The following is a 54794-nucleotide window of genomic DNA, read 5'->3' on the forward strand; positions in this document are numbered from 1 at the left end:
GCTGCGCGTGGCGGTCGCGGCCGCGCGTGCCTGCGCGGTAGCCGCCGTCGTCGCCTGTACCGCAGCGCCGCGGGCGTTGTCGACGACGCCGGTGGCGACGCCCAGCCCACGCTGGCCGGCGGCGGAGGCGCGGTCACGCGCGTTCCGCAGGCCAGTGGCCGCAGCGCGCGTATCGACCGTCGCACTCGCGGCCGCGGTGCCTTCGCCGCGCCCCTCGAACGAAGCGCCGTCGCGCGAGAGGCCGAGCGCCGCGTCACCGCGCGCATCGCCCTCCACGGCCGCGCCCGTGGACCCCAGCGTGGTGCCCACGGTATCGACCGCAGCGTCGGCCGACTGCGTCAGGCGCGCCTGTGCGCGGGCAGCACGCTCGCTGGCGCGCTGGCGCGCCGCCTGCGCGCGGCCCACGGCATCCACTGCGCCCGACGCGGTGCCCCGCACGCTGCCGCCGATGTCGCCGCCGACGCGGCCCAGGGTCGAGTTCACGCTGCCGCCGAGCCCGCCGGCAACGCCGCCACCGATGGAACCCCCCGCCGCCGAGAAGCTGGGCCTGCGCCGGCAGCGCGATGGCGATGGCGGAAGCGAGGACGGATGCGATGACGAACTTGCTGCGCATGGGGAATCTCCGTATGCCGCGGACCATCCGCGGTTCTGGAGTGCCCTACGAACCGGCGGCCGTGGTTCTTCCGTGCCAGCCGCGCGCGTTCGAAATCCGTTCAGTCAGCGGCGATGAGGCCTTCGCCGTAGCGCGCGTCGCGCCCGGGGGCTCCGAGATCCTTGGCGCGCGCGGCCAGCGCACGCTGCACGTCGCGCGCAAGCTGCGGCGAGGGTTCGCGCATCAGCAGCGCCGCGGCACGCGCGACGACGGGCGCGGCGAACGACGTGCCACGCATGCGGGCACCGACCACGCCGGGCGCGCTGAAGTCGACCTGCGGCCCGCTGCCCGCTTCCGGCAGCACGCGCAGCTTCGCGTCCACCGCGCTGACGCCGACCACCCCGGCATAGGCCGCCGGGTACAGGGGCGGCGCCGCCGGGCCGTCGTTGCCCACCGCCGCCACGATCACGTGCCCGCGCTCCACCATGGCCCTGACCGCGCGCGCGAGCACCGGATTGTCCGGACCGACCAGGCTGACGTTGACCACCGGCACGCGCTCGCGCGCCATCCAGCCCAGCGCCTCGACCAGCCCCAGCGTGGCGCGGCCGACGCGATCACCGCACCAGAGGTCGGCCGCGTACAGCGTGCCGCGCGCGCCGGCCGCCAGGCGCGCCGCCACCGCCGTGCCGTGGGGCTCGGCGATCTCGCGCGCGTCGCAGCCCAGGCGTTCGACGCGCATGCCTCGCACGGCCGATGCCGCCACGCCGCCGTCAACCAGCCCGACCCGCAGCATCGGCGGCGGCGCGGAGGGGGATGCGGCGCGGGCCGGAACCGCAGGGCCGGCAGGCAGATAGAGATGCTGGTAGGCGAATTCCGCGCCCGGCGCGGCGGCACGCAGTGCCTGCATCGCGCGGCCGGCGTCGCGTCGGCGCGTGTCGCGCAGGACGACGATTCGGATGCCCAGCGCCTCGCCCTCGTCGGCGGCGCGTACGACCTTGAAGCCCGCCGCGAGCACGGCATCGCGCGCGGTCGCCTCGAGGCCCATCGCGAGGAACTCGCCGCGCAGCACCGGCTCGCCGCGGGGGTCGAGTTCCACGCGCCTGGCTTCACGGCGCAGCAGTTCCCGCACCTGCAGGCGCCGCGCGAGGTCGAACGGCTCGCGAAGCAGCGGCGACGCCACGACGCCGCGCGCGGCACCCGCAACGGGCCCCGTCACCTCGCCCACGCCGGGCAGGGAGGGCACCGCACCGCCCGGCAGCAGCTGCGCCGGGGCGATCCCCACGGGGCAGAGCAGGGCGATGGCGAGCAGCGGGAGGCGGTACAGACCACGCATGTCGACGGCCCGGTTCGAAGCGGGCCGGATGCTGGCATCGGCCCGCCATACGCCCGCTAACCGCGCCGCGCAGGTCGCGGGAATAAATCCGGGCCGCCAGACGTAGAGCCCGTCGAACGCGCGAACCCGAACGCCGACTTCAAGCAGGGGCTCGCCGAGCTGCTCCCGCGCCTGCGTCGCCTGGCGCGGACGCTGACCGGCCATGCCTTCGATGCGGACGACCTGGTGCAGATCGCGCTGGAACGCGCGCTCTCGCGTGCGGACCCGTGGCGCCCGGATGCGCGCCTCGATGCCTGGGTATTCGGGATGCTCCGCAACGCCTGGCTCGACGAGCTGCGTGCCAGGACGCGGAGGAGCCGCGTGTTCGCGCCCGAGGAAGCGGGCGAGAGGATCGGGGAGATGGCGCTGGAGCGGCAGGCCGATGCGATGTCGGTGCAGGCCGCGATGGCGGGGCTCCCGGAGGAACAGCGCGAAGTCGTCGCCTTCGTGCTGGTGGAGGGGCTGTCGTACCGGGAAACGGCCGAAGTGCTCGGCATTCCGATCGGCACCGTCACCAGCCGCCTGGCACGGGCGCGCACCACCTTGCAGGCCGCGCTGGGCGAAGACGCATGAACATCACCGACCACGAAATCCAGGCCTACGTCGACGGCGAACTTCCGCCGGGCGACATGGCACGCATCGATGCGGCGATCGCGTCGGACGTGATGGTCGCCGCGCGCGTCGAGCGCGAGAAGCGCCTGCGGGCGAAGCTGCGCGGCGCCTACGATCCGGTGCTGTCCGAACCCGTGCCCGCGCGCCTGCAGGCATCGCTCGCGGCCGATGCCGCGCCGGACCGCGCGGACAACGTGGTCGAGCTGCAACCGCGCCGGGCCTTCGCGCGCTCGCGCTGGCGGACGCCGGTCATCGCGCTGGCGGCATCGGTGGCCGCGCTGGCCGTATCGATGTGGCTGCGTCCTGCCGGGCCCGTACGCATGCAGGACGGGCAACGGGTGGCGCACGGCGCGCTCGCGCGCGAGCTCGACAGCGCACTCGCCGGAGCGCCGGCACCAGGCGCTGCAACGTCGATCGGGCTGACGTTCCGCGACGTCGACGGCCGCATCTGCCGCAGCTTCGTGCAGGGCGAGATCGCGCTGGCCGGCCTGGCCTGTCGCGAGAACGGTCGGTGGGTCCTGCCGGTCGTGAGCCGCGCCGTGACGGGCGCGGACGGCGGCCTGCGCCAGGCCTCCAGCGCCGCGCCCGCCGAAGTGCAGGCGGCGATCGACGCGCGCCTGCAGGGGGATGTCTTCGACGCCGCGCAGGAACGCGCGGCGCGGGATGCCGGTTGGCGCTGATGCCGGCGATCAGTGGATGTTGCGGCTGAAGCCCGCGCCCTGGCCGTGGCGCGCGGTGGGCTGGCCGTCGTCGTGGCTGCCCTCGGACTGGTCGAGCTTGCCCTTGTCCGCGCGCAGCTCGCCCGCTTCCTTCTGCTGCGTATTGATCTGGCCCTTGTCGACCGCCTTGAAGACCTGCGTGCTGGTCTCGTGGTGGGTGGGCTGCTCGCCCGTCTTCTTCGACTTGCTCATGGGATTCTCCAGCGCCGCCGGACGCGACGGCTTGGCGCTACCCTGCCGCCGCTCGCGTTATGCAGGGGCGAGCGCGATGTCAGCGCGGCGTGCACGGTCAGCGGCCGTTGGGGCAGGGCGCGCGCCGGCCTGCCCGTCGAAGGCGCTTCGCCTTCACCGCCGCTGCCGTGGCCGGTGGCTTGAATGGGCCGGGAGCCCCGCATCGTTCCGTCCATGACCGAATCTTCCCGACCGTCGCCCGGCGACGCCTTCGTCCGCGTGCGCGGTGCGCGCGAGCACAACCTCAAGGACGTCGACGTCGACATTCCGCGCGACGCGCTCGTCGTGTTCTCCGGCGTGTCCGGCTCGGGCAAGTCGTCGCTGGCCTTCGGCACGCTGTACGCGGAGGCGCAGCGGCGCTACCTGGAATCGGTCGCGCCCTATGCGCGGCGGCTGATCGACCAGGCCGGCGTGCCCGACGTCGACGCCATCGAGGGCCTGCCGCCCGCGGTCGCGCTGCAGCAGCAGCGTGGCGCATCGAACACGCGCTCCACCGTGGGCAGCGTGACCACGCTGTCGAGCCTGGTACGCATGATGTACTCGCGCGCCGGCACGTATCCGCCCGGGCAGGCCATGCTCTATGCGGAGGACTTCTCCCCCAACACGCCGCAGGGCGCGTGCCCGCACTGCCATGGGCTGGGCCATGTCTACGACGTGACCGAGCAGACCATGGTCCCGGACCCCTCGCTGAGCATCCGCGAGAAGGCGATCGCCTCGTGGCCGCCGGCCTGGCACGGGCAGAACCTGCGCGACATCCTCGTCACCCTCGGCTACGACGTCGACCGCCCCTGGAAGGATCTGCCCAAGAAGGACCGGGAGTGGATCCTCTTCACCGAGGAAACGCCGACCGTGCCGGTCTACCCCGGCTTCACCCCGGCGGAAACGCGCGCGGCGCTGAAGAAGAAGGCCGAGCCGGCCTACATGGGCACGTACATGGGGGCGCGGCGCTACGTGCTGCACACCTTCGCCACCACGCAGAGCGCGCTGATGAAGCGGCGCGTCTCCCGCTTCATGGTCGGCAGCGTCTGCCCGGTCTGCGACGGCCGGCGCCTCAAGCGCGAGGCGCTCTCGGTGACGTTCGCCGGTGTCGACATCGGCACGCTGTCGGCATTGCCCTTCGACCGCGTGGCCGAGCTGCTGCGGCCGGTCGCCGAAGGGCGTTTCGAGGGGCTGCGGGCGCAGGCGCGGGCCTCGCGCGCCGGCCGCGAGGCCACCACCCGCGACCGCGCGCGTCGTGCCGCGTCCGGAAGGGCGACGCACGCGGCGGCGCCGGACGTGCATCGCACAGCGACCCTGTCGGAGGAGAAGCGCCTGGCCGCGCAGCGCATCGCCGCCGATCTGGTCGACCGCATCGGCACGCTGCAGGCGCTCGGGCTGGGCTATCTCTCGATGGACCGCGCCACGCCCACGCTCTCGCCGGGCGAGCTGCAGCGCCTGCGCCTGGCCACGCAGATCCGTTCCAACCTCTTCGGCGTGGTCTACGTGCTGGACGAGCCCACGGCCGGGCTGCATCCGGCCGACGGCGAGGCGCTGCTGGCCGCGCTCGAGCACCTGAAGGCGGCGGGCAATTCGCTGTTCGTCGTCGAGCACGACCTGGAAACGATGCGACGCGCCGACTGGCTGGTCGACGTCGGCCCGCAGGCGGGCGAGCGCGGCGGCGAGATCCTCTACAGCGGGCCGCCGGCGGGCCTGCGCGAGGTCGCCGCCTCGTCCACGGCGCGTTACCTGTTCGACCGGGCGCCCCTGCCGCCCCGTGCGCCGCGCACGCCAACCGGGTGGCTGGAGCTTCGCGACATCCACCGCAACAACCTGCACGGCCTGGATGCGCGTATTCCGCTGGGCGTGCTCACCGCGGTCACCGGCGTGTCGGGTTCGGGCAAGTCGAGCCTGGTGAGCCAGGCGCTGGTGGAGCTGGTCTGCGGCCACCTGGGCCACGAGCCCGAAGACGAGGCGCCCGAGGGCGACGAGCCGGTGCCCGCGGTCGTCGAGCGCACGCGCGGGCACCTGGCCGGCGACGTGGATGCGATACGCCGCCTGGTGCGCGTGGACCAGAAACCGATCGGCCGCACGCCGCGCTCGACCCTGGCCACGTACACGGGGCTTTTCGACCACGTGCGGCGCCTGTTCGCCGCCACGCCCGAAGCGCGCCGCCGCGGGTACGACGTCGGCCGCTTCTCCTTCAACGTCGCCAAGGGGCGCTGCGCGACCTGCGAGGGCGAAGGCTTCGTCAGCGTCGAACTGCTCTTCATGCCCAGCGTCTACGCGCCATGCCCCACCTGCCACGGCGCGCGCTACAACGAGGCGACGCTGCGCGTGCAGTGGAACGGCCGCAACATCGCGCAGGTGCTTGCGATGACCGTCGAGGACGCCTGCGACTTCTTCGCCGGCCAGCCCGCGGTGCTGCGCCCGCTGGAGCTGCTGCGCGACATCGGGCTGGGCTACCTGCGCCTGGGCCAGCCCGCCACCGAGCTCTCCGGCGGCGAGGCGCAGCGCATCAAGCTGGCCACCGAGCTGCAGCGCAGCCAGCGCGGCCGCGGGCTGTACGTGCTGGACGAGCCCACCACCGGCCTGCACCCGGCCGACGTCGACCGCCTCATGGTGCAGCTGCAGGGCCTGGTCGACGCGGGCAATACCGTGGTGCTGGTGGAGCACGAGATGCGCGTGGTCGCGCAGGCCGACTGGGTCATCGACGTGGGACCCGGCGCGGGCGAGCAGGGTGGGCGGCTGGTGGCCTGCGGGCCGCCACGGGCCGTCGCGGCAGGCGGCGACGGCAGGACGGCGCCCTTCCTGCGGCGCGTGCTGGAAGGCTAGCTTCAGATCACGATGCCGGTGCCGATAACGTCCATGGCGAGCCGCGACCAGTCCCCGGCGGTGCCCGGAGACCGATTGGACGACAGCTCGCCTTCCCCGACGACGACCGACGCGCCGGCCGGAGCCTCCGGACGCGCGCGCCTGCGCGTGCGCCTGCTCGAACTCGTCGCCGGTGCCGAACGCCGCCGTCGGCTGCGCCTGCTGCAGTGGGTCACGGCCGGCGGTGTGTACGCCGTCGCCGTGCTGCTGATGGCGGTAGGCGTCCGGTCGGGCTGGATGGATCGCGACCACGTCCTCGCCTGGTCCGCGTTCGTCTGCGCGGGCCTGGCCTTCGCGTACGTGGCGCTGCGCAGCGGCTGGAGCGAGCGCTTTGCCGACCCCTCGCTCACCCAGTGGCAGATCGTGATGGGCATCGTGGCCGTCAGCTGGGGCTACCTGATCTCCGGCCCCGTGCGCACGGTCGCGCTGTTTCCGCTGCTGCTGATCTTCGCGTTCGGCGCGTTCGCGCTGGAAGGCCGCAAGATCGCCCGGCTCGCGCTGTTCGCATCGGCCAGCGTCGTGGTCGTGACCACGCTGCAGGCCCTGAATCCGTCACCCGGGCGCGACCTGCCATCGCTGTCCACGCTGCCGGTCGACTGGATCAACCTCGCCATGTCGCTGGCACTGCTGCTCGCGCTGGCGGTGCTCGCGGCCCGCCTGTCGGCGCTGCGCACGGCGCTGGGTGCCAAGCGCGAGGCGCTGGCCCATGCGCTCGACGAAGTACGCCGCCTGGCCACCACCGACGAGCTGACCGGGCTGCCGAACCGCCGCTCGATGATGGGGCACCTGGCGGAGTTCCACCTGCAGGCCACGTCCAGTGGCGCGGGCTACTGCGTGGCGGTGATCGACATCGACCACTTCAAGCGCATCAACGACCGTCTCGGCCATGCGCAGGGCGATGCCCTGCTGCGTGCGTTCGCGACGCGGGCGCGGGCCGCGGTACAGCACTCGGACGTGATCGGGCGCTGGGGCGGCGAGGAGTTCCTTCTGCTGATGCCGACGCGTTCGCCGGCGCAGGCCCGCGAGCGCGTGGAGGCGCTGCTGGCGGCCATGCGCGGCGTGCGCGCGGGCGACTGGAGCCTGAGCTTCTCGGCGGGCGTGGCCTGCTTCCGCCCCGGTGACGACGCCGCCGCGCTGCTGCAGCGTGCCGACCAGGCCATGTACGCGGCCAAGCAGGCCGGCCGGGCACGCGTCGAACTCGCGCACTGAAACGACGAAGGCCCCGGAAGTCCGGGGCCTTCGATCGTCCGGCAGGCGGACTCACATCACGTTCGGTTCGCTGAAGGCCTCCGGCTCGCCGGCGAAGGCCTCGATCGGCACGCAGGAGCAGAACACGTTCTTGTCGCCGTACACGTTGTCCACGCGCGCTACCGGCGGCCAGTACTTGTGCTGGCGCAGGGTGGCCAGCGGGAACGCCGCCAGCTCGCGCGGATAGCCACGCGTCCACTCCGACGCCGTCACCTGCGTGGCGGTGTGCGGCGCGTTCTTCAGCGGGTTGTCCTCGCGGTCAAGGCGGCCGTCCTCCACCGCGCGGATCTCCTCGCGGATCTGGATCATCGCGTCGATGAAACGGTCCAGCTCGTGCAGCGACTCGCTCTCGGTCGGCTCGACCATCAGCGTGCCCGCCACCGGGAAGCTCAGCGTGGGTGCGTGGAAGCCGAAGTCGATCAGGCGCTTGGCCACGTCCTCGGCCGAGATGCCGGTGGCGTCCTTGATCGGGCGCAGGTCGAGGATGCACTCGTGCGCGACCAGGTCGTTGCGGCCCGAGTACAGCGTCGGATAGTGCGGCGCCAGGCGCCTGGCGATGTAGTTGGCATTGAGCAACGCGACCTGCGTGGCGCGCCGCAGGCCCTCGGCGCCCATCATCGTGATGTACATCCAGCTGATCGGCAGGATGCTCGCGGAGCCGAAGCTTGCCGCCGACACCATGCCCACCTCGCCATTGCCGACGCCTTCGGTGCGCACGCCGTTGCACCCGAGGGCGCCGGGCAGGAACGGCGCGAGGTGCGACTTCACCGCGCAGGGGCCCACGCCCGGGCCGCCGCCGCCGTGCGGAATGCAGAAGGTCTTGTGCAGGTTGAGGTGCGAAACGTCCGAGCCCCACTTGCCCGGCTTGGCCACGCCCACCAGCGCGTTCATGTTCGCGCCGTCGGTATAGACCTGGCCGCCGTGCCTGTGCACGATCTCGCAGATCTCCACCACGTCCTCCTCGAACACGCCGTGGGTGGAGGGGTAGGTCATCATGATCGCGGCAAGGCGGTCGCCATACTTCTCGGCCTTGGCGCGGATGTCCCCGACGTCGACGTTGCCGTTGGCATCGCACTTGGTCACCACCACCTGCATGCCACACATCTGCGCCGAGGCCGGGTTGGTGCCGTGCGCCGACTCGGGGATGAGGCAGATGTCGCGATGGCCCTCGCCGCGCGCGCGATGGTAGGCGCGGATCGCCAGAAGGCCCGCGTATTCGCCCTGCGCACCGGAGTTGGGCTGCAGGCTCACGGCGTCGTAGCCGGTGCACTCGACCAGCATCTGCTCCAGCTCGGTGATCAGCTGCCGGTAGCCCTCGGCCTGCTCGGCGGGCGCGAGCGGATGGATGTTGGCGAACTCCGGCCACGTCACCGGGATCATCTCGGCGGTGGCGTTAAGCTTCATGGTGCACGAGCCCAGCGGGATCATCGTGCGGTCCAGCGCGAGGTCCTTGTCGGCCAGCATGCGCATGTAGCGCAGGAGCTCGTGCTCGCTGTGGTGGGTGTTGAAGACGGGGTGGGCGAGGAACTTCGACGTACGCAGCAGGCCCTGCGGAAGGGCGTCCGCGGTCTCGGCGTCGAGCGCGTCGACGTCGTCGATGTCCACCCCGAACGCACGCGCGATGGCGACCACGTCGTCGCGGGTCGTCGTCTCGTCCAGGCTGAGCGCGATGCTGCGGCCGTCGAGCGGGCGCAGGTTGATGCCGGCTTCCAGCGCGCGGTCGTGGATGGCGTTGGCGTCCACGCCCGTGACGTGCAGGGTGTCGAAGAAGCCCTCGTCCACCGCCATGCCGGCCTTGCGCAGCGCGGTGGCGAGGATGGCGGCCAGGCGATGCACGCGGCGCGCGATGCGCGTCAGCCCCTCGGGGCCGTGGTAGACGGCGTACATCGAGGCCATCACCGCCAGCAGCACCTGCGCGGTGCAGATGTTGGACGTGGCCTTCTCGCGGCGGATGTGCTGCTCGCGCGTCTGCAGCGTGAGGCGGTAGGCGGGCTTGCCCTCGGCGTCCACCGATACGCCGATCAGGCGGCCGGGCATCGAGCGCTTGAAGGCGTCGCGGCAGGCCATGAACGCGGCATGCGGGCCGCCGAAGCCGAAGGGCACGCCGAAGCGCTGGCTGTTGCCGACGACGATGTCGGCGCCCCATTCGCCCGGTGCGGCGATGAGGGTCAGCGCCAGCAGGTCGGTGGCGACGGCGACGAGGCCGCCGCGCGCGTGTACGGCCTCGGCCAGCGTGCGGTAGTCGCGGATCCCGCCGAAGGTGGTCGGGTACTGCAGGAGGATGCCGAAGGCATCGGTCGCCGCGGCCTGCGCGTCGTCGCCCACCACCAGCTCGATGCCCAGCGGCTCGGCGCGCGTGCGCAGCACCTCGAGCGTCTGCGGATGCACGCCGTCGGACACGAAGAACACGTTCGACTTCGACTTGGCCGAGCGCTTGGCCAGCGTCATCGCCTCGGCGGCGGCGGTGGCCTCGTCCAGCAGCGAGGCGTTGGCGATCTCCATGCCGGTGAGGTCGGCGACCATCGTCTGGAAGTTGATCAACGCTTCCATTCGTCCCTGCGAGATCTCGGCCTGGTAGGGCGTGTACGCGGTGTACCAGGCGGGGTTCTCGAGGATGTTGCGCAGGATGACGTTCGGCGTGTGCGTGCCGTAGTAGCCCTGGCCGATGAAGCTGCGGTACACCTTGTTCTTCGCGGCCACCGCGCGGATCTTCGCCAGCGCCTCGACCTCGCTGATGGGCTCGGGCAGCGACAGCGGGTTCTGCGAGCGGATCGAGCCGGGCACGATCGCGTCGGTGAGGGCATCGAGCGAGTCGTAGCCGACGGTGCGCAGCATGTGCGCGATCTCGGCCTCGTTCGGGCCGATGTGCCGCTCGAGGAAGCCGTCGTGGTGCTCGAGGGCGCGGAGGGAGGCGGGCTGGGTCATGGCGATGTCCGGGGCGGGCAGCGGAAAGGGGCACCGGCCTCGCGGCCGGCATCGGCGGCCCTTCCCGCGAGCCAAGTCGCGCGACGACCGCCAGCCAGCCGGCCTCAGGGCCGCCTGGCGCTCGCGGGCGCACGGCCATGCCGCGCGAAAGCTCCCGCTCGCCCCTCCGTCCTTCTGCCTGAGAGTTTCGACACGCGGGGGAGGTGGCGTGTCTTGCCCCTTCGGCGCCGGCGCGTGCCCGAGGGCAGGCCGATCTCTCCAGAGTGTGTGCAACCGGCGGTATGGGGGCCTGAGCGATTCCGGGCGATTGCGCCTTCGGCAGCGGGCCGGGCCCGCTTCTCCCACCGGGTGCGTCCGGACCATTGTAGCCGGGGCAGGGGAGGCGCGGCGCGGACGGCGAGTCACCGCGCGGCGGGCAGCCGGGCCGGGAGGTCAGCCACGGATGGACGCGGATCGACACGGATGGGCGGCCGCACGCTACGGGGCCGTCCTGCATTGCACACGACATGCGCGCGTGGCGTCACGGCGCCCGGCCGCCATCGCGCCGCACGCCTTATGCGTGTCGATCCGCGTCCATCCGTGGCGGATCCTGGTGCGAGGCGCCGATTCCATCGGCCGCCTGCAGCTGCAGCTGCCACAGCTGTGCGTAGGGCCCGAGCGCGGCGATCAGCTCCTCGTGGGTGCCCTGCTCGACGATGCGGCCGGAATCCATCACCAGGATGCGGTCGGCGTTCATCACCGTCGACAGCCGGTGCGCGATGACGAGCGTGGTGCGGCCCTGCGCGATGCGCTCGAGTTCGGCCTGGATGGCCTTTTCCGAGCGCGAATCGAGTGCCGAGGTCGCTTCGTCGAAGATCATGATCGCCGGGTTCTTCAAGAGCGCGCGCGCGATGGCGACGCGTTGCTTCTCGCCGCCGGAAAGCTTGAGGCCGCGTTCGCCCACCTCCGTCCCGTAACCGTCCGGCATCGCGAGAATGAAGTCGTGGATGTGCGCGGCTCTGGCGGCCGCCTCGACTTCATCGCGCGTGGCGTCCGGCCGGCCATAGAGGATGTTGTAGAAGATGGTGTCGTTGAACAGCACCGTGTCCTGCGGAACGGTCGCGATCGCCGCGCGCACCGAGGCCTGCGTGAGGTCGCGCAGGTCGTGGCCGTCGATGCTGATGCGGCCGGCGTCGGGGTCGTAGAAGCGGTAGAGCAGGCGCGCGATCGTGGACTTGCCCGAGCCGGAATGGCCGACCACGGCCACCGTCTGCCCCGGGCGGATCTCGAAGCTCACGCCCTTGAGGATCTCGCGCCGCGGGTCGTAGGCAAAGCGCACGTCCTCGAAGCGCACGTGCGCCTGGCGCGTGCGAAGCACGGCGGCGCCGGGCCTGTCCTGCACGTCCAGGCGCTCGTCCAGCAGGCCGAACAGGCGCTCCATGTTCGTCAGCGCCTGCTTGATCTCGCGGTACATCATGCCGAGGTAGTTCAGCGGCGCGGCCAGCTGCAGCAGGTAGGCGTTGACCAGCACCAGGTCGCCCAGGGTGAACTCGCCCGCCACCACGCCGGCCGCCGCGCGCCACATCAGCGCGGTGACGCCCAGCGACACGATGGCCGCCTGGCCGACGTTGAGCACGGCCAGCGACTTCAGGCTCATCACCGTGGCCTCCTCGACGCCGCGCAGGTTGGCGTCGTAGCGCCCGGCCTCGTGCTCCTCGTTGCCGAAGTACTTCACCGTCTCGTAGTTGAGCAGCGAGTCGATGGCGCGGGCGTTCGCCTTCGTGTCCGCCTCCACCTTCGCGCGGTAGTAGCGCGTACGCCATTCGGTGACGGCGAAGGTCCAGCCGATGTAGGCGGCCAGCGTGGCGAGGGTGATCGCACCGAACTCCCAGCCGTAGGCGACGACGAGCAGGATGGTGACCAGCGTGACCTCGATGAACGTCGGGATGATCGTGTAGATCGTCCAGTCCAGCAGGTCGGTGATCGCGGTGCCGCCGCGCTCGACGTCGCGCGAGACGCCGCCGGTGCGCCGCTGCAGGTGGAAGCGCAGGCTCAGCGCATGCAGGTGGCGGAACACCTCGAGCGTCACCTGCCGCGCCGTGCGCGCCATCACGCGTGCGAACACGACCTGTCGCAGTTCGGTGAACAGGTTCGAGCCGACGCGCGCCGCGCCATAGGCCGCGAGAAGCAGTACCGGCAGCAGGCGCAGGTCGGGCTCGACGTCCAGCGAGTCGACGATGCGCTTGAGCAGCAGCGGCACCGTGAGCAGCAGCAGCTTGGCCGCCAGCAGGCAGCCCAGCGCGATGGCGATGCGGCCGGTATGCGGGCGCAGATAGGGCAGCAGCGAGCGCAGGATGCCGAAGTCGCTGCGGCGCGTTCCGCGCTCGCGCACGGTGAGGGGCGTGGGATCCATCGCGGGAACGTAGGGGCGGGGCGCGAATGCGGCAAGCCGCCGCGGCGGGATGATCCGTCCGGATGCGCGGGATGCTGCGTCGCCCCGCGTCCACCCCCGACGGACGCACGCGCGGCTAATCTGGCGACCCGCCCGCCAGTCGCCGATGACCGACGCCGCCCGCCCGTCGACGCGCCGCCTTGCCCTCCTGCTCGGCGGCCTGGCGATGTTCGGCCCGTTTTCGATCGACACGATATTCCCGGCATTCCCGGCGATCGGCGCGCAGCTGGGCGCGGACAAGGTGGCGATGCAGCAGACGATCAGCGTGTACCTGGTCGCCTACGCGCTCACCAGCCTGCTGCACGGGCCGCTGTCTGACGCGCTCGGCCGGCGGCGGGTGATCCTGGGCGGGCTGGTCGTCTTCGCCGCCGCCTCCGCCGGCTGCGCGCTCGCGACCGATCTGCCCACGCTGCTGGCGTTCCGCGCGCTGCAGGGCCTGTCGTCCGGCGTCGGGCTCATCGTCGGCCGCGCCGTCATCCGCGACGTGCTGCACGGCCCCGATGCACAGCGCTTGATGAGCCAGGTCTCGATGATCTTCGGCATCGCGCCGGCCGTGGCGCCGATCGTCGGTGGCTGGATCCTGGGCTGGAGCCGCTGGCCGATGATCTTCTGGTTCCTGGTCGCCTTCGCGGTCGCGCTGATCGTCGCGACCTGGGCGACGCTGCCGGAGACGCATCCGCCGGCCGCGCGGCTGAAGTTCGTTCCGCGCAACCTGCTGCGCGACTACGCGGCGATCTTCGTCAATCCGCGCTTCCAGCGGCTGGCCGCGGCCTCGGCCTTCAATTTCGCCGCGCTGTTTCTGTACATCGCGTCCGCGCCCGCCTTCGTCCTGGACATCCTGCGCCTGGACGGCCGCCCGCTGGACGAGACGCAGTTCGGCTGGTTCTTCGTTCCGACCATCGGCGGCATGGTGCTGGGCGCCTTCGTATCCGGGCGCGCCGCCGGGCGCCTCAGCGGGGATCGGCTGGTGCAGCTGGGGTTCGCGGCGGGTGCGCTGGCGGTGGCGGGCAACCTCGCCTACAGCATCGCCGTGCCGGTGCCCGAGGTGCCCTGGGCGGTGTTGCCGATGAGCCTGCAGGCCTTTGGCATCGCGCTGGTGTTCCCCGTCATCACCTTGGCGATCCTCGACATGTACCCGCGCCAGCGCGGCTCGGCCTCGTCCCTGCAGGCCTTCACCAGTCTGGTCGTGAACGCGGTGATCGCCGGCGTGGTCTCGCCCTGGCTCACGCGCGACCCGCGCTGGCTCGCCGCCGGCGCGGCATCGATGACCGCGGTGGGCTATGCGTTCTGGCGCGCCGAGTCGCGGCGCTCCACTCGCCGCCCGGGCCGCCCGCAGGCGGTGGACGTGCCGGGCGGCGAGGGCGGCTGAGGCTCAGCGATGCATCGCGCGGCGCCGCTGCGTCTCGCGCAGGGCATCGCGCAGCGCCGGGCGGCGTGGCGCGGGTGTTGCGGCCTGGGACGGGGCCGACTGCGCGCTGGCAGCCGACGCCGGTGGGATCAGGGGCGCGCTGCCGTTCATCTCCACCGGGTCCGCCGCCAGGTAGTGGCGCACGTTCGGGAACAGCACGTCCAGGCGCGAGTAGTAGTCGCGATTGCCGGGGTTGGAGAGCGAACCGTCGTTGTCGCAGGACGCCGAACCACCATAGAGCCCGCCGCGCAGCTCGTAGCCCGAGCGCGCCAGCGTGAACAGCCCCGAGCCGCTGCTGCCGCCCTCGGTGGTGCCGCTCAGCCAGCCCACTGCGTGCTGGGTCGAGTCGGACGAGACGTGCTGCCCGCTGGAGACTTTCTTCGCATCGCCACGCGGGTGGTGGATGGCCAGCACGGCGCTGGACGGCGCCAGCGGCCCGGCGTTCCAGGCCGCGAAGTACGCGCCCGCGGGCGCGGGGTTGTTGAGCCGCAGCAGCATGCCGTCGGTGCCGGCGTCGGAATACAGGTAGGTCGCGCCACCGGCCAGCTGGGTGCGCGCCGTGCTCACGCCGCTGCCGCAGGCGGTGGCCTCGTAGTTCCAGAAGGTGTTCAGCGTGTTGGCGACCTGCTGCACCGCGCTCGGCACCGGTGCGCCCTCGCTGAAGCAGTGGTTCGCGCTGTAGAAGTAGGGCACCTGCGTCGACGGCGTGGTATCGGCCAGCAGGGTGCCGGTGCAGATGTAGGTCGAGCCGTTCTTGACGAACTGCATGTGCGCCACGGCGTTCTTGGCGTTGACGAAGTGCTGGCCCAGCTCGCCCACGCGGCAGGCGGTGTCGACGTTGCAGCTGCCGGACTCGCCGATCTTCTCGACGATCTTGAAGTCGTTCCGGCTGTTGGCGAGCAGGTGGGACACCGCCGGCGCATGCAGCGAGGCCCTGGCCGCCGGCACGCCCGCGGGGCGGAAGATCTCGATGACCTGCGACTCGCCGTCGGTGCTCGGCGTCCAGTACAGGCCATCGCCTGCCGGAAGCTGTTGCGCCTGGGCGACGGTGACCAGCGCGACCACGCGACGCGGATCGTCGGAGCCCGCGAACCGCAGCTCCACCCGGCTATCCAGGCGCCGCACGTCCAGCCCGACCCGCAGTGCCAGCGCGTCCGGCGACCGCACTTCCATGCGCGCGACCGCGCCGCCTGCCACCGGCACCCAGCGCAGGGCCGGCGCGGCCGTGCCGACGGCCTCCAGCGAGGCCTTGCGCGCGAAGCCGATGCGGGTGGCCTTGAGCCGCGGCGCCGCATTGGCGCGCTGGAACTCGAGCAGCCGGCGCGGAGCGACCTCGCGGTAGCGCAGCGTCGCGGTGGGCAGCACGCGGGCGCCGGCGAGCTTCCAGGTCGGCGCGGGTTGCACGCGGGTGCGGCTGTATTCGCCGGCCGCGCTGGGCGGCGCCGCCTGGGCCGCCGTGGCGGCCGCGGTCGCGGCGACCAGCAGTGCGAGGGCGGTACGGAGCATGGTCATGGGATCCCTCCCCGAGGATCGTGTCGACGGGTCGATGATACGTCGCCACCGGCGCGCGGGGCGGAATGCGACGGGCCGGCATCGCGCCGGCCCGTCGTGTGGATCAGCCGCGCGCCGGAGCCGCCGGCGCCGCCTTGGGTGCTGCCGCGGCGGTGGACGTGGCGTTCGGGTTCCAGCCGCAGGTGCGCCCCTCGTTCTGCTGCTTGAGCCAGGTCTGCAGCGGCGCGAAGTACTCGAGGATCGCGGAGGCGTCCATGCGCTCGGTGCCGGTGAGTTCCTTCATCGTGGCCTGCCAGGGCTGGCTCGAGCCCTTCTGCAGCATGGCCCAGAACTTCTTCCCCGCCGCGGGGTTGCCGGCGAAGCTGCACTCGTACAGCGGGCCGGTGTGGCCGGCCGCGTCGCAGAGCGACTTGTAGAACTGGAACTGCAGCACGTGCGAGAGGAAGTAGCGCGTGTAGGGCGTGTTGCCCGGCACGTGGTACTTCGCGCCGGCGTCGAAGAAGTCCTCGCCGCGCGCGGTGACCGGGGCCACGCCCTGGTACCTGGCCTTCAGGTCCCACCAGGCCTTGTTGTACTGGTCGGGCTTGATGGAGCCGTCGAACACGCCCCAGCGCCAGCGGTCGATCATCAGGCCGAAGGGCAGGAAGGACACCTTCGCCAGCGCCATGCGCATCTGCGCGTTGATGAGCGCCTCGTTGCTCTGCTGCTGCTCGCCGGCCAGGCCGATGGTCTGCAGGTAGGCGGGCGTCATCGCCAGCACCATGGTGTCGCCGATGGCCTCGTGGAAGCCGTCGTGCGCGCCGGTCTGGAACAGCGGCGGCTGGTGGTTGTAGGCCAGGTAGTAATAGACGTGGCCCAGCTCGTGGTAGATCGTGGTGAAGTCTTCCTCGTTCGGCTTGATGCACATCTTCGTGCGCACGTCGCCGGACATGTTCATGTCCCAGGCCGAGGCATGGCAGACCACGTCGCGATCGCGCGGCTTGATGAACTGGGTCTTGGTCCAGTAGCTCTCGGGGAGCTTGGGCATACCGAGCGAGGTGTAGAACTCCTGCGCACGCTCGGTCATCTGCCGCGCGGTGAGCAGGCGCGCGTCCTGTTCGGCCTGCGCGAGCGCGGCCGACGTGCGCTCGCCGGTGAGCTTCGCGCTTTCGGCGGCGAGATTGCGCTGGTACTGCGCTTCCAGCGCGCCGGTGATGTCCAGGCTGCCCGCGCCCGGGTACGGTGCGAGAAGGTCCCACAGGTTGCCCCAGTCCTGCTGCCACATGTTGCCCAGCAGGTGCGCCGGCAGCATGTTGCCCGCCACGTGTCCCTTGTCGGCGCCGTACTTCGCGTCCAGGCGCGCACCGGTGTAGCAGTGCAGCTGCTCGTAGAGCGGCTTGACCTGGCTCCACAGGCGGTCGGTCTCGGCGGCGATCTGCGCCGGCGTCATGTCGTAGCCCGAGCGCCACAGCTCGCCGGCGTCGGCGAAGCCCAGGTCGCGCGCGCCTTCGTTCACGAGCGACACGAAGCGCGTGTAGTCCTTGCGCATCGGCTGGCTGATGGTGTGCCAGCCCTGCCACGCGTCAAGCTGCTCGTTGTAGTCGCGCGAGCTGCGCAGCACGTCCTCGAGGTCGCCCAGCTGGCGGCAGGAGCGCGCCGGGCCTTCACCCGTGCAGTATTCGCCACTGCCGTACATGCCCTCCATGCGGGTGGCGATCTGCGTGAGCTCGGCCAGCTTGGCCGGATCCTTCGGCGGCGGCATCGCCGCCGACAGCTTGAGCAGCTGGATCGCGCGCGCGGTCTGCGGCGACATCTTCTGCCCTTCGAAGCGGCGCGCCTGCTCGATCCAGCTGTTGAGCTGGGTGAGGTAGCGCTCGTTCGCCTTGGCCGACAGCAGCTGGCTGTCGTCGCCGATGTAGGTGGACGAAAGCCACTGCGCCGCCGTGAGCTCCGGATAGATCTTCTTGTATTCCTCGTTGACGCGCGCGATGAACTCGTCGGCCGTCTCGTTGCTGCGGTCGGGCGCGGCGGTTCCGGTGGCGTCGGGGGAGGCCTGGCGGTTGCAGCCCGACAGGCCGATGACGGTGGCGATGCCGAGCGCGAGGAGGGCGCGTGCGGGCTTCATGTGAACTCCGGAGGCGTGCGGTGCGCGGATGCGCGGTGCCGGCAGGCTAGAGGCCGCTCGCAGCCGGTGCAAGCCGGCCAAACCCGTGCGGCCGCGGCGTTCAGCGAAGCCGGCGCGTGGCCGGGTCGACCAGCCCGGCCCGTGCGAGCCAGCCCCAGGCGTCCTCGGCGTCCTGCTCGACGTAGGCCCGGGCCGACCCGAGGCGGAAGGTGTAACCCCAGGCGTCCATGTCCGCCAGCACGCGGTCGGCGCCCACGCCCGGCAGGGCGTCACCCATCAGCGCCTGCAGCACGCAGACCGCGTTCTCCTCCTCGATCGAGTCGGTGGCATCGGTATGCACCGCGGCGCGCTTTTCCGGCGCAAGCACGATCAGGTGCCCGGCCTCGTGCAGCAGCGAGTGCACCGGCGTGTCGCCGCGCGCGTAGACGGTCGAGCCGATGATCCCGGCCTCGGACTCGCCCCAGTAGCTGCCCGGAATCGCCTCGCCGTCGGGCACGCGCTCGAGGGCCAGCCCGTAGCGGGCGAGCAGGGCGGTGACGGCGTCGGTGTCGATGTCGGCGAGGGTGAGCATGGGTCCATACGACGATGCCCCGCCGGAGCGGGGCATCGAAAGGGCCGTGCGCCGGGATTCAGGGCGCGGGCTGGGGCTGGTTTTCCGGCAGCGCGACGGAGATGTCGAGCACCTTGTTGTCGCCGTCGCCGATCAGGTCGACCTTGACCGACTCGGCGTCGACGTTCACGTACTTGCGGATCACCTCGAGCAGCTCGCGCTGCAGCATGGGGAGGTAATCCGGGCCGCCGCGGCCGGCGCGCTCGTGCGCCACGATGATGCGCAGGCGGTCCTTGGCGACGTTCGCGGTCTGCTTCTTTGCGGTGAGGAAGTCGAAGAGGCCCATGGTCAGCCTCCGAACAGCTTGCTGAGAAAGCCCTTCTTCTCAGCGGTGATGAAGCGCATCGGGCGGCTCTCGCCGAGCAGGCGGGCGACCGCGTCCTCGTAGGCCTGCGCCGCGTCGGACGAGGTTTCGAGGATGACCGGCTCGCCCTTGTTCGAGGCGTTGAGCACGTCGCCGGACTCGGGAATCACGCCGATGGCCTTGAGGCCGAGGATCTCCTCGACGTCGGCGATCGAGAGCATCTCGCCGGTCTCCACGCGCTTGGGGCTGTAGCGGGTGAGCAGCAGGTGCTCCTTCACGCGCTGGCCCTGCTCGGCGCGGCGCGTCTTGGATGCCAGCAGGCCGAGGATGCGGTCGGAGTCGCGCACGGAGGACACTTCCGGGTTCACCACGACCACCGCCTGGTCGGCGAAGTACATGGCCAGGAACGCGCCCTTCTCGATGCCTGCCGGCGAGTCGGCGATGATGTACTCGAAGCCCTCGGCCGCGAGGTCGCCCAGCACCTTCTCCACGCCCTCGCGGGTCAGCGCGTCCTTGTCGCGCGTCTGGCTGGCAGCGAGCACGTAGAGGTTGTCGAAGCGCTTGTCCTTGATCAGCGCCTGCTTCAGCGAGGCCTCGCCGTGCACGACGTTGACGAAGTCGTACACCACGCGCCGCTCGCAGCCCATGATCAGGTCGAGATTGCGCAGGCCGACGTCGAAGTCGATGACCGCCACCTTGTGCCCGCGGCGCGCGAGGCCGGTGGCGAGGCTGGCGCTGGTGGTGGTCTTGCCCACGCCGCCCTTGCCGGACGTGACTACGATGATTTCGGCCAACTTCTGGTTCCTCCGGATTCGTTGCGATCCCGCCGGCACGGCCGGTGCGGGCGACAGCATGCCTCAAAGCATGCCGGTGTGTGACGGGTTATGCGTCCTGCGCCTCGATCCTGAGCTGGCCGTTCTCCAGCCAGACCTGGACGGGCTTGCCGAGCAGCGCGGCCGGGATGTCCTCGGACACCTTGTAATGGCCGGCGATGGCGACCAGCTCGGCATGGAACTCGCGGCAGAAGATGCGCGCCTGCTCGAAACCCTGGGCGCCGGCCAGGGCCCGCCCGCGCAGGGCGCCGTAGATGTGGATCGAGCCGTCGGCGATGACTTCGGCGCCCGCGCCGACCGCCGACAGCACGGTGAGGTCGCGGCCGTCGGCATAGACCTGCTGGCCGGAGCGGATCGGCGCGGCCTGCACGAGGCCCGGCTGGCCGGCGGTGGCCGGCGGCGCCGGTTGCGGCGGCGGCGCGGGTGCCGGCTCGGGCGCGCGCTCGCGGCGCGGCGGCGCCTCGGCCGGCGCGGCCTCGGCACGCTCGTACTGCGCACGGAACTTCGCCAGCAGCGGAAGGCCGAGCTGTTCGGACAGGCGCTCGATCTCGCTGGTGCCATAGGCCAGGGCCACGGGCAACACGCCGGCGCCGCGCAGCGCATCCACCAGCGCGCGTGCGGTCTCGACGTCGGGCGTGCGCGTGAGCCCGCCGAAGTCGATCACCACCGCAGCGCGCGCGAACAGGTTGGGCGCGCGTTGCACCCGCGAGCGCATCTCGTCGGCGAGGCGGGCCACGTCCAGCGTGCGCACGCGCAGGTTGGCGATGCCGACCTGGCCGATCTTGAGTTCGCCCGCGGGCTCGAAATCCATCTGCGCGCTCATGCGTCCGTCCCGGTGGCGCGGGCGCGCGTTGCCGTGCGCGGCGTGTGGATCCACGGCTCGGCGGGCAGGTTGCGCCCGTAGGTGTCGCGCACCCATTCGTAGCTGCACATCGGCTTGAGGAGCATCGAGGCGCGCAGCCCGGTTTCCGGCATCACGTGCTGGCCCACTTCCTGGAAGCCGAAGGTGCCGTGGAAGAGCATCACCGGGTCGGTTCCGCCCTGCAGCAGGATCTCGCAGGCCATCTGCGGGTAGCGCAGTTCCGCATAGCTCTGCGCGTCGGCGTAGAACGCGCGGCCCACGCCGCCGCCGCGGCGCCGGCTGGCCACCACGATGCGGTCGATGTAGAAGAATTCGGAATAGCGCTCCCGGAACCAGCGGAAGTTCGAGCTGTCGTGGTCGGACGCGTCGCCCATGCCGATCAGGAAGCCGGCCAGGGTTCCGTCCCGCTCGGCAACGCGGAAGTACTCGGCACGCTCGAAAAAGTACTGCAGGCGGTTCGAATCCAGCGGGAGGATCGCGGGTCCGGCGGCATTGTTCAGGGCTAGGACGGAATCCAGCTCGTGCTCGCGCACGTCGCGGACGACGATCGACATTCTTTCCGGCTCCCGGGGAGTGCTGCCACGCCCTCGCGGCGCGGCGCGCGATTATCGCATGGCGGCCCGGCGGAGCCAGCGGCCGTCGGCATGACTTCCGGCCGGGCCGGGGCGGGGAGGGGCGGCGTAGGATGGCTGCATGCTGGCGCAACTGAACCACACCCAACTGCTTCGCTACACGGGCCTCTTCACCTGGGCCATGGTGGGGTGCTGGCTGCTTTCGATCTGGCTCGACCCCACGGAGTTCGACGCCCTCGCAGGCGGGGAGGCACAGGCCTTCCGGCTCGCGATCTCGCGCTGGGTCGCGGTGTGGGGGGCGTTCGGCGGCGTGTACTGGTGGATCACCCGCGCCCTCGGTCTGCGCCGGCCCACGGTGGTCGACCACGTGCTCCTGCTCGTGCTCACCACCTGCGCCATCGGGGTCAGCTACTTCTCCAATACCGGGCTGGGCAGCATCCTGCTGATGGTCGTTGCCGGCCTGCTGCCGTGGCTGCTGCCCCTGCGCGTGGGCGTGCTGTGGCTCGTCGGCGGCAACCTGGCGATCGTGCCGGTCTTCATCGGCGTGTACGAGATGCCTCCGCTGCTGGCGCTGTTCCAGTCGCTGGTGTACGTGGGGTTCGCCAGCCTGGTCTTCGTCACCGCGATGGTCGCCAAGCAGCAGGCCCAGGCCCGGGACGAGCAGCGCCGCCTGAATGCCGAGCTGCGCGCCACGCGCCTGCTGCTGGCCGAGAGCGCGCGCATCAACGAGCGCACGCGCATCTCGCGCGAGCTGCACGACCTGCTCGGCCACCATCTCACCGCGCTGAGCCTGAACCTGGAGGTGGCAGGCCACCTGTCGTCAGGGCAGGTGAAGGAGCACGTGACCCAGGCGCACACGCTGGCGCGGCTGCTGCTCACCGACGTGCGCGAGGCGGTGAGCCAGCTGCGCGAGGGCGGGGCGATCGATCTCGCCGTCGCGCTGCGCCCCCTGGCCGAGAACGTGCCTTCGCTCGCGATCCACATGGACATCGAGTCGCCGCTCACCCTCGACGACCCCGAGCGCGCCCACGTGCTGCTGCGCTGCACGCAGGAGATCATCACCAACGCCGTGCGCCATGCCGGCGCGCGCAACCTCTGGATCCACGCGCGGCGCGACGATGGCTGCATCCGCATGAGCGCGCGCGACGACGGCCGCGGCGCCGACCTGCTGGTGGCCGGCAACGGCCTGCGCGGGATGCGCGAGCGCCTGGCGCAGCACGGCGGCACGCTCGAGATCCACACCTCGCCCGGAGAAGGCTTCGACCTCCGGCTCGTCCTGCCCATCGCGGCCGCCAGCGCCGTCCGAGAAGGAGTGCCCGCATGACCACGCCAGAACGACGCATCCGCGTGATGCTCGTCGACGACCAGACCCTGGTGCGCCAGGGGGTCCGTTCGCTGCTCGCCCTCGCCGATGGCGTCGAGGTCGTCGCCGAAGCCTCGGACGGGCGCCAGGCGGTCGAGATGATTCCCCAGGTGCGGCCGGACGTGGTGCTGATGGACATGCGCATGCCGGTGATGTCGGGCCTGGAGGCCCTGCAGACGCTTGCGCGCCTGCAGCAGCTGCCGCCCACGATCATCCTCACCACCTTCGACGACGACCAGCTCGTGCTGGCCGGGATCAAGGCCGGCGCCAAGGGCTACCTGCTCAAGGACGTCTCGCTCGACCAGCTCGTGGGCGCCATCCAGACGGTGGCCGACGGCGGCTCGCTGGTGCAGCCGGCGGTCACCCAGCGCCTGCTCTCGGGCCTGGAGCACATGCGCAACGATTTCGTCAGCCTGGACCGCCCGGACCCGCTGACCGAGCGCGAGACCGAGATCCTGCGGCTGATGGCCGGCGGCTTCTCCAACAAGGAGATCGCCAACTCGCTGGGCGTGGCCGAGGGCACGATCAAGAACCACGTCTCCAACATCCTGTCCAAGCTCGGCGTCCGCGACCGCACGCGGGCGGTGCTCAAGGCCTTCGAGCTGCAACTCGTCTGATGGGCAGGATGTCCGGCCCGCCGCAGCGCGGCGGGCGTTCGGCGGCCCGCGCGGCGGTGCCGCGCAGGCAGGGCCGCCTCACCCTGTCCAAGCTCGGCGTCCGCGACCGCACGCGGGCGGTGCTCAAGGCCTTCGAACTGCAACTCGTCTGATGGGCCGGATGTCCGGCCCGCTGCAGGGCGGCGGGCGTTCGGCGGCCCGCGGCAGCGCCGCGCGGACAAAGTCGCCTCGCGCTGCCCGGGCTCCGGGTCCGTGAACCCCATGCGGCCAACGCTCGGGGGCGTCGGGCTGCAACCCGTCTCGAACCGGCCTCCGGCGCCGGGCCGCGTGGCGCCCGCCCACGCCTGCCCCCGCGGCGCGCGGTCTGCCGGGTTCGTAATGTCGCGCGGGAATCGTCCCATCGTCGTGCTGCCCGGGCGGCCGCAACCTTGCTACGATTGCCGGTCTGCGCCCATGGCCCGCATGGCTGGCGCGGGCCCGGCCCCGGAGAACTCCTGAATGACCCGTCTGCTCGAGATCCTGATTTCCTTTGCGATCGTCGCCGTGCTGTTCGTGGCGGTCGGCATCTTCCTGCCGTCCAGCAGGCACCTGTCGCACTCGGTCGAGACCAACCGCAAGCCGACCATCGTGTTCGACACGCTCAACAGCTTCCGCCGCTTCAAGGACTGGAACCCGCTGGTGCTGCGCGATCCGTCCACGAAGCTCACGTTCTCCGGCCCGCAGTCCGGCAAGGGCGCGACCATGACGTACGAGTCGGAGAGCATGGGTTCGGGCACGTACAAGATCATCGAGAGCGAGCCGACCACGAAGGTCACCTACGCGATCGAGAACGATGCGCCGGGCACCAACAAGCGCACCGAGTTCCGCCTCAAGCGTGTCGGTCGCGGCGGCCGCAACGTCCAGATCACCCAGACCTACAGCGTCGACTACGGCTGGAACATCGTCGGTCGCTACGCCGGCCTGTACGTCAGCTCCAACGTGGGCGAGGACGTCAAGCTGGGCCTGTCGCGCCTGACCAACATGCTCGCCGGCGTGCCGAACATCGACTATGGCAACCTGCAGCGCGAGTTCAAGGCGCCCGCGCCTTCGCTGGCCGATCGCCCGGCCGAGACGCTCCTGGTCGTGAGCGCGACCGTGCCGATGGACTTCGACAAGATCAAGGGCCAGATGAACTCCAACATGGAGTGGATCCGCAAGGTCATGACGGCCAACGGGCTGGAAGCCGCGGGTCCGGTGCGCATGATCACGAACGAGCAGGGCTCGCAGAACTACTCGTTCGACCTCGCGCAGCCGGTTCGCAAGGCGGGCGCGACCGGGCCGGTGGAAGGCATCCGCGTCGAGGGGCCGGTGAAGGTGCTGCAGAGCGAGGCGACGAAGGTCGCGACGACCTCGTTCAAGGGCCACATGGCCAACCTGCAGAAGCTGCGGGACGCGATCCGCGCCTGGGCGCTGTCGAACGGCTACGAGACGGTGGACCGTCCGTACGAGAACTGGACCGGCGGCATCAATGCCGGCTTCACCAACGACGGCGAGTTCGTCATCCAGTGGGCCGTGAAGTAAGGCCCACGTTCCCGGAAAACGCGCCGCTTGCGGCGCGTTTTTCGTTGGGGCGGGCGGTGGCGCCACCGGGGGCGGGCGGATGAGGCGCCGCGGGATGCCCTGGCTCGCGGCGAGCGGTGCGCTACTGGCATCGTCCGCCGTCGCACTCGCGGCCTATGCCGCGCACGCGGCCGCGCCGGAAGACCGGATGCGCCTGTTCATGGCCGCGGCGTTCGCCTTCGGGCATGGCGCGGCGCTGGCGGCGCTGGCGGCGGACATGCCGCGCCGGCTGGGCCGTAGCGCGCTGGTCGCGCTGCTGGCCGGGACGCTGCTGTTCGCGGGCAGCCTCGTGGGCGCGGCGCTTGCCGGGCTGCCCACGCGCCTCGCGCCGGCGGGCGGCCTGCTGCTCATGGCGGGCTGGCTCGCGCTCGCCATCGACCGCGCGCGGGGCTGACATGCCACGCTGGAGCCGGGGCTTCGACGTCGACGCGGCCGCGCGCCACCTGCGCCGCAGCGACCGCGCCCTCGCGGCGTGGATGCGGCGCATCGGCCCGATCCCCGCGGAGCCGCGCTGGCGGCGTCCCTTCGATCCCGTGGATGCGCTGGCCCGCGCCATCCTGTACCAGCAGCTCTCGGGCAAGGCGGCGGCGACCATCGTCGGCCGCGTGGAGGCGGCGATCGGCAGCGACCGCCTGCATGCCGACACGCTCTCGCGCATCGACGACGCGGCCCTGCGCGCCTGCGGCGTCTCCGGCAACAAGGCGCTGGCCCTGCGTGACCTGGCGCGGCGCGAAGCGGTGGGCGAGATTCCGACGCTGCGGCAGATGTCGGTGATGGACGAGGCCGCGATCGTCGCCGCGCTCACGCCCATCCGCGGCATCGGACGCTGGACGGTGGAGATGATGCTGATCTTCCGCCTGGGCCGTCCGGACGTGCTCCCCGTGGACGACCTGGGCATCCGCAAGGGGGCACAGGTGGTGGACGGCACCGGGGCCATGCCGACCCCGCGCGAGCTCGCCGCCCGCGGCGAGGCCTGGGGGCCGTACCGCAGCTACGCGAGCCTGTACCTGTGGCGCATCGCGGACTTCGCGGCGCCGGCCAAGGGGACGGTCAAGCGCTCGCAGGACTGAGCCGCGGCGCCCCGGCCCCCGCATGGCACCAGTGCCAGGGCTCGTAGACGATGCCGTGCGGGTTGTCGCGCGGATAGCTCATGACGAAGCCCCAGCCCGCCGCGTTCGCGCGCAGCCAGGCGAAGGCGGGCGTGGCCTCGAAGGATTCCTCCGCGGGCGGCTCGCCCGGCGTGCCGATGTCCAGCGCGCGGCCGGAGTGGTGCTCGCTGTAACCCGGCGCCGCGTTCACCGTGAGGATGTGCTCCAGCGGCTGGCCGCGCGCGAGCTTGCGCTCGAAGATTCCGAGCTGGTAGTCGTGGCTGCGGTAGCCGCTGATGGCTTCGAGCACGATGCCCTCTCGCAGCGCGGCCTCGCGCATGGACAGCCAGGCCCGGGCCGCCCCGGCCTCGAGCCAGAGAGGCCGGCGGTAGCGGTCGCGGCCCGCAAGGCGCAGGCGCGTGGGTTCCGGCACGAGGGGCAGGCCGGTGCGGCTGGCATACCCCCCATCCAGGCCGAGCCGCGCGAGGCGCTGTTCGAGGCGATGCAGGGGCAGCGTGGCGGCCGGGCACCGGGACGTTCCGCGCAGCGCGGCCAGCGCCGCCTGCAGGCCGGGCTCGACCTGCAGGCGAGGGGCGAGCGGCACGACGCGCGCGCCGTCGACGGCCGCCAGGTAGCGGCCATCGCGCTTGCGGCGCAGCACGTGGCGGGACAGGGCCAGCTGGCGCGCGGCGTGGTTGCCGCGCGCGGTGAGCACGTGCGCGGGCCAGGCCTCGATGTCGGGCGTGTTGATGAGGTCCTGCGGACGGATCGGCATGGCGCGAGGGTAGCCGGGGGATGCGACGCGCGGCCAGCGGGCGCGGCCGCGCGGTGCCGGCGTCAGCGGTAGGTCGCGTTGACCGCGAGGAAGAGCAGGAACGCCTGCTCGGGAATCGCGAGCGCCTGGGGCAGCTCCAGCGCGAAGCTGCGACGCAGCCGCAGCAGGCGCGTGGTCTCGCGGATCCCGCCTGCCGGCCCGTGTGGGCCGCTGAGCCGGTAGCGCATCGAGAACGGCCCGCCGCAGGCTTCCCAGCGCCAGCGGTCGTCGCCGACGGCGAGTATCCAGGCCTTGCCGCGGTCGGCCTCGAAGGTGGCGGTGGCTCGCGTCTGCGCGGCTTCCATCAGGAAGTAGCGGTAGTCGGGCGCGCGCAGCGTGCGCGGATTGAAGGTCTCGTACTCGAGGCGATACGTGGCCGGGCCGACGTCGATCTCGACCGCGTCGCGCCCGCCGAAGCGCAGCGCGCTCCCGCGCGGCATCGACGGCCAGGTCGGCATGCGCAGGCGCGCGCAGGGCGTGCCGTGGGGATGGTCGATACGGTACTCGAACTTCGAGATCGCGCTGGCCTGGAGCGGCGCGGTGCCCGGCACGGGCGTCATGAGGGCTCGTTCCCGGTGTCCTGGTCGCGCGGAGGCGGCGGCAGGCGACCGGCCCGGCGCAGCGCATCGCGCAGCACGTATTCGATCTGCGCGTTGAGGCTGCGCAGCTCGTCGTCGGCCCAGCGCTGCGCGGCGGCGAGCACGTCGGCGCTGATGCGCAGCGGGTAGGCCTTCTTCTCGCTCATCGCCCGTTTCGCTGCCGCCGCCGCTCGCGCGCGACCGCGACGAACATGGCCACCGCCATGCCGTTCACGAACAGCGCCAGGGCCAGCGCCACGGCCAGCACGCGCGCGGAATCGCCGCCGGCCCAGAGCATGCCGCCGGCGCCGCCGAGCAGCAGCAGGCCGACCCCGCGCATCATGCCGGCCAGGCGCAGGTCGAGCGGGGTGGCGCGCCGGCGCAGCGCGGCGGAGATGAGGAAGGCCGGTGCGCTGGTGAGCGCGAAGGCCAGTGCGATGCCCAGGCCGTCCATCAGTAGAGCGACCCCGCGTTGACCACCGGCTGCGTGCCGCGGTCGCCGCAGAGCACCACCAGCAGGTTGCTGACCATCTGCGCCTTGCGCTCCTCGTCCAGCTGCACCACGCCGTTCTTCTGCAGCTCGGCCAGCGCCATCTCGACCATCCCCACCGCGCCCGCCACGATGCGGGTGCGCGCGGCGATCACCGCATTGGCCTGCTGGCGCTGCAGCATCGCGTGCGCGATCTCCGGCGCGTAGGCCAGGTGCGAGATGCGCGCGTCGAGCACGTTCACGCCGGCGTCGGCCAGCCGTTCGGCCAGCTCCTGCGCGAGGTGCTGGCTGATCTCGGCCGCGTGGCTGCGCAGCGCCAGCTGGCCGTCCTCGTGCTGGTCGTAGGGGTAGCTCGTGGCCATCGCGCGCAGGGCCGATTCGGCCTGGATGTGCACGAAGCTTTCGTAGTCGTCCACGTTGAACACCGCCTCGGCGGAGTCGGCCACCTGCCAGACGATGACCGCCGCGATCTCGATGGGCGAGCCGTCCAGCTCGTTGACCTTGAGCTTGCCGCTCTCGAAGTTGCGCACGCGCAGGGAGACCTTCTTCTTGGAATAGAAGGGGTTGTTCCAGCGCAGGCCGTCGGTGCGGTCGGTGCCCACGTACTTGCCGAACAGGCTCAGCACGGCGGCCTGGTTGGGCTCGACCATGTACAGGCCGAACAGGCAGACGAACAGCACCAGCCCGGCGAGGGCGCCGGCCAGCACGGCGGCCGGGGAGGCCGCCGAGGCGGCCAACCACCAGCCATCGGCGCCCAGCAGTGCCAGCAGCAGGAACAGCACCGGCAGGCCGGGGCGGGAACGGGCGGCGATCTCTTTCATGGACGTCTCCTCGGGACAAGGTATTGATATCAAATTGATATCACGACGTCACTGCCGCTGGTCGGAAGCGGCGTCGAGGCGGATCCGATACAGCGGCGCCGGGATGAATTCCCCGGAGACGAACACGTGGCGGCCGTCGCGGTCCCAGCCCAGCGCCTCCGCCTGGGGGAGCCAGGGGAGCGGGCGGTCGACCGGGGGGCGCGAGACGGCGGTCGCCCAGTCCTCGCCCTCGCGCCGGGTCCAGATCAGCAGGTGCCGGTAGGTGATGGCGGCCAGGGAGCGGCCGTCGGGCGCCACGTCGGCGGCGGTGACCTGCGCCGCCAGCGGCGTGGCGGCGTCGCGGCCCGCCTCCTCCGACAGCGCCGCGGGCATGCGCAGGCGGCCGACCCGCCGGGCCACCTGCACGCCCTCGGCGCGCTCCAGCGGCAGGACGAACAGCTCCGGCGGGCGACGCTTCTTGGAGACCAGCAGCACCTGGCGCGAGGCCGCGTCGACCGCCACCGCCTCGCAGTCGCGGGCGCCGTCCGGCCAGCGGAAGACGATCGACCAGGCCGGCCGCAGGCGCGCGTTGACGAGTTTCGACGGCTCCTCGATGACGTGCAGCTGCAGCGTGCGGCGCAGTCCGCCGTTGTCGCCGGTGTCGGCCAGCAGGAGGTAGTCGCGCCCGTCGAGGCGGAAGGCGGCGATGTCTTCCCAGTCGGTCTTGGGCACGCCCTCGATGCGGAACGTGGCGCGGCGTTCGCCGTCGCGGCCCACCGCGAACAGGCGCGCGGGGTTGCCGCCGTCGTCGTGCATCCACAGCGTGTCGGGATGGCGGCGGGAAACGGCCAGGCCGCTGATCTCGCGCAGCTCCGAGTCCAGCATCAGCCCGCTGACGCGCGCGGTGCCCGGCGGCTCCGGCGCATTGCCGCAGCCCGTGGACGCGAGCGCCGCCGCGAGCGCGAGCGCGCCCGTCGCGCGGCGCAACGGCCGGCCGATGCGATGCCAGGAACCCATGCGCACAGGATCGCATGCGCGCGTGGCCGCGGCGTGGCCGGCGTCGCGGCGCGGTGCCTCGCTAGACTGTGCGTTTCCACGCCTGCGCCCTCGCCATGACCCGGATCGGAACGCCGCTGTCCCCGCATGCCACCCGCGTGCTCCTGCTCGGTTCGGGCGAGCTGGGCAAGGAGGTGGCGATCGAGCTGCAGCGCCTGGGCTGCGAGGTCATCGCCGCCGACCGCTACGCCGACGCGCCGGCCATGCAGGTGGCGCACCGCAGCCACGTGCTGGACATGCTCGACGGCGAGGCCATCCGCCGGCTGATCGAGCTCGAGCGCCCGCACCTGGTGGTGCCGGAGATCGAGGCCATCCACACGCCGACGCTGGTCGAGCTGGAGCTGCAGTACCGCCACGACGGCACCCCCACGCGCTTCGTGCCCACCGCGCGCGCCGCCTGGCTGACCATGGACCGCGAGGGCATCCGCCGGCTCGCCGCCGAGACGCTGGGCCTGCCCACGTCGCCCTACCGTTTTGTCGACACGCACGAGGAGTACCGCCGCGCGATCGACGAGATCGGGCTGCCCTGCGTGGTCAAGCCGGTCATGTCGTCCTCGGGCAAGGGCCAGTCCACGGTGCGCGAGGCCGCCGAGGTCGACGCCGCCTGGGACTACGCCCAGACCGGCGGCCGCGCCGGCGCGGGTCGGGTCATCGTCGAAGGCTTCGTGCGCTTCGACTACGAGATCACCCTGCTCACCGTGCGCCACGCCGGGGGCACCACGTTCTGCGCGCCGGTGGGCCACCTGCAGCGCGACGGCGACTACCGCGAGAGCTGGCAACCGCAGCCCATGTCGGCGCTCGCGCTGGAGCGCGCGCAGGACGTCGCGCGGCGCATCACCGACGAGCTCGGCGGCTGGGGCCTGTTCGGCGTGGAGCTGTTTGTGGCCGGCGACGAGGTCTGGTTCAGCGAGGTCTCCCCGCGCCCGCACGACACCGGCCTGGTCACGCTGGCCTCGCAGGACCTGAGCGAGTTCGCGCTGCACGCGCGCGCCATCCTGGGCCTGCCGGTGCCTGCGATCCGCGCACAGGGCGCGGCGGCCTCCTGCGCGGTGCTGGCCGAAGGCCATGGCATTCCGGTGTTCGACGGCGTGGACGCGGCGCTCGCGCAGCCCGACACGCACCTGCGCCTGTTCGGCAAGCCACGCGTGGCCGGGCAGCGCCGGGTGGCGGTCACGCTGGCTCTCGGCGCGGACGTGGAGGATGCCCGCGAGCGCGCCCGGCGCGCCGCGGCCGCGCTCGCCGTCGAACTGCATCCGGAGACCCCATGACCGAACACCACGCCGGCTACGCCGTCTTCCTTTTCGACCAGGCCATCGAGGCGCTGGGCGAGCCGGTCAAGCCCTACCTGCAGGACGGCCCGGCCGGCCCGCACATCGCCTGCGACGCCGTGGACACCGGCGGCGCCTTCGTCGAGCTGACGGTGCGCGCCCGCAACCGGCACGGCGGTGACGAGCAGGTCCACCTGATGGTGCCGGTGCAGATGGTGCGGATGATCGTGTCCAGCCACAGCGACACCGCGTTCGGCTTCGCCGCCACGCATCTGGAGCCCGGGCTGACGGCGTTGCCGGTGGTCGGCCCGACGGCTCCGGCGCCACAGGCGCCTTCCACGGCGATGCCCCATGGCATGGCCGTGCCGGGCGCGAACGCGGCTGCGGCCGACCTGGCGGCGCTGCCCCCCGAAGGCTGAGCCTCAGCGCGGGCCGACGTCGATCCAGACCAGATGATGGTCGCTGGCGCCGGCGATGTCGGCGCCCGGCTCGCCACGGCGCGGCCAGAACACGCCGCCACCGCGCAGGGGCAGGTCGCGCGAGGGCAGCACGTAGTCCAGCCGCAAGGTGCCCGCGCGCGGGCCGAAGTCGCCGGTGTGCGTGGAGGTGTCGCCGCGGCGCGCGATGCCGTGCTCGGCGGCACGCTCCACCGCGCCCTCGCTGCGCGGCGGCAGGTCGCCGTTGACGCGCGGATGCCGCAGCAGCTGGGCGATCGCGCCCGGCTCGCCGTCGCCGTCGGTGGGGTCGGCGTTGTAGTCGCCCAGGATCACGAAGGACTCGCTCTCGGGCAGGCCGCCCACGCGGCCCTGGTCGTCGCGCAGCCAGGGTTTCGCGCCGGGCGTGAGGTACTCGGCCCAGAGGCGGATCTCGTCGGCATTGCGCAGCCCGTTGCGGTTCTCCGACCCGTCGAACACCGGCGGCGTGGGATGCGCGGCCAGCACGTGGATGCGGCCCATGGGCGTGCGCACGGGCACGTCCCAGTGCGATTTGGACGACAGCCGCAGCTGCGACCAGACCTCGGCCGGGTACCAGGGCGCGTTCGTGGCCGGGTCGATCGGCTGGCGCGCGCCGGGCATCGTGCTCCAGCGCAGCCGCTGGAAGCTGCGCGCCTGCCGTGCGTCGATGGGATGCCGCGAGAGCAGGAGCATGCCGTACTGGCCCGGGTGCAGGCCGTAGCCCCAGGCGTCGTTGCCGCGGTCGCGGCCCTCGCCGCCGACCACGCCGTTGCGGTCCAGGTCCAGCCCGCTCGGCACGCCCGTGTTGACCGGCGCGAGATAGCGGTAGGCATAGCGCAGCGGTTCGCCGCCGCCGGGCTGGGCCACCTCCAGGTAGTTCCGCTGGAACAGGTCGGCCGCGCGGCCTTCGGCGTCGTAGTCGAATTCGTTGAGCAGCACGATGTCGGGGCGCACGCGCTGCAGCACCGCGGCCACCTTGCGCGCGCCGTCGTCGCCCGCCTGGAGGCGCGCCACGAGGCCGCCGGGGGCCTCGTCGTAGAGCGAGGTGTTGTAGGTGGCGATGCGCAGGGCCTGCGGGCCGTTCGCCGCGGTGTCGCGCGCCCAGGCGTCGCGGTCGCCGTGCACGCGCACCCGCACGCAGGCGGCGAGCAGGCCCGCCAGCAGCACCAGCAGGAGGACGAGGAAAAGCGTTCGGGTCATGTCGGATCCGCGGGGAAGGGCTGCCAGCCACGGCCGTCGAAGGCCTCCAGCGGGCGGAAGCGGCGCTTGTAGTCCATCTTGGGGTGGCCGTCGATCCAGTAGCCCAGGTACAGGTGCTCGCGGCCTTCCTCGGCGGCCCACTGCAACTGCCGCAGGATCGCGTAGGTGCCCAGGCCGCGCGCGGCCTGGTCGGGGTCGTAGAACGTGTAGACGGCCGAGAGCGCGTCGGCGGTGACGTCGGTGACGGCCACCGCCAGCAACTCGCCGGCGCCGTCGGGCGAGGCGCGGCGGAACTCCAGAAAGCGCGTGCGGCTCCAGCTGCCGACGAGGAACTGGTCGAACTCGACCGCGCCGTGGTCGTCCATGCCGCCGCCGGCATGGCGCATCGCCAGGTAGCGGCGGTAGAGCGCCAGGTGCTCGTCGCTGCGCTCGGCCGGGCAGACGCGCATGCGCAGGTCGGCATTGCGGCGCAGGCACTTGCGCTGGGCGCGGTCGGGCACGAAGCCGGCCACCGGGATGCGCACCGGCGTGCAGGCGCGGCAGGCTCCGCAGTGCGGCCGGTAGACGATGTCGCCGGAGCGGCGGAAGCCCCAGCCCAGCGCGAGCGCGTACCACTGCGGCAGGCGGGGATCGCGGGGGTCGAGCACCAGGTCGCGGGCGGGGCGCTCGGGCCAGTAGCCGCAGGGGTGCACCGCCGTGTGGAACAGGCGGAGATCGTCGCGGTCGAGGGCGGGCGTGGACCCCATGCGCCGAGCATACCGCCCGCCATCGCTGGCCGAGGCCTGAACGCGGCCGATGCGCGGTCGGCGTGGCGGTCAACGCGGGCGCGGGCCGGGCGTTTTCCCGTGCATCGGCAACGTGCCGGCATCCGGGAGTTCCAGCGTGAAGCAGTCCAAGATCCTCATCCTCGCCGCCGCGCTCGCCACCGCCGCGGGCGTGGCCATCGCCGCGCCGCAGGCCGGTGCCCCGGGCCGCGCCCGGGTCGACGCCAATGGCGACGGCGTCATCACCCGTTCGGAAGCGGCCGCCCATCCTCGCCTCGCCGAGCGCTTCGACCAGCTCGACGCCAACCGCGACGGCCGCATCGACGCCCGCGAACGCCCCAGGCACGGCCACCGCGGCAAGGGCGGGCACGGCGGCATGGGCGGCATCCTGCGCCTCGACGCCAACGGCGACGGACGCATCGCGCGCACCGAAGCCGGCGATTCGAAGCTGGCCGCGCGGTTCGAGCAGATCGACGCCAACCGCGACGGCTACATCGTCCGCAGCGAGCTCGAAGCGGCCCGCGAGCGCATGCGCGCCGAGCGCCGGCGCACGGGCGAGCAGAAGGCGCGCGAGAAGTTCGCGGCGGCCGACCGCAACCGGGACGGCCGCCTCTCGCGCGACGAGGCCACCCAGGCCATGCCGCGCCTTGCCAGGGCCTTCGCATGGCTGGACGAGAACCGCGACGGCTTCCTGAGCCAGCAGGAGATGCGCTTCGGCCACGGCCGGCGCTGAGCTGCCCCGCTTGATCCCGGCCCGCGACCGCCCCGGCGGCGCGGGCTTTTTTTCGCCTCAGCCGCCGGCCAGGCGGCGCAGGTCCTGCGGCGCGTCGAACACGAGGGCCGGCTGCAGCGCCAGCAGCGACTCGCGCGCCGCATAGCCCCAGGACACCGCGCCGAAGTCCATGCCGACGGCGCGCGCGGCCTCGGCATCCGGAATCTGGTCGCCGACGTAGATCGCCCGCGACGCCGGCACGCCCGTGGCCCGCAGCACGCGGCGCAGGCGCCGGTGCTTGCCGAACATCGACGCGCCGCATTCGAAATGGCGCATGCGCGCGCAGTGGGCGGCGCCGAGCAGGTGGTCGGCGTTCTCCCGCGAATTCGAGGTGACCACCGCGAGCCGCAGCCCGTGGCCGTGCAGCGCGTCCAGCGCGTCGTCGATGCCTTCGAAGCGCGCGATGGGCACGGCATGCGTGCGCATGAGGCGCTTGAAGCTGCGCAGCACGAAGGGCAATTTCCACGTCGGCATGCCCACGTGCCGCATCACGCCGCGTGGCCCGAGCCGGCGCATGAGCTCGACCTCGTCCTCGCGGATCGCCGCGTAGCCGTGCCGTCGCGCCACCTCCGCCTGCACCGCGATGAAGAACGGGAAGGTGTCGGCCAGGGTGCCGTCGATGTCGAAGATGGCGAGGTCGTAGCGCATGCGCCCGGTAGGCGCCGCCGTCGCGGCTGGCTCCATGCCGCTCAGGTGGACACGTGCCGCAGCGTGCGCACCACCCGCCAGCGCCCTTCGATGCGGCGCACTTCCAGCGTCTTGTAGCGGGCGAACATGCGGTGGTGGTAGGCGCTGTACTCCACCGTGCCCGCATCGGCGGAGGTCGGGCGGAAGTTGGCCACATCCACGATGGTGGCCGGCTGCTTCGAGTTGGGGTGCACGCTGCCGGTGTCCTCGTCGGCGATGCGCTGGCAGTGCGAGGCCGGCACGATGGTGAGGCGTTCGGGCGGCCGCAGCGCGTCGCGCACCACGGGCGGGGCGTCGGCGCCGTCGATGGCGAGGCAGGCTACCGGCGTGGCCACGACACCCGGCAACTCCTTCGCCAGCACGGCCTGCGCCACGGGCATCAGCACGGGCTGGCGCGCGCCGAAGGGCGGGACGGCGACGTCCTGCACGACGGGCGCATTCGTGCCGCGGAAGAAGGCCATCGCCGAGACGATGACGATGCCGCCGATCAGCGCCAGCTTGATGCGGAAGGCGCGCTTCTGCGCGGGGGTCTTGGTCGGTGCGTCGTTGAAGTCGGAGCGGAAGCTGAGCGTGGGGCCGTCGAGCGGACGCGTGGACTCCACCAGCCCCGCGTCGCGCAGGATCTGCCGCGCGCGGGCCTGGTCGTTGGACTGCACCACCCACACCGCCGGGCGCGCGGAGTCGCGGCCTTTCTCGGTGTAGCTCGCGGTGGAGCGCCGGCCGCCCTTGTACGAACGGCCGTCGGTGATGCGCACCTCGATGCCGGCCCCGCGCAGCAGCTCCGCCACGCGTTCGACGTTCTCGAGGCGCGCGCTGGAGAAGACCTGGCGCATCGCTCAGCCCACCTGCGGCGGGCGGTTGGCCGAATCGGGGAGCACGCGGATCATGCCTTCCTGTGCGGTGCTGGCCACCAGCCGGCCCTCGCGGTCGTAGATCATCCCGCGCGCCAGGCCACGCGCGCCCTGCGCGCTGGGGCTGTCGATGGAATACAGCAACCAGTCGTCGGCACGGAACGGGCGATGGAACCACAGCGCGTGGTCGAGCGAGGCCATCTGCACGTTCGGCTGGTAGTAGCTGATGCCGTGCGGGAAGGTGGCGGTGCCCAGCAGGTGGAAGTCGGAGGCATAGGCCAGCAGCGCGCGGTGCAGCTCGGGCGCGTCGTCGACCTTCTCGCTGAGGCGGAACCACACCTGCTGGTAGGGCGGGCGCTTGGGCGGCTTGAGCTCGTCGCGCGGGTAGACGTGGCGGAACTCGAACGGCCCCTGCCGCGAGAGCCAGCGCTGCACCTTGGTCGGCAGCTTGGCCAGCACTTCCGGCGGTACCGCGTGCGCGGGCTCGATGTCCTCCGGCAGCGGGACTTCGGGCATCGAGATCTGGTGCTCGCTGCCGGGTTCCTCGTGCTGGAACGAGGCGGCCAGGAACAGGATGGGCTGGCCGTGCTGGATCGCGGTGACGCGGCGCACCGAGAAACTGCCGCCGTCGCGGGTGCGGTCGACGGTGTAGACGATGGGCGCCTCGATGTCGCCGGCGCGCAGGAAGTAGGCATGCAGCGAATGCGCGGCGCGGGCGTCCTTGGCCGAATCCATCGTGCACTGCGCGGCCGACAGCGCCTGCCCGATCACCTGCCCGCCGAAGACGTACTTGGTGCCGATGTCGCGGCTCTGGCCGCGGAAATAGTTGTCTTCGAGGCGCTCGACCGCGAGCAGGTCGACCAGCTCGGCCACCGGGGATGTCATGCGCGCAACTTCCATGCGAAAGGCCGCGGATTATAGCGGCCGGGTACAGGCGGCCCGGCTCAGGGCGCGGGCGCGTTCAGCCGTTGCAGCGGCACCCCGGCCAGCACGCGGGACCAGGGGAAAAGAGGGCCCGGGTCGCGCTTGCGGCGCACCTGCCGCGACGGGTCGTCGGTGGCCTCGACCATCGCCGTGTCGAGATCCTCGTGGCCGGCGATCCAGCGCAGCGTCGGGTACTCGGCCGCCAGCCGCTGCAGCAGGGCCACGAGCGTGTCGATCTGCGCGGGCGTATAGGGCTCGTCCATGGCCTGGTGGCCGCTGTCGTACCAGCGCGGGTAGCGGCCGGTGTTGACCAGCTCGATGCCGATGGAGCGCGGGTTGTAGCCGCGCGTGTGGTTGGCGATGCGGTCCACCGCCACGTAGCGGTGCAGCGAGCCGTCGCGGTCGATGTAGTAGTGCCCGCTGTTGCCGGTGCCGCTGCCCTCGTACAGCACCTTCTCGCCGTACGCGCGCGCCATGGCCAGGTCCGGCACCTCGGTGCAGTGGATGACGACCAGGTCGACCTGCGACAGCGGCCGCCGCTCCAGCCGGGCCTCGTAGGGCAGGGGATCGACGTTCACCGGCAGCGGCGGCAGGTCGGGCAGGACGGGCATGATCGGCCGGATGCTAGCATCGCCGCCCCATGCGACGGCCTCCCCTCGACTCCGCGCTCGGCCAGCTCATGGCCCGGTTCCCGCGCGCGGGTCGCGTGGACTTCATCGGCGTGCGCCCGGCGCGCGGGCAGGCGATGCAGGCGGTGGACGCGGCGCAGGCCGTGGCCGGCCGGGGGCTGGTCGGCGACCGCTATGCCGGCGGCAGCGGCAAGCGCGGCGTCACCCTCGTCCAGGCCGAACACCTGCCTGTGATCGCGGCGCTGGCGGGCCTGGATGCCGTGGACCCCGCGACGCTTCGCCGCAACCTGGTCGTCGCCGGCATCCCGCTACTCGCGCTCAAGGGCCGCGTGTTCCGCGTCGGCGACGTGCTGCTGGAAGGCACCGGCCCCTGCGATCCCTGCTCGAAGATGGAAGCGGCGCTGGGCGAGGGCGGCTACAACGCGATGCGCGGCCACGGCGGGCTGTGCGCGCGCATCGTCGAGGGCGGCGTGATCCGCCTGGGCGATACGGTGCACGCCGTCGATTGACGGCGCCTGCGACACACTCCACCGCGGCGACGCCGCCCACAGGAACCGCAACGACATGCGTGGCCACTGCATCCTTTCCCATGGCTTCGAAAGCGGCCCCGACGCCACCAAGGTGACGGCGCTGGCCGAGGTGGCCGAGCGCTTGGGCTTCAGCCACGAGCGGCCGGACTACACCGACCTCGACGCGATGCGCGAGGCAGGCCCGCTGGGTGACGTCGCCGCGCGGCTGGAGCGGCTGCGCGGGCGCATCCGCGAGGCCATCGCGCGCGGCCCCGTGGTGCTGGCCGGCTCCAGCCTCGGGGCCTGGATCAGCGGGCGCGCCTCGCTGGAGTTCCCGGTGGCCGGCCTGTTCCTGATGGCCCCGCCGGTGCGGCTCAACGCCAGCCATCCGCTGGAGGCCGCGCGTGTGCCGACGTCGATCATCCATGGCTGGTACGACGAGCTCATCCCCGCCGAGGACGTGGTCGGCTGGGCGCGTGCGCGCGGCGCGCGGCTGCTGCTGGTCGACGACGGCCACCGGCTCTCGGCCAGCGTCGAGGCCAGCGCCGACGCCTTTGGCGACCTGCTGAGGACGCTCTGACCATGCGCTACTTCGCCAGCTGCGGGAAGGGCCTGGAATACCTGCTCGTCGACGAGCTGGTCGCGCTCGGCTGCGGGCACGCCACCGCGGCGGTGGCCGGCGCGAACGTCGCCGGCGATCTGGCGCAGGCGCAGCGCGCGGTCATGTGGTCGCGCCTGGCCAGCCGGGTGCTGTGGCCCGTCGCCGAATTCGACTGCCCCGACGAGCAGGCGCTGTATGCCGGCGTCGCCGCCGTCGACTGGACCGCCCACCTGCCGCCGCATGCGGCCATCACGGTGGACGCGCACGTGGGCGGCAGCGCGATCACGCACGCGCAGTACGCCGCGCAGCGCGTCAAGGACGCGATCGTCGACACCCTGCGCGCCGCCACCGGCACGCGGCCCGATGTCGACCTGCACGCCCCCGACGTGCGCCTGAGCCTGGTGATCCGCAAGGGCCGGGCCGTACTGTCCATCGACCTGTCCGGCGCGCCCATGCACCGGCGCGGCTGGCGCCGCAAGCAGGGCGAGGCGCCGCTGAAGGAGAACCTGGCCGCCGCCGTGCTGCTGCGCGGGCGCTGGCCCGCGGTCTACGCGGCCGGTGGCGCGCTGCTGGATCCCATGTGCGGCAGCGGCACGCTGCTGATCGAGGGCGCGCTGATGGTGGCCGACGTGGCGCCCGGGCTGATGCGCCACGGCGACGAGGCGCCCACGCGCTGGCCCGGTTTCGACGCCGCGGCCTGGGCGGACCTGCGCGTGGACGCGATCCGCCGCGAGGCCGAAGGCCGCGCCGCGCTGCGCCGCGCCTTCGTGGGGCGCGACATCGACCGGCAGGCCATCCGCGCCGCGCGCGACAACGCGATCGACGCGGGGCTGGTGGACGTGATCGATTTCGACGTCGGCGACGTGCGCTCCCTCGACCCGGCCGCCATGCCCGGGCGGTGGGGCGACGGTGCGGAGCGCATGGCGGGCTACGGCGCGTCCCGCCCTGCCCGCGACGGCGGGGACATCGCGGCGTCCGCACCGTGCCCGGACCACGCGGACGTCCTGCTTTCGCCGGTCCAGGCACCGCCCCGCGAGGAGGCGGCTTCGGGCGCGCAGGCGGGCGAAGGCGCCGATGGCGCCTGCCCGGGCCTCGTAGTCTGCAATCCGCCCTACGACGCGCGCCTGGCCGCCGACCCCGCGCTCTACCGCGCGCTGGGCGATGCCCTGCGCCGCGCCGTGCCGGACTGGAGCGCGAGCCTGCTCTGCGGCGACGAGCCCCTCGCGCGCGCCACGGGGCTGCGCGCGCGAAAGACCTACCGCGTCTTCAACGGCGCCATCGAGACCGTGCTGCTGGTGGCCGACCGCATCGGCCCGGCGCAGCGCGCCGAGCCCGTCGCGCCCGTCGCGCTCACGCCCGGCGCGGAGATGGTCGCCAACCGCCTGCGCAAGAACCTGCGCCGCCTGAAGGCCTGGCGCGAGCGCGAGGGCGTGACCTGCTTCCGCGCCTACGACGCCGACCTGCCCGAGTACGCCGCCGCCATCGACGTCTACGCCACCGACGAATCGCCGCCGCGCACCTTCCTGCACGTGCAGGAATACGCCGCGCCCGCGGAGATTCCCGAGGCCACCACGCGCGGGCGCCGCAACGAGCTGCTGTCCGCCGCGCGCGAGGTGTTCGCCGTGCCGCGCGAGCACGTCGCGCTCAAGACGCGCGAGCGCGGCAAGGGCGGAAGCAAGTACGGCCAGTTCGACCAGCGCGGCGAGTTCGTCACCGTGCGCGAGGGCGAGGCGCGCCTTCGCGTCAACCTCTTCGACTACCTCGACACCGGTCTTTTCCTCGACCACCGGCCCTTGCGCCTGCGCATCTTCGAAGAGGCCCGCGACGCGCGCTTCCTCAACCTTTTCGCCTACACCGGCGCGGCCACCGTGCACGCGGCCCTCGGCGGCGCGCGCACCACGACCACCGTCGACCTCTCCGCCACCTACCTGCAGTGGTGCGCCGACAACCTGCAGGAGAACGGCCTGGGAGGCGCCAGGCACCGGCTGGTGCAGGCCGATGCCATCGCCTGGCTGGAGGCCGACACCGGCCAGTACGACCTCGTCTTCTGCGACCCGCCCACGTTCTCCAATTCCAAGCGCGCCAGCGACTTCGACGTGCAGGCCGCGCACGTGCGCCTGCTGCGCGCCGCGGTCGCCCGGCTGGCGCCCGGCGGCGTGCTGTACTTCTCGAACAACTTCCGCCGCTTCCGCCTCGACGAGGCGCAGGTGGCGCAGTTCGCCGGGGTGGAGGACATCAGCGCCCACACCATCCCCCCGGACTTCGAGCGCAATCCCCGCATCCATCGCTGCTGGCGCCTCACCCCGCGCCAGCGCCCGTAGCCCGGGCCAGCCAGGCGCAGTTGGGCTCGCGTACCGGCGGCGAGCTCCTGCTCCGGGCGCCTCGGCCGTGGCGTCGCGTCCGTGGGCGTTGCGCTGCACGCGGCCGTACTCCCGGGGGCGCCCGTTTGCCCGGCCTGCGGGGCATGGTGCGCGGCGGCGCAGGCAGGGCACCGGGCATCGGCCAGGTGCCTCGTCGAGCCACCCGGATCCGTGGTCGTCCCGCGGCCGCAACGGCCCGTTGCGGGACGCGGGATGGCGGGCCTGCGCGGCGGCGCCATGTCCTCGGCATTCCCAGCGAGGATCCCGCCATGACCGATAGCGCCCGCACTGCCCGCGTCGCCCGCGTCGTCGCCGGCATGCCCACCCGTGACGGTGCGGGCGTGCGCCTCACGCGCCTGGTCGGCACGCCGCAGCTGGACATGCTCGATCCCTTCCTGATGCTCGACGAGTTCGGCACCGACCGGCCGCAGGACTACTTGGCGGGTTTTCCCGACCACCCGCACCGCGGCTTCGAGACCGTCACCTACATGCTCGAAGGCCGCATGCGCCATCGCGACAACCGCGGCAACGAGGGCCTGCTGGTGCCCGGAGGCGTGCAGTGGATGACCGCCGGCCGCGGTCTCGTGCATTCGGAGATGCCCGAGCAGGAGGAAGGCCGCATGCGCGGCTTCCAGCTGTGGGTGAACCTGCCGGCGCGCGACAAGCTGTGCGAGCCCCGGTACCAGGAATTCGCGCCGGACCGCATCCCGCGCGTCCGCCCCGCGCCCGGGGTGGAGGTGGCCGTGATCGCCGGGCGCGTGGACGGCGCCACCGGGCCGGTCGAGCAACCGGCGACCTCGCCGGTCTACCTCGACCTCGCGCTCGATGCCGGCGCCGCGTGGGCGCCGGCGCTGCCCGAAGGCCATGCGGGGTTCGCCTACGTCTTCGAGGGTGCCGCGCAGGTAGGCAGCGACGCGCGCGAGGTGGCGCGCGGCCAGCTCGCGGTGCTGGATGGGGCGGGCGAGGTGCGGCTGCACGCCGCGGGCGATGCCGCGCGGCTGCTTTTCGTGGCCGGCCGCCCGCTGCGCGAGCCTGTCGCCCGCTACGGCCCCTTCGTGATGAACACCCGCGAGCAACTGCAGCAGGCGTTCCTGGATTACCAGGCCGGGCGCTTCTGACGCCCGGCCGGCGTCGGCTCAGTTGCCGGCGACGCGGACCTCGCTGAAGCGCAGCGCGTTGGCCTGGGCGATCGAATCCCCCAGTTCCTGCTGCGAGGCGGCCTGGATCCAGAGATAGGCCACGCGCCCATCCGGCAGCTCGATCAGGGTTTCGCGGGCCTGGACGTCGGGCTTGCCGGCGAGTTCGCTCCGGTACCAGTGCATGTCGCGCCCGTCGATGCGGGCTTGCTCGGCGCGGTTGCCGCGCGAGGGCCTGAACGGGCTGTCCTTGGCGATGTAGAGGCCGAAGGCCTCGGAGCCGTCGGCGCGCAGTGCACGGCAGAACTGCGTGCTGGCGGCGGCCTTGTATTCCCAGGTCAGGCCGCTGGACGCCGGCAGCTGCGGGCAGGCATCCGGCGCGGACTGCGCGGCGGCGTGGCCGCCTGCACCGAGCAGGGCCACGGTGGCGAGAGCGTGGACGATCGACTTCATGTGTTTCCCCCAGCGGACCACGCGGCGTGGTCACGTCCCGACCTTAGAACAGCCGGCGGGGCTTGACAAACGCATCCGCCTCGCGTCGGCCGCCGTTCGTCGGGAAGCGTGCGGCGCCGGTCAGTCCGCGGCGCGGGTGATGCGGATCGCGGCAGGAGGTGACGCTCCGCGTCCCAGTTCGAGCAGCTCGAAGCGCCAGCCACCCGTCTCGAAGGCCTCCCCGCCGGCGCGCGTGGACAGCACGAACGTCCGGCCGGGCGCTGCGCCCGCTGCGTGGACGAACTCCGCCTCGGCCCAGCCGGCATGGATGCAGGCCACCTCGGGCGGGCAGCGCGAGTCGTGGCGCACACGCGTGTACGCCAGCGACGAGCCGTCCGCCAGCCGCACCCGCGCGCCGGGTGCCATCTCGTGGTCGCCCGTCGGGGACGCGGGCCGCGATGCCGCGCAACCGGCGAGGACGAGCACGCCCGCCAGGGCCGCAACGGCCAGTGCCCGGCGCGGGCCTGCCCGGCTCATGGCTCGCGCCTGTCGTCGACGGTCACGCGTCCGTCGGGTCGGACGTGCAGGGTGATGCGCCGCCCGTACTCGGTCTCGGCGATCGGCCCGATGGCGCAGTCGCACAGTGCCTGCGCGATCGCCGGGACGGTATTGCTGTGGCCGACGACGACGACCGTGCCCGCATCGTGCATCGCGCGCAGCCGGCCCGCGAAGTCGGCGGGGTTGGCAGTGTCGTAAGGCGTGACGGCCAGGCCATGGGCCCGCGCGATCGGCAGGGCCGTGGCCTGCGCGCGCCGCAGCGGCGTCGCGTAGACGGCGACCACCGGGTGCCGGCCCAGCGCGGAAGCCAGGCGCCGGGCGCGTCGCTGCCCCGCGGGCGCCAGGCCCGGATCCTGCGGGTGGTCCGCCGCCTTCTCGGCATGCCGCACCAGCACGAAGGTGGCGCCCTCGGCCGGGTCGGGCAGCGCGCGGCAGCCCGCGAGCGCGGCGGACAGCAGGAGCAGCAGCAAGGCGATGCGCATGGCGGACCCTCCCCGGAGGCCTGCCATCAAACCGCGGATGCCCGCCCGGGGCATGTGGCGGCCGTCACGGACGGGCCGCCAGGGTGATGAGCAGCCCGCGTGCGGCGGCCAGGCGGGTGGTGGCATCGGGCAGGTCGAGCTTGATGCGGAGCTTGTCCGGCCCGTCCATCTGGTAATGGCGGGGCTGGCCCTGGATGAGCCGGATCACCGCCATCGGGTCGACCTTCGGCTTTTCCACGAACTGCACACGCCCGCCGGACTCGCCGAGCTCGAGCTTGCGTATGCCCAGTTCCGTGGCCTGCTGCTTGAGCTCGGCGACGGCGAACAGGTTCTTGGCCGCGTCCGGCAGCAGGCCGAAGCGGTCGATCATCTCGACCTGCAGCTCGCGCAGCTCCTCGGCGTTCCGCGCGCTGCTGATGCGCTTGTAGAGCGTCAGGCGCGTGTGCACGTCGGGCAGGTAGTCGTCCGGGATGAGCGCCGGGATGTGCAGCTCGACGTCCGCCCCGCGCGCCTCCGCCACGTCCACGTCCGGCAGCTTGCCCTGGCGGATCGAGCGCACCGCGCGCTCCAGCAGCTCGGTGTAGAGGCTGAAGCCGACCTCCGCCATCTGCCCGCTTTGCTCCTCGCCCAGCAGTTCGCCGGCGCCGCGGATCTCGAGGTCGTGCGTGGCCAGCGTGAAGCCCGCGCCCAGCTCGTCCATGGCGGCGATCGCGTCGAGACGCTTGCGCGCGTCCTCGGTGATCGCCTTGCGGTCGGGAATGACGAGATACGCGTAGGCGCGGTGGTGCGAGCGGCCCACGCGGCCGCGCAGCTGGTGCAGCTGCGCCAGGCCGAACTTGTCGGCGCGGTTGATGATGATGGTGTTGGCGTTGGGGATGTCGATGCCCGATTCGATGATCGTGGTCGACAGCAGCACGTTGAAGCGCTGCTTGTGGAAGTCGAGCATGACGCGCTCGAGCTCGCGCTCGGGCATCTGCCCGTGCGCGACGCCGATGCGCGCGTCGGGCACCAGCTCCTGCAGCTGGCGTTGCATGCGGCCGATGGATTCGACGTCGTTGTGCAGGAAGTAGACCTGGCCGCCGCGCGAGAGCTCGCGCTGGAAGGCCTCGCGCAGCTGCGCGTCGTCCCAGGGCACGACGAAGGTCTGCACGGCGAGCCGGTGCGCCGGGGGCGTGGCGATGATCGAGAGGTCGCGCAGGCCAGCCATCGCCATGTTGAGCGTGCGCGGGATGGGCGTGGCGGTGAGGGTGAGCAGGTGCACGTTGGCGCGCAGCGCCTTCAGCGCTTCCTTCTGGCGCACGCCGAAGCGCTGCTCCTCGTCGACGATGACCAGGCCCAGGTCCTTGAACTTCACGTCCGGCTGCAGCAGGCGATGGGTGCCGACGATCACGTCGATCTTGCCCTCGGCCACCTTCTCCAGCTCCGCCGCGATCTCCTTCTTGGACTTGAAGCGCGACAGCACCTCGACGCGGATCGGCCAGTCGGCGAAGCGGTCGCGGAAGTTGCGGTAATGCTGCTCGGCGAGCAGCGTGGTCGGCACCAGCAGGGCGACCTGCTTGCCGCCCGTCGCCGCCACGAACGCGGCGCGCACGGCCACTTCGGTCTTGCCGAAGCCGACGTCGCCGCAGACCACGCGGTCCATCGGCTGGCTCGACTGCAGGTCGGCGACGACCGAGCTGATGGCGGCGGCTTGGTCGGGCGTCTCCTCGAACGGGAAGGCCGCGGCGAAGGGCTCGTACATGGTGCGGTCGACGTCGATCGCCAGGCCCGCTCGCGCCTGGCGCTTGGCCTGGATCTCCAGCAGCTCGGCGGCGACGTCGCGAACCTTCTCGGCCGCCTTCTTCTTGGCCTTCTGCCACTGCTCGCCGCCGAGCGAGTGCAGCGGGGCGGTTTCCTCGGACGCGCCCGAATAGCGGTTGATCAGGTGGAGCTGGGAAACGGGAACGTAGAGGCGATCGCCCTTGGCGTACTCGATGTCGAGGAATTCGCCCGGAGTGCCGCCGACGTCGAGCGTCACGAGTCCGCGATAGCGGCCGACGCCGTGGTCCTCGTGGACGATCGGCGCGCCTTCGGTGAGCTCGCCGAGGTCGCGGATGATCGCCTCGGGCTCGCGACCGGCGCGCTTGCGGCGGCGCGGCTGGCTGGCGCGCTCGGGGAACAGCTGGCGTTCGGTGAGGACGGTGAAGGTAGGGGTGGCGATGGAAAAACCGTCGTCCAACGGAGCGACAGCGATCGCCACCAACTTGTTATCCGGCGCCTGGGGCGCCGGACCAACTCGCGCCGCTGGACCGTCGCCTTCGCGACGGTCAGCGCCGCGGGCATTACCGCCTTCGGCGGTAACGCCGGCAGGGGGCGGCATCGCTTCGCTCGCCGACGCTAGAGCGGGGCCTTCGCGCGTTGCGGGGCCTCGCTCGTAGAACGCGGTCCAGTCGGGCAGCACGACGGGCTTCAGCCCGACCGCGTCGAGCAGTTCCAGCAGCGCCTCGCGACGGCCGGCCGAGTCCGCGGCGATCAGCACGTCGCCCGGATACGTCGACAGGAACGACCTCAGCGAATCCGCGGCGGCGGGATCGCGCGGGGCGAGCGGCAGCGGCATCGCGGGCTGGTCGCCCAGCGGCTGCGCGCGGTCCAGCTGCGCGTGGTTCGCGCCGCAGACCTCCACGCGCGAGGTGTCGTTGAAGATGCCGCGCAGCGCATCCGGCGCCAGATACAGCTCCGACGGCGGCAGCACCGGGCGCTCGACGTCGTGCCGGCGCTGCTCGTAACGCTCGCCGGTCTGCGTCCAGAAATGCTCGGCCGCCTCGAAGCTGCCCTCGGTCACGATCGGCAGCACGCCCTCGACCATGTAATCGAACAGCGTGCTGGTTTCGTCGAAGAACAGGGGCAGGTAGTACTCGACGCCGCTGGGCGCAAGGCCCGACTTGAGGTCCTGGTAGAGCGAGCTGCGGCGGGTGTCGACGTCGAAGCGCTCGCGCAGGCGCTCCAGTGCGCGCTTGAGCGCGGCTTCGTCGAGCGGCAGCTCGCGGCCGGGCAGCAGGTGGATGCGCTCGATCTTCTCCAGCGAGCGCTGGGATTCAGGGTCGAACACGCGGATGGTGTCGATCTCGTCGTCCAGCAGCTCCACGCGGAAGGGCTGGTCGGCGCCCATGGGGTAGACGTCGAGCAGGCCGCCGCGCACGGCGAAGTCGCCGGGGTCGAGCACCTGCGGCACGTGGCGGTAGCCGGCGGCTTCCAGGCGCCGCTTCTCGGCGTCGAGGTCCAGCCGCTGGCCGACGCGCACGTCGAAACTGCCGCCGACCACGTGCCGGGGCGGTGCAAGGCGCTGCATGAGCGTCTGCACCGGAAGCACCACCACGCCGCGCTCGAGCCGCGGCAGGCGGTGCAGCGTGGCCAGGCGCTGGCTGACGATGTCCGGGTGCGGGCTGAAGGCGTCGTAGGGCAGCGTCTCCCAGTCGGGGAACGCGAGCACGGGCAGGTCGCCGTCGACGCGCGCGCGCGCGCCGAGCAGCGTGCGCAGGTCGCTCTCGAGCTGGTGCGCGGTCTGGTTGTCGCGGGTGATCGCCAGCAGCGGCGCGTCGTGCGCGGTCGCCGCGGCGGCGACGTGGAAGGCGAGGGCCGAGGCGGACACGGGCGCGCGCCACCAGGCGCGCTGCTGGCCGGCCTTGGGCAGCGGCGGGGTCGGAAAGGTGGGGGATGCCATCAGGCGCGCAATTCTAGCGGAGCCGGTCGCAGCGCCTGCGCCGGCTCAGCGCACGGCGGGTTCGAGCGAGACGCGCACGAAGCCCGGGTCGGCGGCGTCCTCCACGGTGCGAAAGCCCAGCGAGCGCGCCAGGTCCAGCATCGCCGTGTGGTCCGCCGGAAGCTCGCCCTGCAGCAGGTCGAGGCGACGGCTCCTCGCCCACTTGGCCAGCCGGGTCAACAGATAGCGGCCGACACCCATGCCGGCGATGAAGCGGCTGACCAGCACGGTGAATTCGCCGCGGTGGCCGGCCGCGTCGGTATGCACGTGGGCGAGGGCGGCGATGACCGCCTCGCCCGGTGGCTCAGGATCGCAGGCCACCAGCATGAAGTCGGTGCGCGGGTTCAGGCGGGTGAGCCGCTGCGCCTCGCCGGGGCCGAGCTCGGCCACGCCACCGGCCAGCCGCAGGCGCAGGCGCTCGGGCTCCAGCAGCGCATAGCCGGCGCGCAGCGGGTCGGCGTCTTCGGGTCGGACCGGTCTTACATGCACCTGCCGCCCGTTGGGGAGGCGGTGCCGCTCGTGCCAGGGCGGCAGTCGATCACGGGCAGCCATGGGCGGAACATTCCAGAATGTTCGTGATGCTTCCGTCGTCCATTCAGATCATGACCAACGAAGAGCTGACCGGCCTTGCGGGGCGCTGGCCCGGCGTCACCGTCGACAGCAAGTGGGACGACGACCTCGTCTGGTCGGTGGGCGGCAGGATGTTCTGCATCCGCGCCGCCGACGCGGGCGCCGGGGCGCCGCTGAGCTTCAAGGTGCCGGCCGAGCGCTTCCTCGAGCTCACCGGCACGCCCGGCTTCGCGCCGGCGCCCTACCTGGCGCGCGCGCACTGGGTGCAGGCCACGCCGGGCGCCATCCCGGCCGACGCGCTGCGCGCGATGGTCCGCACGAGCTACGAGCTGGTGCGCGCGAAGCTGCCCAAGAAGATGCAACGTGAACTCGTCGACTGAGGCGCCGTCCTTCCGCGCCGCGCTGCGCTTCTGGCTGCTGCTGGGCTGCATCAGCTTCGGCGGGCCGGCGGGGCAGATCGCCGTCATGCACGACGAGCTCGTCGAGCGCCGCCGCTGGGTGAGCGAGGCGACGTTCCTGCGTGCGCTGGACGTCTGCATGCTGCTGCCCGGCCCGGAGGCGATGCAGCTGGCGACCTGGCTGGGCTGGCGCCTGCACGGGATCCGGGGCGGCGTGGCGGCCGGCGCACTCTTCGTGCTGCCGGCGGCGCTGCTGCTGGGCCTGCTGTCCTGGCTGTACGTGCGCTTCGGGCAGATGCCGCTGGCCGGCGGGGTCCTGCTCGGGCTGCAGGCGGCGGTGCTGGGCATCGTGCTGCATGCCGTGCACCGCATCGGCTCACGCGTGCTGCGCACGCCGCTGGCCGTCGTGCTGGCGGCAGCGGCGCTGGCCGGCGTGGCGGCTTCGCTGCCGTTTCCGCTGATCGTCGCCGTGGCGGCCGCCCTGGGCTGGCTCGCCGCGCGCTGGAAGCCGGCATGGCTGCCGCCGGCCGGTGGGCATGCCCCCGGCACGGGCGCGGGCACGGAGGCGGCACCGGCAACGCGCACGGCGTCCTGGCAGGCGACGCTGCGCATCGCGGGGGTCCTGCTGGCCGCGTGGTGGCTGCCGCTGCTGCTGGTGGCCGCATGGCTTGGCGCGGGCAGCACCGCCTTCGCCATGGGCCTGTTCTTCAGCAAGGCCGCGCTGGTCACCTTCGGCGGCGCCTATGCCGTGCTGCCCTACGTGGCGCAGCAGGCCGTGGACGTGCATGGCTGGCTCGACGCCGGCCAGATGATGGCCGGCCTGGGCCTCGCCGAGACCACGCCCGGGCCGCTGATCCTGGTGCTGGAATTCGTCGGCTTCGTCGGCGGCTGGCAGCATCCCGACCTCGGCTCGCCGCTGGCATCGGCCGTGCTGGGCGCGTCAGTCACGCTCTGGGCCACGTTCCTGCCCAGCTTCCTGTTCGTGCTGGCCGGCGCCCCGTGGTTCGAGCGCATCGGCGCCATGCCGCGCGTGGCGGCGGCGCTCTCGGCGGTCACGGCCGCGGTGGTCGGCGTCATCGCCCACCTCGCGCTGTGGTTCGGCGCGGCGCTGCTGGGCGGCGCGACGCCGTTGCGGCAGGGCTTCGTGGTCCTGGTGGCCGCCGTCGCCTGGTACGGGCTGGCGCGCCGGCGCTGGCCGGTCGCGCTGGTCGTGCTGGCCGCCGCCGCGGCCGGCGTGCTGGTGCAGGCGGTGGGCTAGGCCCCCTTCCCGCGCAGCTTCGAGACGGCCTTCACCGCCAGCAGCGCGACGATGCCCACCGCGATCCCCACGGCGGCATCGAAGAGCTTGGTGAGCAGCCAGCCGCCCGGCATCTGGCCGATGGACTCGCTCGCGTGGTGGATCGCGTCCACGCCCTGGACCAGGATGTGTCCGCCCACCAGGAACATCGCCGCGGTGCCGGCGACCGACAGGAACTTCATCAGCATCGGCGCCAGCCGCAGGATGCCGCGCCCGACGGCCTGCGCGCCGGCCGAGGCGCGGCGGCTGAGCGCCAGGCCTGCGTCGTCGAGCTTCACGATGCCGCCCACCAGGCCGTAGACGCCCACCGTCATGATGAGGGCGATGGCGACCAGCGTGCCCACCTGGGTGGCGAAGGCCTGGCCGGCGGTCGCGCCCAGGCTGATGACGATGATCTCCGCCGAGAGGATGAAATCGGTGCGGATCGCGCCTTTGATCTTGTCCTTCTCGAACGCGACCATGTCGACGCGCTCGTTCTTCAGCGCCTCGACGTGCGCCGTATGGTGCGCGGCATCCTCCGCGGCGCTGTGCAGGAACTTGTGCGCCAGCTTCTCCACGCCCTCGAAGCACAGGTAGGCGCCGCCGATCATCATCAGCGGCAGCACCAGGGGGATGTCCATGCCGCGACTTCGCAGCCAGGCCTCCAGCGCGCTGATGGCGAGCGCGGCGGGCACGAGGATGACCTTGTTGACCAGGGACCCCTTCGCGACGGCCCAGACCACGGGCAGTTCGCGGTCGGCATCGATGCCCTGCACCTGCTGCGCGTTGAGCGCGAGGTCGTCGCCGAGCACGCCCGCCGTCTTCTTCGTCGCCACCTTGGTCATCACCGAGACGTCGTCGAGGATCGTCGCGATGTCGTCGATCAGGGCAAGCAGGCTGGAGGCGGGCATGGGATCCGGCGCTGGAAAAGGGGGCGGCAGTTTCGCATACGGACGTCACGACACCGTCCGGGCGCCCTGCGCCTCAGGCCGGGGGCTTGAGCCAGTCCACGCGGGACGACGCGCCCGCCTCGCCGAGCAGGGCGACCAGCGCGCGCAGGCTTTCGCGCATCGCCAGGTCGAAGCGCCAGGGTGCGTTGAGCACCAGCAGGCCGCTGCCGTTCATGCGCAGCGGCGAGTCGTCCGCACGCACGAGCAGTTCCACCACCAGCACCGACCGGGCCGGCAGCGTCGAAAAACGCCGGTAGGCCGGCTGCAGCGCGCGGCGCTGCTTGATCGGGTACCACAGCGCGAAGGTTCCCTGCGCCCAGCGCTCCAGGCCTTCGCGCAGGGCGCGGATGGCGTCGTCGTACTCGTCGAGCTGCTTTTCGAAGGGCGGATCGACCAGCACCAGCCCGCGCCCGAACCGCTCACTGCCCGAGCGCGGCGGCAGCAGCGCGCGCATGCCCGAATAGCCGTCGCGCGCGCGCACGGCCACGCGCGGGTCGTCCGCGAAGTTCGCCTTCAGCGCGGCGGCTTCCTCCGGCTGCAGCTCGCAGCAGGCGATGCGGTCCTGCGCGCGCAGCGCATGCGCCAGCAACCAGGGCGAGCCGGGGTAGGCGTAGGCGCCGTGCCGGCGGCGGCAGTCGTCGACGGCCTGCACGTAGCGCAGCACCGGCGCAGGCAGCCCGCTACCCTGGCCGTCGAGGCGCACGATGCCTCCCTCGGCCTCGCCGGTGCGCCGCGCGGACTCGTCGTCGATGCGGTAGAGCCCGCGTCCGGCATGGGTGTCCAGCGCGAACACGGGCGACGGCTTGGCCGTCAGCGCGTCGCAGAGCGCGAGCAGCGCGACGTGCTTGAGGACGTCGGCGTGGTTGCCGGCGTGGAAGGCGTGGCGATAGTTCATGCCGGCAAGCCTACGCACTTCCCGCCGCGGGCTCGACTGTCCTGCCGCGCAAGGAGGGGACGATGACGCGCATCCTGCTGGTGGAAGACGAGACGGCCATCGCCGGCACGGTGGAGTTCGCGCTACGGGCCGACGGCTTCGACACCGCGCATGCGCTCACCGGGCAGCAGGCGCTGGCGCTGGCCCGGCAGGGCGGCTTCGACCTCGCCATCCTCGACGTGGGGCTGCCGGACATCGGCGGCTTCGCGCTGTGCCGCGAATTGCGGCGCCTGCGCGACATGCCCGTCATCTTCCTCACCGCGCGCGACGCCGAGGCCGACCGCGTGCTGGGCCTGGAGATCGGTGCCGACGACTACGTCGCCAAGCCCTTTTCGCCGCGTGAACTGGTCGCCCGCGTGCGTGCCGTGCTGCGGCGTGCTCAACCCGCGGCGCCCGCGCCGGGCTTCGTGCACGACGCCGAGGGCCACCGCATCCACTACCGCGGCCGCCTGCTCGACCTGACCCGCTACGAATACGGGCTGCTGGCCGCGCTCCTGCAGCGCCCGGGCGCGATCCTCTCGCGCGCGCAGCTCATGGACCGCGTCTGGGGCAGCGATTCCGACAGCTCGGACCGTACCGTCGATACCCACGTGAAGACGCTGCGCGCCAAGCTGCGCGAGGTCGACCCCACCACCGACCCCATCCGCACCCGGCGCGGTCTCGGCTACTCGCTGCAGGCCGACTGACGTGCGCATCGGCCTGCGCATCTTCCTGGGCTACTTCGCGATCGTCGCGCTGGCCGGGCTGCTGCTCTCGCAGGTCTTCGTGGCGCAGGTCAAGCCGGGCGTGCGTCAGGCGATGGAGGACACGCTGGTCGACATGGCCAACGTGCTGGCCGAGCTCGCCGCCGACGATCTCATCGCCGGCCGCATCGACCGCGGCCGTTTCGCCGAGCGCGTGCGGGCGCTCGGCCGCCGCGACCTCGGCGCGCGCATCTGGGGCTTCCCCAAGCGCTCGGCGGGTTACCGGATCTACGTCACCGACGCGCGCGGCATCGTGGTCTTCGACAGCCAGGGGCGCGACGTGGGCCGCGATTACTCGCGCTGGAACGACGTCCTCCTCACGCTGCAGGGCCGCTACGGCGCACGCTCCAGCCCGGATCCCGACGCGCCCGGCTCCAGCGTGATGCACGTGGCCGCGCCCGTTCGCGATGCGGGCGGGCGCATCGTGGGGGTGCTCACGGTGGCCAAGCCCAACCGCCTGATCGACCCCTTCATCGAGCGCAGCCAGGGCGTGGTGCTGCGCTGGGGCGCGGTGCTGCTGGGCGTGGCGCTGGCGGTGGGCATGCTGGCCGCGTGGTGGCTTTCGCGCGAGCTGGCCAAGCTTCGCCGCTATGCGCAGGCGGTGACCGCGGGCGAACGCGCGCCCTTGCCGCGCACGGCCGGCGAGTTCGCCGATCTCGGGCGCGCGCTGGACACCATGCGCGACCGCCTCGAAGGCCGGCAGTACGTCGAACGCTACGTGCACGCGCTCACCCACGAGATGAAGAGCCCGCTCGCGGCGATCCGTGCCAGCGCCGAGCTGCTGGAGCAGCCGCTTCCGCCGGCCGACCATGCGCGCTTCGCTGGCGCCATCCGCGCGCAGACCGAGCGCCTGGCATCGATGATCGATCGCATGCTCGCCCTCGCTGCGGTGGAGCATCGCCGTCGCCTCGACGACCCGAGGCCGGTCGACGTGGCCGCCCTGCTGGACACCGTGCATGCGGACGTGCGCGAGCGGCTCGCCGTCCGCGCGCAGCGTCTCGAGGTGGAGGCGCCCGGCGCCGTGGCCGTCAGGGGCGACGCGTTCCTCCTGCGGCAGGCGCTGGTGAATCTGGTCGAGAACGCCTCGGACTTCTCGCCACCCGGTGGGGTGATCGAGGTCGACGTGCGTGCCGTCGGGGGGCGCGTGGCCCTGCGCGTGCGCGACCGCGGCGCCGGCGTGCCGGACTTCGCGCGCGACCGCGTCTTCGAACGTTTCTACTCGTTGCCGCGCCCCGACGGTTCCAGCCGCAGCAGCGGCCTGGGCCTGAGCTTCGTCGCGGAGGTCGCCGACCTGCACGGCGGATCGGCCCGGCTGCAGGATCGCGAAGGCGGCGGCACGGATGCGGTGATCGAGCTGCCCGCCTGACCGGCCGCGCGCGCCGCGGCGCACTTCACCTTCGCCTCACCGATCCGCCATCGCCCCCGCACGCACCGGGGCCAGCCTGCCGCGACCCAGACCAGGCGGACGGACATGCGGATCGGATTGAAGATGGCGATGGTGGTGGCGCTCACGCTGGCCATCCTGATACCCCTCTCGCTCGTGCGCGAAGTGATCGCCGAGCGACAGGCCTGGCGCGTGCAGGCGGTGGCCGATGTCGAGCGCGCCTTCGCCGGCCCGCAGGTCGTGGCCGGCCCCGTGCTCACGGTGCCGTATTCGGAGATGGTGGAGGTCGAGGAGGCCGATCGCGCCGGCTTGCCCGTCAAGGTGCGCCGCCGCGTGCAGAGGCAGTGGACCTTCTTCCCGGCCAGCCTCGACGTCTCCGGCCCGCTGGCGCCCACCACGCGCCGTCGCGGCATCCACGAGGTGCATCTCTACGTATGGAACGGCAGCGTGCGCGGGCGCTTCGACGTCGCCATCCCGCCGGCGCCCGCGGGCGCCGGGCGCGTGGTCGGCGAGCCGTGGCTGGGCTGGTCCATCGCCGACGTGCGCGGCATCCGCGGAACGCCCCGCCTCATGATCGACGGTCGCGAGCTGGAGCCGCGCGAAGGGCAGGGTGCGCGCGAGGGCAGCGGCCTGCACGTGCGGCTGCCCGCGCCTGTCCCGGGTGCGAGGTGGCGGCTGGACACGCACCTGCAGATCGAGCTGGGTGGCGCCGAATCAATCGCGGTGGTGCCCCTGGGCAAGCGCAACCGCGTGGCGCTGACCTCGACCTGGCCCCACCCGAGCTTCCAGGGCATCTCGCCCTGGCGCAGCAGCGTCGCCGGCCGCGGCTTCGAGGCCGAGTGGCGCGTGGCATCGGTGGCCACCGACGTCCAGCGCCAGCTGTCGGCCGGCCGCAGCCCGCTGCCACTGACCCCGTCGCGTTCTGCGCGCGTGGAAGCGGCCGCCGCCGGTGGGGTGGACGCGCTGGGCGTGGTGCTCGCCGATCCGGTCGACACCTACACGCAGGCCGACCGTGCAACCAAGTACGGCCTGCTGTTCGTGCTCCTCACCTTCGTGGGCTTCTTCATGTTCGAGGTGATCCGCGCGCTGCCGATCCACCCGATCCAGTACGCCCTGGTGGGGCTGGCGCTCGCGATCTTCTTCCTGCTGCTGGTCAGCCTCAGCGAGCACCTGCGCTTTGGCATCGCCTATCTCATCGCGGGTGCGGCCTGCGTGGGGCTGATCGGCTTCTACGTGAGCGCGGTGCTGCGCAGCGCGGCACGCGGCGCGGGCTTCGCCGCGATGCTCGCGCTGCTGTATGCCGCGCTCTACGGCCTGCTGGTGTCGGAAGACAATGCCCTGGTGCTCGGCTCCGGCCTGCTGTTCCTGGTGCTGGCCACGATCATGACCGTGACCCGCAGGCTCGACTGGTACCGCGCCGGCGCGCAGTTCGGCGCGCCGAGGTCGTGATTCGTCTTCCCCACGATGAACATGGATCCACGGGGACGCTGGCCGTCACGCGGCGCCGGCCATCGCGCCGGACACCGGGCCAGCCCGCTCTTCATCCGTGTCTATCCGTGTCCACTCGTGGCGAAGAACCGGG

51 protein-coding genes, 4 pseudogenes and 1 riboswitch are annotated in these 54794 nt (G+C 72.4%); of the genes and pseudogenes, 23 read left to right on the forward strand and 32 right to left on the reverse strand.

Annotated elements, in window-relative coordinates; genetic code table 11:
- Both EYQ95_RS17445 and EYQ95_RS17450 read right to left on the reverse strand, forming a co-directional pair.
- Positions 1-483 (reverse strand): annotated as a pseudogene (locus tag EYQ95_RS17445) (hypothetical protein); the annotation flags it as partial.
- Positions 484-713: 230 nt separating this feature from the next.
- Complete coding sequence (locus EYQ95_RS17450; RefSeq protein ID WP_243699972.1) at positions 714-2129, reverse strand: S8 family serine peptidase; 1416 nt, start codon at positions 2127-2129, stop codon at positions 714-716.
- Between EYQ95_RS17450 and EYQ95_RS17455 the strand changes: the two genes are divergently transcribed.
- Both EYQ95_RS17455 and EYQ95_RS17460 read left to right on the forward strand, forming a co-directional pair.
- On the forward strand, positions 2106-2537 hold the full coding sequence (locus EYQ95_RS17455; protein WP_243699976.1) for an RNA polymerase sigma factor: 432 nt from the start codon (positions 2106-2108) through the stop codon (positions 2535-2537). The two genes, EYQ95_RS17450 and EYQ95_RS17455, sit on opposite strands and share 24 nt — an antisense overlap.
- On the forward strand, positions 2534-3256 hold the full coding sequence (locus EYQ95_RS17460; RefSeq protein WP_132328671.1) for an anti-sigma factor: 723 nt from the start codon (positions 2534-2536) through the stop codon (positions 3254-3256). Before EYQ95_RS17455 ends, EYQ95_RS17460 begins: the two co-directional genes overlap by 4 nt.
- A 9-nt stretch (positions 3257-3265) precedes the next feature.
- On the opposite strand, the gene EYQ95_RS17465 is transcribed toward EYQ95_RS17460, so the two are convergent.
- Positions 3266-3487, reverse strand: coding sequence for a hypothetical protein (locus EYQ95_RS17465; RefSeq protein WP_132328673.1), 222 nt, complete (start codon positions 3485-3487; stop codon positions 3266-3268).
- 213 nt (positions 3488-3700) lie between these two features.
- On the opposite strand from EYQ95_RS17465, the gene EYQ95_RS17470 reads away from it, so the two are divergent.
- Together EYQ95_RS17470 and EYQ95_RS17475 are read left to right on the forward strand one after the other, a co-directional pair.
- Positions 3701-6337, forward strand: a complete 2637-nt coding sequence (locus EYQ95_RS17470) for an excinuclease ABC subunit UvrA (protein ID WP_132328675.1) — start codon at positions 3701-3703, stop codon at positions 6335-6337.
- Positions 6338-6412: 75 nt separating this feature from the next.
- Positions 6413-7585 (forward strand): GGDEF domain-containing protein, encoded by a 1173-nt coding sequence (locus EYQ95_RS17475; RefSeq protein WP_165924769.1) that lies wholly within the window; start codon positions 6413-6415, stop codon positions 7583-7585.
- Between the two features lie 51 nt (positions 7586-7636).
- Here the strand turns inward: EYQ95_RS17475 and gcvP are convergent, their stop codons facing one another.
- Positions 7637-10549: an aminomethyl-transferring glycine dehydrogenase gene (gcvP, locus tag EYQ95_RS17480; protein WP_132328679.1), complete on the reverse strand. Its 2913-nt coding sequence runs from the start codon at positions 10547-10549 to the stop codon at positions 7637-7639.
- Positions 10550-10705: 156 nt separating this feature from the next.
- A riboswitch (glycine riboswitch) is annotated at positions 10706-10821 on the reverse strand.
- A 281-nt stretch (positions 10822-11102) separates the two neighbouring features.
- Positions 11103-12941: an ABC transporter ATP-binding protein/permease gene (locus tag EYQ95_RS17485; protein ID WP_132328681.1), complete on the reverse strand. Its 1839-nt coding sequence runs from the start codon at positions 12939-12941 to the stop codon at positions 11103-11105.
- A gap of 145 nt (positions 12942-13086) precedes the next feature.
- Here EYQ95_RS17485 and EYQ95_RS17490 point away from each other — a divergent pair, with 145 nt between their 5' ends.
- Positions 13087-14349, forward strand: a complete 1263-nt coding sequence (locus tag EYQ95_RS17490; RefSeq protein ID WP_132328683.1) for a multidrug effflux MFS transporter — start codon at positions 13087-13089, stop codon at positions 14347-14349.
- Between the two features lie 3 nt (positions 14350-14352).
- Here the strand turns inward: EYQ95_RS17490 and EYQ95_RS17495 are convergent, their stop codons facing one another.
- The 7 genes from EYQ95_RS17495 to EYQ95_RS17525 all read right to left on the reverse strand — a co-directional run bounded on the left by EYQ95_RS17495 (position 14353) and on the right by EYQ95_RS17525 (position 21167).
- The gene (locus EYQ95_RS17495; protein WP_132328685.1) at positions 14353-15900 is read right to left on the reverse strand and encodes a serine protease; all 1548 of its coding nucleotides are present in this window, start codon (positions 15898-15900) and stop codon (positions 14353-14355) included.
- A 103-nt stretch (positions 15901-16003) separates the two neighbouring features.
- Positions 16004-18004 carry a M2 family metallopeptidase gene (locus EYQ95_RS17500; protein WP_132328687.1) on the reverse strand — a complete coding sequence of 667 codons (2001 nt, stop codon included), beginning with the start codon at positions 18002-18004 and terminating at the stop codon, positions 16004-16006.
- A 100-nt stretch (positions 18005-18104) separates the two neighbouring features.
- Complete coding sequence (locus EYQ95_RS17505) at positions 18105-18611, reverse strand: hypothetical protein (protein ID WP_165924770.1); 507 nt, start codon at positions 18609-18611, stop codon at positions 18105-18107.
- 22 nt (positions 18612-18633) lie between these two features.
- Positions 18634-18900 carry a cell division topological specificity factor MinE gene (gene minE / locus EYQ95_RS17510; RefSeq protein WP_132328691.1) on the reverse strand — a complete coding sequence of 89 codons (267 nt, stop codon included), beginning with the start codon at positions 18898-18900 and terminating at the stop codon, positions 18634-18636.
- A gap of 2 nt (positions 18901-18902) precedes the next feature.
- Positions 18903-19712 (reverse strand): septum site-determining protein MinD, encoded by an 810-nt coding sequence (minD, locus tag EYQ95_RS17515; protein ID WP_132328693.1) that lies wholly within the window; start codon positions 19710-19712, stop codon positions 18903-18905.
- Positions 19713-19800: 88 nt separating this feature from the next.
- A complete protein-coding gene (gene minC / locus EYQ95_RS17520; protein ID WP_132328695.1) occupies positions 19801-20574 on the reverse strand; it encodes a septum site-determining protein MinC in 774 nt (257 codons plus the stop codon).
- Positions 20571-21167 carry a GNAT family N-acetyltransferase gene (locus EYQ95_RS17525; protein ID WP_132328697.1) on the reverse strand — a complete coding sequence of 199 codons (597 nt, stop codon included), beginning with the start codon at positions 21165-21167 and terminating at the stop codon, positions 20571-20573. The genes minC and EYQ95_RS17525 overlap by 4 nt, the downstream gene beginning before the upstream one ends.
- 139 nt (positions 21168-21306) lie before the next feature.
- Here EYQ95_RS17525 and EYQ95_RS17530 point away from each other — a divergent pair, with 139 nt between their 5' ends.
- The 6 genes and pseudogenes from EYQ95_RS17530 (at position 21307) to EYQ95_RS17555 (ending at position 25834) form a co-directional block, all read left to right on the forward strand.
- On the forward strand, positions 21307-22509 hold the full coding sequence (locus EYQ95_RS17530; protein WP_132328699.1) for a sensor histidine kinase: 1203 nt from the start codon (positions 21307-21309) through the stop codon (positions 22507-22509).
- Complete coding sequence (locus tag EYQ95_RS17535) at positions 22506-23165, forward strand: response regulator transcription factor (RefSeq protein WP_132328701.1); 660 nt, start codon at positions 22506-22508, stop codon at positions 23163-23165. Before EYQ95_RS17530 ends, EYQ95_RS17535 begins: the two co-directional genes overlap by 4 nt.
- Positions 23166-23248: 83 nt before the next feature.
- Positions 23249-23317: pseudogene (locus EYQ95_RS26850) on the forward strand (DNA-binding response regulator); the annotation flags it as partial.
- A 346-nt stretch (positions 23318-23663) separates the two neighbouring features.
- Entirely contained in the window at positions 23664-24725 is a 1062-nt protein-coding gene (locus EYQ95_RS17545; protein ID WP_132328705.1) for an SRPBCC family protein, read from the forward strand.
- Between the two features lie 94 nt (positions 24726-24819).
- Positions 24820-25158 carry a DUF423 domain-containing protein gene (locus tag EYQ95_RS17550; protein ID WP_243699973.1) on the forward strand — a complete coding sequence of 113 codons (339 nt, stop codon included), beginning with the start codon at positions 24820-24822 and terminating at the stop codon, positions 25156-25158.
- Between the two features lies 1 nt (position 25159).
- Positions 25160-25834, forward strand: coding sequence for a DNA-3-methyladenine glycosylase (locus EYQ95_RS17555; RefSeq protein ID WP_132328709.1), 675 nt, complete (start codon positions 25160-25162; stop codon positions 25832-25834).
- Here EYQ95_RS17555 and EYQ95_RS17560 read toward each other — a convergent pair.
- The 6 genes from EYQ95_RS17560 to EYQ95_RS17585 form a co-directional block, all read right to left on the reverse strand.
- Positions 25815-26627 carry a M15 family metallopeptidase gene (locus tag EYQ95_RS17560; protein WP_132328711.1) on the reverse strand — a complete coding sequence of 271 codons (813 nt, stop codon included), beginning with the start codon at positions 26625-26627 and terminating at the stop codon, positions 25815-25817. The genes EYQ95_RS17555 and EYQ95_RS17560 overlap by 20 nt on opposite strands.
- A 62-nt stretch (positions 26628-26689) precedes the next feature.
- On the reverse strand, positions 26690-27226 hold the full coding sequence (locus EYQ95_RS17565) for a hypothetical protein (RefSeq protein ID WP_132328713.1): 537 nt from the start codon (positions 27224-27226) through the stop codon (positions 26690-26692).
- Positions 27223-27411: an Arc family DNA binding domain-containing protein gene (locus EYQ95_RS17570; protein WP_132328715.1), complete on the reverse strand. Its 189-nt coding sequence runs from the start codon at positions 27409-27411 to the stop codon at positions 27223-27225. Before EYQ95_RS17570 ends, EYQ95_RS17565 begins: the two co-directional genes overlap by 4 nt.
- Complete coding sequence (locus tag EYQ95_RS17575; protein ID WP_132328717.1) at positions 27408-27698, reverse strand: hypothetical protein; 291 nt, start codon at positions 27696-27698, stop codon at positions 27408-27410. Before EYQ95_RS17575 ends, EYQ95_RS17570 begins: the two co-directional genes overlap by 4 nt.
- On the reverse strand, positions 27698-28555 hold the full coding sequence (locus EYQ95_RS17580; RefSeq protein ID WP_132328719.1) for an SPFH domain-containing protein: 858 nt from the start codon (positions 28553-28555) through the stop codon (positions 27698-27700). The genes EYQ95_RS17575 and EYQ95_RS17580 overlap by 1 nt, the downstream gene beginning before the upstream one ends.
- Positions 28556-28603: 48 nt before the next feature.
- Entirely contained in the window at positions 28604-29551 is a 948-nt protein-coding gene (locus EYQ95_RS17585) for a hypothetical protein (RefSeq protein WP_132328721.1), read from the reverse strand.
- 95 nt (positions 29552-29646) lie between these two features.
- Here EYQ95_RS17585 and purT point away from each other — a divergent pair, with 95 nt between their 5' ends.
- Positions 29647-30858, forward strand: coding sequence for a formate-dependent phosphoribosylglycinamide formyltransferase (gene purT / locus EYQ95_RS17590; RefSeq protein WP_132328723.1), 1212 nt, complete (start codon positions 29647-29649; stop codon positions 30856-30858).
- Positions 30855-31277 carry a hypothetical protein gene (locus EYQ95_RS17595; RefSeq protein ID WP_132328725.1) on the forward strand — a complete coding sequence of 141 codons (423 nt, stop codon included), beginning with the start codon at positions 30855-30857 and terminating at the stop codon, positions 31275-31277. Before purT ends, EYQ95_RS17595 begins: the two co-directional genes overlap by 4 nt.
- Positions 31278-31280: 3 nt before the next feature.
- On the opposite strand, the gene EYQ95_RS17600 is transcribed toward EYQ95_RS17595, so the two are convergent.
- Both EYQ95_RS17600 and EYQ95_RS17605 read right to left on the reverse strand, forming a co-directional pair.
- Positions 31281-32513 (reverse strand): endonuclease/exonuclease/phosphatase family protein, encoded by a 1233-nt coding sequence (locus tag EYQ95_RS17600; RefSeq protein ID WP_132328727.1) that lies wholly within the window; start codon positions 32511-32513, stop codon positions 31281-31283.
- Positions 32510-33259: an arginyltransferase gene (locus tag EYQ95_RS17605; protein WP_132328729.1), complete on the reverse strand. Its 750-nt coding sequence runs from the start codon at positions 33257-33259 to the stop codon at positions 32510-32512. Before EYQ95_RS17605 ends, EYQ95_RS17600 begins: the two co-directional genes overlap by 4 nt.
- Before the next feature lie 136 nt (positions 33260-33395).
- Between EYQ95_RS17605 and EYQ95_RS17610 the strand changes: the two genes are divergently transcribed.
- A complete protein-coding gene (locus EYQ95_RS17610; protein WP_243699974.1) occupies positions 33396-34010 on the forward strand; it encodes an EF-hand domain-containing protein in 615 nt (204 codons plus the stop codon).
- 57 nt (positions 34011-34067) lie between these two features.
- Here EYQ95_RS17610 and EYQ95_RS17615 read toward each other — a convergent pair whose 3' ends face one another.
- From EYQ95_RS17615 to EYQ95_RS17630, 4 genes are read right to left on the reverse strand one after another with little or no spacing between them, the layout of a single operon-like run.
- On the reverse strand, positions 34068-34697 hold the full coding sequence (locus EYQ95_RS17615) for an HAD hydrolase-like protein (RefSeq protein ID WP_132328733.1): 630 nt from the start codon (positions 34695-34697) through the stop codon (positions 34068-34070).
- 41 nt (positions 34698-34738) lie between these two features.
- Entirely contained in the window at positions 34739-35569 is an 831-nt protein-coding gene (locus tag EYQ95_RS17620; protein WP_132328735.1) for a hypothetical protein, read from the reverse strand.
- A gap of 3 nt (positions 35570-35572) precedes the next feature.
- The gene (locus tag EYQ95_RS17625; RefSeq protein WP_132328737.1) at positions 35573-36487 is read right to left on the reverse strand and encodes an acyl-CoA thioesterase II; all 915 of its coding nucleotides are present in this window, start codon (positions 36485-36487) and stop codon (positions 35573-35575) included.
- A 44-nt stretch (positions 36488-36531) separates the two neighbouring features.
- Positions 36532-37122, reverse strand: coding sequence for an N-acetylmuramoyl-L-alanine amidase (locus EYQ95_RS17630; RefSeq protein WP_132328739.1), 591 nt, complete (start codon positions 37120-37122; stop codon positions 36532-36534).
- A 29-nt stretch (positions 37123-37151) separates the two neighbouring features.
- Here EYQ95_RS17630 and EYQ95_RS17635 point away from each other — a divergent pair, with 29 nt between their 5' ends.
- The 4 genes from EYQ95_RS17635 to EYQ95_RS17650 all read left to right on the forward strand — a co-directional run bounded on the left by EYQ95_RS17635 (position 37152) and on the right by EYQ95_RS17650 (position 41728).
- Complete coding sequence (locus EYQ95_RS17635) at positions 37152-37649, forward strand: MOSC domain-containing protein (protein ID WP_165924771.1); 498 nt, start codon at positions 37152-37154, stop codon at positions 37647-37649.
- Positions 37650-37704: 55 nt separating this feature from the next.
- On the forward strand, positions 37705-38229 hold the full coding sequence (locus EYQ95_RS17640; RefSeq protein WP_132328741.1) for a hypothetical protein: 525 nt from the start codon (positions 37705-37707) through the stop codon (positions 38227-38229).
- A gap of 2 nt (positions 38230-38231) precedes the next feature.
- Positions 38232-40571: a bifunctional 23S rRNA (guanine(2069)-N(7))-methyltransferase RlmK/23S rRNA (guanine(2445)-N(2))-methyltransferase RlmL gene (gene rlmKL, locus EYQ95_RS17645; protein WP_132328743.1), complete on the forward strand. Its 2340-nt coding sequence runs from the start codon at positions 38232-38234 to the stop codon at positions 40569-40571.
- 308 nt (positions 40572-40879) lie between these two features.
- A complete protein-coding gene (locus EYQ95_RS17650; protein ID WP_132328745.1) occupies positions 40880-41728 on the forward strand; it encodes a pirin family protein in 849 nt (282 codons plus the stop codon).
- An 18-nt stretch (positions 41729-41746) separates the two neighbouring features.
- Here EYQ95_RS17650 and EYQ95_RS17655 read toward each other — a convergent pair whose 3' ends face one another.
- The 6 genes and pseudogenes from EYQ95_RS17655 to EYQ95_RS17675 all read right to left on the reverse strand — a co-directional run bounded on the left by EYQ95_RS17655 (position 41747) and on the right by EYQ95_RS17675 (position 47509).
- Complete coding sequence (locus EYQ95_RS17655; protein WP_132328747.1) at positions 41747-42199, reverse strand: hypothetical protein; 453 nt, start codon at positions 42197-42199, stop codon at positions 41747-41749.
- Between the two features lie 120 nt (positions 42200-42319).
- Positions 42320-42715 carry a hypothetical protein gene (locus EYQ95_RS17660; RefSeq protein WP_132328749.1) on the reverse strand — a complete coding sequence of 132 codons (396 nt, stop codon included), beginning with the start codon at positions 42713-42715 and terminating at the stop codon, positions 42320-42322.
- Complete coding sequence (locus EYQ95_RS17665; protein WP_165924772.1) at positions 42712-43218, reverse strand: histidine phosphatase family protein; 507 nt, start codon at positions 43216-43218, stop codon at positions 42712-42714. The genes EYQ95_RS17660 and EYQ95_RS17665 overlap by 4 nt, the downstream gene beginning before the upstream one ends.
- Before the next feature lie 64 nt (positions 43219-43282).
- Positions 43283-45472, reverse strand: a pseudogene (gene mfd / locus EYQ95_RS27090) (transcription-repair coupling factor); the annotation flags it as partial.
- A gap of 162 nt (positions 45473-45634) precedes the next feature.
- Positions 45635-46918, reverse strand: a pseudogene (locus tag EYQ95_RS27095) (transcription-repair coupling factor); the annotation flags it as partial.
- A gap of 45 nt (positions 46919-46963) precedes the next feature.
- Positions 46964-47509, reverse strand: coding sequence for a GNAT family N-acetyltransferase (locus EYQ95_RS17675; protein WP_132328755.1), 546 nt, complete (start codon positions 47507-47509; stop codon positions 46964-46966).
- 17 nt (positions 47510-47526) lie between these two features.
- Between EYQ95_RS17675 and EYQ95_RS17680 the strand changes: the two genes are divergently transcribed.
- Together EYQ95_RS17680 and chrA are read left to right on the forward strand one after the other, a co-directional pair.
- Positions 47527-47907: an MmcQ/YjbR family DNA-binding protein gene (locus tag EYQ95_RS17680; protein ID WP_243699975.1), complete on the forward strand. Its 381-nt coding sequence runs from the start codon at positions 47527-47529 to the stop codon at positions 47905-47907.
- Entirely contained in the window at positions 47891-49183 is a 1293-nt protein-coding gene (gene chrA, locus EYQ95_RS17685; RefSeq protein WP_132328757.1) for a chromate efflux transporter, read from the forward strand. The genes EYQ95_RS17680 and chrA overlap by 17 nt, the downstream gene beginning before the upstream one ends.
- Here the strand turns inward: chrA and EYQ95_RS17690 are convergent.
- Positions 49180-50112: a DUF808 domain-containing protein gene (locus tag EYQ95_RS17690; RefSeq protein WP_132328759.1), complete on the reverse strand. Its 933-nt coding sequence runs from the start codon at positions 50110-50112 to the stop codon at positions 49180-49182. The genes chrA and EYQ95_RS17690 overlap by 4 nt on opposite strands.
- 73 nt (positions 50113-50185) lie before the next feature.
- On the reverse strand, positions 50186-51046 hold the full coding sequence (locus EYQ95_RS17695; protein ID WP_132328761.1) for a 23S rRNA (adenine(2030)-N(6))-methyltransferase RlmJ: 861 nt from the start codon (positions 51044-51046) through the stop codon (positions 50186-50188).
- Positions 51047-51108: 62 nt separating this feature from the next.
- On the opposite strand from EYQ95_RS17695, the gene creB reads away from it, so the two are divergent.
- From creB to creD, 3 genes are all read left to right on the forward strand, one after another.
- Positions 51109-51771, forward strand: coding sequence for a two-component system response regulator CreB (gene creB, locus EYQ95_RS17700; RefSeq protein WP_132328763.1), 663 nt, complete (start codon positions 51109-51111; stop codon positions 51769-51771).
- A 1-nt stretch (position 51772) separates the two neighbouring features.
- Positions 51773-53194 (forward strand): two-component system sensor histidine kinase CreC, encoded by a 1422-nt coding sequence (gene creC / locus EYQ95_RS17705; RefSeq protein WP_132328765.1) that lies wholly within the window; start codon positions 51773-51775, stop codon positions 53192-53194.
- A gap of 105 nt (positions 53195-53299) precedes the next feature.
- Positions 53300-54661, forward strand: coding sequence for a cell envelope integrity protein CreD (gene creD / locus EYQ95_RS17710; RefSeq protein WP_132328767.1), 1362 nt, complete (start codon positions 53300-53302; stop codon positions 54659-54661).
- Positions 54662-54794 lie beyond the last annotated feature (133 nt).

The organism is Lysobacter sp. N42 (genome assembly GCF_004344885.1).

Excerpts from the sequence above, each read along its gene's own strand:
- EYQ95_RS17450 (WP_243699972.1), bottom strand. The coding sequence starts at position 2,129 with ATGGCCGGTCAGCGTCCGCGCCAGGCGACGCAGGCGCGGGAGCAGCTC.
- EYQ95_RS17460 (WP_132328671.1), top strand. The coding sequence starts at position 2,534 with ATGAACATCACCGACCACGAAATCCAGGCCTACGTCGACGGCGAACTT.
- EYQ95_RS17465 (WP_132328673.1), bottom strand. The coding sequence starts at position 3,487 with ATGAGCAAGTCGAAGAAGACGGGCGAGCAGCCCACCCACCACGAGACC.
- EYQ95_RS17470 (WP_132328675.1), top strand. The coding sequence starts at position 3,701 with ATGACCGAATCTTCCCGACCGTCGCCCGGCGACGCCTTCGTCCGCGTG.
- gcvP (WP_132328679.1), bottom strand. The coding sequence starts at position 10,549 with ATGACCCAGCCCGCCTCCCTCCGCGCCCTCGAGCACCACGACGGCTTC.
- EYQ95_RS17485 (WP_132328681.1), bottom strand. The coding sequence starts at position 12,941 with ATGGATCCCACGCCCCTCACCGTGCGCGAGCGCGGAACGCGCCGCAGC.
- EYQ95_RS17490 (WP_132328683.1), top strand. The coding sequence starts at position 13,087 with ATGACCGACGCCGCCCGCCCGTCGACGCGCCGCCTTGCCCTCCTGCTC.
- EYQ95_RS17495 (WP_132328685.1), bottom strand. The coding sequence starts at position 15,900 with ATGACCATGCTCCGTACCGCCCTCGCACTGCTGGTCGCCGCGACCGCG.
- EYQ95_RS17500 (WP_132328687.1), bottom strand. The coding sequence starts at position 18,004 with ATGAAGCCCGCACGCGCCCTCCTCGCGCTCGGCATCGCCACCGTCATC.
- EYQ95_RS17505 (WP_165924770.1), bottom strand. The coding sequence starts at position 18,611 with ATGCCCCGCTCCGGCGGGGCATCGTCGTATGGACCCATGCTCACCCTC.
- minE (WP_132328691.1), bottom strand. The coding sequence starts at position 18,900 with ATGGGCCTCTTCGACTTCCTCACCGCAAAGAAGCAGACCGCGAACGTC.
- minC (WP_132328695.1), bottom strand. The coding sequence starts at position 20,574 with ATGAGCGCGCAGATGGATTTCGAGCCCGCGGGCGAACTCAAGATCGGC.
- EYQ95_RS17525 (WP_132328697.1), bottom strand. The coding sequence starts at position 21,167 with ATGTCGATCGTCGTCCGCGACGTGCGCGAGCACGAGCTGGATTCCGTC.
- EYQ95_RS17530 (WP_132328699.1), top strand. The coding sequence starts at position 21,307 with ATGCTGGCGCAACTGAACCACACCCAACTGCTTCGCTACACGGGCCTC.
- EYQ95_RS17535 (WP_132328701.1), top strand. The coding sequence starts at position 22,506 with ATGACCACGCCAGAACGACGCATCCGCGTGATGCTCGTCGACGACCAG.
- EYQ95_RS17545 (WP_132328705.1), top strand. The coding sequence starts at position 23,664 with ATGACCCGTCTGCTCGAGATCCTGATTTCCTTTGCGATCGTCGCCGTG.
- EYQ95_RS17550 (WP_243699973.1), top strand. The coding sequence starts at position 24,820 with ATGCCCTGGCTCGCGGCGAGCGGTGCGCTACTGGCATCGTCCGCCGTC.
- EYQ95_RS17555 (WP_132328709.1), top strand. The coding sequence starts at position 25,160 with ATGCCACGCTGGAGCCGGGGCTTCGACGTCGACGCGGCCGCGCGCCAC.
- EYQ95_RS17560 (WP_132328711.1), bottom strand. The coding sequence starts at position 26,627 with ATGCCGATCCGTCCGCAGGACCTCATCAACACGCCCGACATCGAGGCC.
- EYQ95_RS17565 (WP_132328713.1), bottom strand. The coding sequence starts at position 27,226 with ATGACGCCCGTGCCGGGCACCGCGCCGCTCCAGGCCAGCGCGATCTCG.
- EYQ95_RS17570 (WP_132328715.1), bottom strand. The coding sequence starts at position 27,411 with ATGAGCGAGAAGAAGGCCTACCCGCTGCGCATCAGCGCCGACGTGCTC.
- EYQ95_RS17575 (WP_132328717.1), bottom strand. The coding sequence starts at position 27,698 with ATGGACGGCCTGGGCATCGCACTGGCCTTCGCGCTCACCAGCGCACCG.
- EYQ95_RS17580 (WP_132328719.1), bottom strand. The coding sequence starts at position 28,555 with ATGAAAGAGATCGCCGCCCGTTCCCGCCCCGGCCTGCCGGTGCTGTTC.
- EYQ95_RS17585 (WP_132328721.1), bottom strand. The coding sequence starts at position 29,551 with ATGGGTTCCTGGCATCGCATCGGCCGGCCGTTGCGCCGCGCGACGGGC.
- purT (WP_132328723.1), top strand. The coding sequence starts at position 29,647 with ATGACCCGGATCGGAACGCCGCTGTCCCCGCATGCCACCCGCGTGCTC.
- EYQ95_RS17595 (WP_132328725.1), top strand. The coding sequence starts at position 30,855 with ATGACCGAACACCACGCCGGCTACGCCGTCTTCCTTTTCGACCAGGCC.
- EYQ95_RS17600 (WP_132328727.1), bottom strand. The coding sequence starts at position 32,513 with ATGACCCGAACGCTTTTCCTCGTCCTCCTGCTGGTGCTGCTGGCGGGC.
- EYQ95_RS17605 (WP_132328729.1), bottom strand. The coding sequence starts at position 33,259 with ATGGGGTCCACGCCCGCCCTCGACCGCGACGATCTCCGCCTGTTCCAC.
- EYQ95_RS17615 (WP_132328733.1), bottom strand. The coding sequence starts at position 34,697 with ATGCGCTACGACCTCGCCATCTTCGACATCGACGGCACCCTGGCCGAC.
- EYQ95_RS17620 (WP_132328735.1), bottom strand. The coding sequence starts at position 35,569 with ATGCGCCAGGTCTTCTCCAGCGCGCGCCTCGAGAACGTCGAACGCGTG.
- EYQ95_RS17625 (WP_132328737.1), bottom strand. The coding sequence starts at position 36,487 with ATGGAAGTTGCGCGCATGACATCCCCGGTGGCCGAGCTGGTCGACCTG.
- EYQ95_RS17630 (WP_132328739.1), bottom strand. The coding sequence starts at position 37,122 with ATGCCCGTCCTGCCCGACCTGCCGCCGCTGCCGGTGAACGTCGATCCC.
- EYQ95_RS17635 (WP_165924771.1), top strand. The coding sequence starts at position 37,152 with ATGCGACGGCCTCCCCTCGACTCCGCGCTCGGCCAGCTCATGGCCCGG.
- EYQ95_RS17640 (WP_132328741.1), top strand. The coding sequence starts at position 37,705 with ATGCGTGGCCACTGCATCCTTTCCCATGGCTTCGAAAGCGGCCCCGAC.
- rlmKL (WP_132328743.1), top strand. The coding sequence starts at position 38,232 with ATGCGCTACTTCGCCAGCTGCGGGAAGGGCCTGGAATACCTGCTCGTC.
- EYQ95_RS17650 (WP_132328745.1), top strand. The coding sequence starts at position 40,880 with ATGACCGATAGCGCCCGCACTGCCCGCGTCGCCCGCGTCGTCGCCGGC.
- EYQ95_RS17655 (WP_132328747.1), bottom strand. The coding sequence starts at position 42,199 with ATGAAGTCGATCGTCCACGCTCTCGCCACCGTGGCCCTGCTCGGTGCA.
- EYQ95_RS17660 (WP_132328749.1), bottom strand. The coding sequence starts at position 42,715 with ATGAGCCGGGCAGGCCCGCGCCGGGCACTGGCCGTTGCGGCCCTGGCG.
- EYQ95_RS17665 (WP_165924772.1), bottom strand. The coding sequence starts at position 43,218 with ATGCGCATCGCCTTGCTGCTGCTCCTGCTGTCCGCCGCGCTCGCGGGC.
- EYQ95_RS17675 (WP_132328755.1), bottom strand. The coding sequence starts at position 47,509 with ATGGCTGCCCGTGATCGACTGCCGCCCTGGCACGAGCGGCACCGCCTC.
- EYQ95_RS17680 (WP_243699975.1), top strand. The coding sequence starts at position 47,527 with ATGTTCGTGATGCTTCCGTCGTCCATTCAGATCATGACCAACGAAGAG.
- EYQ95_RS17690 (WP_132328759.1), bottom strand. The coding sequence starts at position 50,112 with ATGCCCGCCTCCAGCCTGCTTGCCCTGATCGACGACATCGCGACGATC.
- EYQ95_RS17695 (WP_132328761.1), bottom strand. The coding sequence starts at position 51,046 with ATGAACTATCGCCACGCCTTCCACGCCGGCAACCACGCCGACGTCCTC.
- creB (WP_132328763.1), top strand. The coding sequence starts at position 51,109 with ATGACGCGCATCCTGCTGGTGGAAGACGAGACGGCCATCGCCGGCACG.
- creD (WP_132328767.1), top strand. The coding sequence starts at position 53,300 with ATGCGGATCGGATTGAAGATGGCGATGGTGGTGGCGCTCACGCTGGCC.